This is a genomic window from Shinella lacus, assembly GCF_010994755.1.
Taxonomy (GTDB): Bacteria; Pseudomonadota; Alphaproteobacteria; order Rhizobiales; family Rhizobiaceae; genus Shinella; species Shinella lacus.
This window is the reverse complement of the sequence record NZ_WHSB02000006.1, coordinates 334,024-377,904: the sequence shown is the minus strand read 5'-3', so window position 1 is coordinate 377,904 and position 43,881 is coordinate 334,024. Positions and strand designations below refer to the sequence as shown.

Genomic DNA, 43,881 nt, shown 5'->3' with positions numbered 1-43,881 from the left:
GTTCATTTCGCGCTGCCGATGGTTCAAATAAAAAAGCCGCCCGGATCGCTCCGGGCGGCTTTTTCATTTCTGGCTGCGGTGACGATCAGACCACGGTGGTCTTGACGTCGAGGTTGTTGCGGGTGGCGTTGCTGTAGGGGCAGACGACGTGTGCCTTCTTGGCGAGGTCTTCGACCACGGCCTTGTCGACGCCGGGCACGGAGATTTCGAGCGAGGCTTCGAGGCCGAAGCCGCCGCCATCCTCACGCGGGCCGATGCCGACGGTGGCGGTGACCTTGGCGTCGTCCGGGATCTTTACCTTTTCCTTGCCGGCGACGAACTTCAGCGCGCCGAGGAAGCAGGCGGAATAACCGACCGCGAAGAGCTTTTCCGGGTTGGCGCCGGTGGCGCCGTCGCCGCCGAGTTCCTTCGGCACGGTCAGCGTGACGTCGACGGTGCCGTCCTCGGTTGCGCCATGGCCGGCGCGGCCACCGGTTGCGGATGCTTTGGTCCTGTAGAGAATGGGCATTGGAATGTCTCCTTCCGGGTTTCGTTGATGATGGAAACTAGATAGCGTAAAATTAGATTGCGCGCAATATGATTTTGCACATTGCAAAAATTTTGTTTTCTGCGATACTGTCACCATGAGCGACAAACGTGACGAAGCTGAGACGGATGGCATTCCGGCAGGTACGCTGGCCCTCGACCAGCAGCTCTGCTTTGCCGTCTATTCCGCGGCCCATGCGCTGAACCGCACCTACAAGCCGCTGCTCGACCCCTACGGCCTCACCTATCCGCAATATATCGCGCTGATGACGCTGTGGGAGAAGGACGGCCGTACGGTGAAGGCGCTCGGTGCCAAGCTGGGCCTTGATTCCGGCACGCTCTCACCGCTGCTCAAGCGGCTGGAGGCGGCCGGCTACATCCACCGGGCGCGCGACAAAAGCGACGAACGGCAGGTGCTCATCACGCTGACCGACAAGGGCCGTGCGATGAAGAAGGATGCCGTGGCGATCCGCATGGAGATCGGCAAGGCGACCGGCTGTTCGCTGGAGGCGCTCCAGGCGCTGACCATCGACCTGCAGGCGCTGGCCGGGCGGCTGGAGGCCGATCAGGCCCATGACGACGCCGCCTGAAAAAGTCGGATTTTACCGGATGCTCTCCCTGCGGGACCTGTTCGCCATGCAACCTTCGCGCTAACGTGCGCGCGGCGGAACGGAACGCCGAAGGGGACAAGCTTGAACCTCACATGGTCCTGGCAGAAGGCGAACGTTGCGGCGAGCCTTTGGTGCATCGCCGTGGGCGTGGCGATGATGGCGCTCTGGCTGGCGGAACCCGCCGGCTTGGCGGCGCGCGCGCCTTGGCTCTTCGGCATGAAGTTCAATGCAGCGCTGGCCTTCGTCGTCGTCGGCGCAGCGCTGGCGCTTTCCGCCCGCGGCGTGCGCACCCTGCCCGCGGTTCTGATGGTGCCGGTCTTCGTCTATGGCGCGCTGGCGCTGTCGCAGCACCTCTTCGGCATCGATGCGGGCATCGACACGCTGCTCGACACGCCCTTCGTCGATATCGGCACCAGCCTGCCGGGGCGGATCGCGCCCAATACGGCGCTGTGTTTCATGCTGGTCAGTGCTGCGCTGGCGCTGCGGGCGCTCAGGCAGAAGAACGACATCCTCCAGGTGGCGCTCGGCTTCGCCACCTTCATCACCGCCGCCGCCGCCCTCATCGGCTATGCGATCGCGCTGGATTTCGCGCATGACTGGATCCGCTTCACGCGCATGTCGTTCCAGAGTGCGAGCTGTTTCGTGGCGATCGGCATCGCGCTCATCTTCGTCGGCACGGAGGCGATCAGCTACCACCGGCTGACGCTTGCCGGCGTGCTCGGGCTCGTCACCTACCTCATCCTGCTGACGATGGCCTATTACGAGCTGTCGCGCTACGAGGCGGCCTTCGGCATCACCTTCTCCTCCACCGGCCCCGATGCGCGCTCCACCCTCTCCTCGCTGGTGCTGATCTCCGGCACGCTCTACGGCGCGCTGATCATCCATCTCTACTTCTCCTCCCGCCGCGCGCGCGACATGGCCGCCGATCTCGCCGAAAGCCGCGGCCGGCTCGGCGCCATCATCGACAATGCGGTGGACGGCATCATCACCATCGACGACCGCGGCTTCATCCTCTCCGCCAACCCCGCCTGCACCCGCATCTTCGGCTACGCGCCCGCGGAGATGGCCGGACGCAACGTGAAAATGCTGATGCCGGAGCCCTATCACAGCGCCCATGACGGCTATCTCGGCAACTACAACCGCAGCGGCGAGGCCAAGATCATCGGCATCGGCCGCGAGGTAGAGGGCCGGCGCAAGGATGGCTCCGTCTTTCCGCTCGACCTCGCCGTCGCCAAGGTGGAGCTCAACGGTGCGACAATCTACAGCGGCATCGTGCGCGACATTTCCGAGCGCAAGGCCAACGAGCGGGCGCTGATCGAGGCCAATGCGGAACTGGAGGAATTCGCCTACCGCACCTCGCACGACCTGCGCTCGCCGATCGCCTCCTCCATGGGGCTGCTGACCATTTCGCGCGAGATGCTTTCGGAAGGGGACCTGCCCGCGCTCGGCCAGACGCTGCAGCGCATGGAGCTGAACTTCCGCCGCCTCGACCACCTGATCCAGAACATCATCACCATCACCCGCACGCGGCTGATGGAGGAGGACGACCGGCCGATCGACCTTCGCGCGCTCGTTTCCGAAGCGATCGACGCGCTGTCGCATCTCGACGATACCAAGCGCATCCGCATCGAAAATCATGTGCCTGCGGAATTGACAATCGTCAGCAAGCCGTCGAAATTCCACGTCATTGTCGGCAACATGCTGTCCAACGCGGTCAAATATCATGATCCGAAGGAGGCCGAGCCGGCGATCGACGTCCGTGCCTTCCGCTATGCCGGCAAGATGCGGCTGTCGGTGGAGGACAACGGCCTGGGCGTTCCGCCCGCAAGCCGCCATTTGTTGTTCAAGATGTTCAAACGGCTGCACCCGAACCGGTCCTTCGGCAGCGGGCTCGGCCTCTACATATTGAGAAAGAGCGCGGAAGCCCTCGGCGGCGCCGCCCTTTATGAAGCAAGAGATAAGGGCAGCCGGTTCATCATCGAACTGCCCGATGGGGACCATCATGAAGATCAACTCGATCCTGGTCGTCGATGACGACGAGAACGACCAGTTCATCTGCGAATACACGATCCGCAAGTTCGACCCGTCGATCCTTATCCTGAAGGCGTTCGACGGCTCGGAGGCGCTCGACATCCTGCACCGCGAGACGCCCAACGCCATCATCCTCGACATCAACATGCCCGTGATGAACGGTTTCGAGTTCCTCGACCGCTATGCGCAGGAATTTGAGGTCCACGCCCCCGTCGTCGCCATGCTGACGAGCTCCCACCTCGGCAAGGACCGCGAGCGGGCGATGCAGTACAGCTTCGTGAAAAGCTATTTCGAAAAGCCCCTGCAGGCCGATCACCTGCGCGTCATGGCGGATCTTTTGCGGGGCTGAGGCCGGCCTTCGCGGTGTCGACCCCGTTTGCATACAATTCCGTCACCGTGTAGCGCTTTCGCCCCTCCCATTCCGCAAATCCTTCGCCATAGTGGCGCGCATGTCCACGATTCGTCCGCTGATTCCCCTTCTCATCACCGCAGGCATCCTGATCGGAGGGAACGGGCTGCAGGGCACGTTCATCGCGCTGCGTGCCTCGCAGGAAGGTTTTTCCACCTCCGTCATCGGCTTCGTCGGCGCGGGTTATTCCATCGGCTTTGCCATCGGCTGCATCTATGTGACGCGTGTGCTGCGCGCCATCGGCCATATCCGCACCTTTTCCGCCATGGCGGCGATCGCGTCGGCGTCCGCCATTGCCATGGTTCTCATCATCGATCCGATCTTCTGGTTCGCCATGCGGCTTGTCGCCGGCATCTGTTTTGCGAGCCTGTTCGCCACCGTCGAAAGCTGGCTGAACGCCTCCGTCACCAATGCCAACCGGGCGCGCACGCTCTCCGTCTATCGTCTCGTCGACCTCGGATCGGTCACGGCGGCGCAATATCTCATTCCCGGCATCGGCATCGGTGGTTTCGAGCTTTTCGCCATCGTCGCCATGGCGCTGTCCCTGTCGCTCGTGCCGATCTCGCTTGCCGACCGCTCCAGCCCGACCGTGCCGGAGGCGATCCGCTTCGACGTCAAGAAGCTCTGGAACATCTCGCCGCTCGCCACCATCGGCTGCATCGTCGTCGGCCTCACCAATGCCGCCTTCCGTAACCTGGGACCGATCTATGCCCACGATATCGGGCTGTCGGTGACGGCGATTGCGAGCTTCATGAGTGCGGGCATCGTCGGCGGTGTGGTGCTGCAATATCCGCTCGGCATCTATTCCGACCGGCTCGACCGCCGCCTGATCATCCTGGTCGCGACCTTTGGCTCGGCGCTTGCCGCCCTCTACCTCGCCGTCTTCGCCGGCGGCGACGAGCTCAAGAACCTCATCGGCATCTTCGTCTTCGGCGCCTTCGCCATGCCGCTCTATTCGCTGTGCTCGGCGCATGCCAACGACCATGCGGGCGAAGGCGAACACGCGCTGGTCTCCGCCGGCATGCTGTTCTTCTGGTCCTGCGGGGCGATCATCGGCCCGCTCTTCGCCTCTGTGCTGCTGCAATTCTTCGGGCCGCAGGCGCTGTTCCTCTACACCGCCGTCATCCTCGTCGCCTTCATGGTCTATACGGCCGTGCGCATCAGCGCGCGCGCCGCGGTGCCGGCGGGCGCACGGCGCAGCCGCTTCCGCAACCTGCTGCGCACCTCCTTCTTCTTCAACAAGCTCGCCGACAAGGACCGCAACGGCGAACACTGAAACTGCGGCAATCTGGTCGCGACGCGCTTATTGCTGAGCGACGGCCTCAGGTTTAGAAGCGGGTGACGCACCGGAGGGACCGCCATGCTGACACGCCGCACGCTATTGAAGGGCGCACTCGTCGCCGGCGCCTATGCCGGCGGGATCGGCCTTGCGGGACGTTTTGGCGGACTGGCGAGCGCGCAGGCGGCGACGACGCTGGTGGCCCGCCCCGGCGAGGCGATGATCACCGACACGGGGCCGACCAGGGGCATCATGACCTATGGCGACGCCGAGGTGCCGCCGATCCTGCGCACGCGGCGCGGCGAGGCCTTTGCACTCAGACTCGACAACAAGCTCGACGAGCCGACCACCGTGCACTGGCACGGCCTGCGCATCGACAACAGGATGGACGGCGTGCCCTTCCTGACGCAGCCCTATGTCTATGGCGGCGACGGTTTCGACTATGCCTTCACCCCTCCCGATGCCGGCACCTTCTGGTATCATCCCCATTGCAACACGCTGGAGCAGATGGGCCGCGGTCTCGCCGGCGTCATCGTCGTGGAGGACCCGGCGGACCCCGTTTTCGACGCCGAGATCGTGCTCAACCTGCGCGACTGGCGGCTTGGCGGCGATGGCCAGTTCATCGCCCAGTTCAAGCCGCGTGACGCCGCCCGCGCCGGCACCTTCGGCACCGTGCGCACCGCCAACTGGCGGCAGTCGCCTCAATATGACGCGCCGGCCGGCGGCCTCGTGCGGCTGCGGCTTGCGGCAACGGACGTCACCCGCATCCTGACTCTGCAGATCGAGGGCGCGGATGCTGAGGTCATCGCGCTCGACGGCAACCCGGCAGCGACGCGCTTCGCGCTCGACCACCTGATGATCGGCCCCGGCCAGCGGCTCGATATCGCGCTGCGCATGCCCGACGCTGAAGGCGCCGTCGCAATGCTGAAGGACCTGCGCGGCACCAAACCCGCAACACTCGCCACCTTCCGCGCCGTCGGCACCTCGCTGAAGCGCAGCACCGGCGACCTGCCGGCGTTGGCGGCCAATCCCCTGCCCGAGCCGGACCTTTCGGCGGCGACCGAAATCCCCTTCATCCTCAGCGCCTCGGCGGAAGAGCGCCCGAAGGACGGCATCTGCGGTTCGCTCGGCTATAATTTCTGGGCCATCAACCGGGTGCCCTGGGCCGACGACAGCGGTGATCCGACCGCGCCGCTTGCCGAGATGAAGGCGGGCAGGACCTATATCTTCAATGTCGAGAACCCGACGCCGCAGGTCCACCCCCTCCACCTGCACGGCCTCGCCTTCCGGCCGATGAATTCCAGCAAGCAGGCGATCCGCCCGCATTTTTCCGACACCTACCTCATCCTGCCCGACGAGAAGGTGCAACTGGCCCTCGTTGCCGACAATCCGGGCGACTGGGTGTTCCACTGCCACATCATCGAACACCAGAAGACCGGCATGACGAGCTATGTGCGGGTAACGTAGGGCTTTTTCAGAGAGCGGGACGTTGCCCCACCCTCCGCGTCATCCTCGGGCCTGACCCGAGGATCCATCGGTCACCCGCGGCATGGATGCTCGGGTCAAGCCCGAGCATGACGGTGGAGAGGGAGTGCCGACCTCCAAGGTCAAGTTTTCGATTGTGGCAAAACCGTGGAACGTCTAAAGCTGCCCGATCAAAAATTTCAAGAAAAGCCCGCCCGAGTCCAATATGCAGATCATCGAGACCACCGCAGCCCTTCGCGACGCCTGTGAGACGCTTGCCCGTTCCGAGTATCTGACGATCGACACGGAGTTCCTGCGGGAGACGACCTTCTGGCCGGAACTCTGCCTGGTGCAGCTGGCGGGGCCCGAACTGGAGGTGATCGTCGATCCACTCGCCAAGGGCCTCGACCTCGCCCCCTTCTTCGAGCTGATGGCGAATACGGCGGTGCTGAAGGTCTTTCACGCCGCGCGGCAGGACATCGAAATCATCTTCAACCGCGGCAATCTCATTCCGCATCCGATCTTCGACACGCAGGTCGCCGCCATGGTCTGCGGCTTCGGCGACAGCGTCTCCTACGACCAGCTCGTGCAGAAGATCAAGGGCGTGCATATCGACAAGTCCTCGCGCTTCACCGACTGGAGCCGCCGGCCGCTGACCGAAAAGCAGCTCGAATATGCGCTGGCCGACGTGACGCACCTGCGCGACGTCTACCTGGCGCTGAAGGAAAAGCTCGACGAGGCCGGCCGCTCGCTGTGGCTGACCGAGGAAATGGCGGTTCTCGAATCGCGCGAGACCTATGACCTGCATCCGGATGACGCCTGGAAGCGGCTCAAGATGCGCGTCAAGAAGCCGATCGAGCTTGCCGTGCTGCAGAAGGTCGCCGCCTGGCGCGAACGGGAAGCGCGCAATCGCAACGTCCCGCGCTCGCGCATCCTGAAGGACGACACGATCTACGAAATCGCCCAACAGCAGCCGGCCGATGCCGAAGCGCTCGCGCGGCTTCGCACCATCCCCAAGGGCTGGGAGCGTTCGCAATCGGGTGCCGCGCTGCTGGAAGCAATCGGCGAGGCGCTGGCGATCCCGAAGACCGACCTGCCGCGCCTGCCCCGCCAGAGCCATGTCCCGGAGGGGGCTGCCGCCGCCAGCGAAATGCTGAAGGTGCTCTTGAAGATCGTCTCCGAGCGCGAAGGTGTCGCCGCGAAAATCATCGCCAATACCGACGACCTCGAAAAGATCGCCGTCGACGGCGAGGCCGCCGAAGTCGCCGCCCTCCATGGCTGGCGCCGCGACCTCTTCGGCGACACCGCGCTCAACCTGATCGGCGGCAAGGTGGCGCTCCGCTTCGTCGACAAGAAGATCGAGGCGGTGGAGCTCTAAGCTTTACGCGTGCAGCTTTGCGCCCTTGGTAATGCGGTCGACGGTTTTCTTGTCGGCGTGCAGCGCGATGCCGACGACCCTGGCATTGTCCGGGCCGAACTCGGCGAAGACGGCGCGGTTGGCGGCGTCGTGGCCGGTCGAAAACATTTCCTCGATATAGACGGAGGCCGCGACCTCCCGCTCCAGCGCGCGGGCGTGGATCTTCGACAGCGTCGCGCCATCCGTGGACAACACGATGATCGGCTGGATGCTCAAGGCGTTGTAGACATTGCCGGTGGCATCGCGGTAGGATTCGCCGATCAGCTCCGGTTTCTGGCCGATGATGCCGCTCGACAGGAACGCGGTGACATTCAGCTTCTGCCAGACCTCCAGATCCTCGCGCAGGACCACGGCGAACTTGGTATCGAACATGCAGGTATACTCCCGGGAAAAGGCTGCGGACCATTCCGCGGCCAATGCGATAGCAGGCGCGGTCGAGACATCGCTTGAACGTTCGTGCGCCGGGCAGGACCGCATCGTCGTGGCGCCGGAGCTTGCCGGCATCGAGCGCATCGAGGCGCGGTTTCGCGGCAAGGGCTTCGAGCCGCACCGGCACGATACCTATGCGCTCGGCGTTACCATGGCCGGCATCCAGACCTTCCGCTATCGCGGCGAGGCGCGCTTCAGCCCGCCGGGAAACGTCATCGTGCTGCATCCAGACGAGGTGCATGACGGCGGCGCTGCCACCGATGACGGGCTGACCTACCGCATGATGTATATTCCGCCCGAGCGCTTCCTGCCGGCGACGGCGGCGCGCGGGCGCACGCTGCCCTTCGTCGCCTCGCCGGTGGTCGACGATCCGCGGCTGGCGGGTTTGCTGCTCGAAGCCATCGGCAGCCTGGACGAGACGATCGAGCCGCTGAAATTCGACGAGCTGGTGGGCGAGATCGCCAGCGCCCTGCTCGACCATGCCGGCGCGCCGCAGGCCCGGGCCGGGCGGCTGGCGCGGCCGGAAGTGCTGCGGGCTTGCGATTTCCTGCGCGAAAACCTCTGCCGGCAGGTGAGCGCGGGCGACCTTGAAGCGGTGACGGGGCTCGACCGTTTCGCCTTGGCCCGCCAGTTCCGCCAGCTGCTTGGCACCAGCCCGCACCGCTATCTCGTCATGCGCCGGCTGGAACGTGCAAAGGGACTGATTTCCGCCGGCGAAAGCATTGCGGAAGCCGCGTTTGCCAGCGGCTTTGCCGACCAGGCGCATCTCAACCGGCACTTCAAGAAGGCGCTTGGCATGACGCCCGGCCGCTTTGCCGCGCTTTCGGCCGCCTGAGCCGGAGCGTCACGAAAGCTACAAGCAACTGTCAAGCGACGGTCATCTCCGCCGCCTATCAACTGGCATCGTTTTGCCAATTGAGGGGCCGATTATGACCAAACACCTTTTCACCACCGCAGCGCTCGCGCTGCTGATGACGACCGGCGCGATGGCGCAGGAGAAGGAATTTCCGGCGACACTGAAGGCCCATGCGATCCTTCCGGCCAACACGATCATCGCCGCCCCGACGGATGCGGCCAACTACCTCAAGACCTCCGGCAAGTTCTCCACCGCCGACCGCAAGCGCGTCGAGGCGCTCGGCACCGTGATGGGCAAGGACGGCGTGCGCGAGACCGGCCTTGCACTGCCCTTCGACGGCCAGCCGATGCAGGGCTTTTCGGGCATCAAGTCGATGGAGGACGGCACGTTCTGGTCGCTCTCCGACAACGGCTTCGGCGCCAAGCTGAACTCGACCGATGCCATGCTGATGATCCACAATGTGCGCTTCGACTGGGACAAGGGCACGCTGGAGCCGGTGAAGACCGTGTTCCTCTCCGACCCGGACAAGAAGGCGCCCTTCCCTATCGTCATGGAAGGTGCCGCCACGCGCTACCTCACCGGCGGTGACTTCGACGTCGAATCCATCCAGCCGGTGGCCGATGGCTTCTGGATCGGCGAGGAATTCGGCCCCTACATCCTGAAATTCGACCTCGACGGCAAGCTGACCGACGTGATCGCGACGGAAGTTGACGGCAAGCCGGTGACCTCGCCGGACAACCCGACGCTCGCCGTCCAGGCCGATCCGTCCAAGAAGATGCCGGTCTTCAACGTCAAGCGTTCCGGCGGTTATGAGGGCCTCGCGCTCTCGAAGGACGGCTCGAAGCTCTACGGCCTGCTGGAAGGCCCGCTGTGGGTGGATAACGAATCCGTCGAGCAGGCGGACGGCCGCCCGGCGCTGCGCATCATCGAGCTCGACGTCGCTTCCAAGGCCTGGACCGGCCGTAGCTGGCTCTATCCGCTGGCCGAAGGCGGCGAGGCGATCGGCGACTTCAACATGCTGGACGGCACGACCGCGCTGGTGATCGAGCGCGACAATGGCGTCGGCACCGCCGACAAGGCCTGCGCCGACCCCAAGGACCCGAAGCCGGATTGCTTCGCCGTCGCTTCCAAGGTCAAGCGCATCTACAAGATCGCCATGACCGACGAGAATGCCGGCAAGGCCGTGCGCAAGATCGGCTATATCGACCTCTTGAAGATCGCCGACCCGGACAACAAGAAGCGCCAGGGCGGCGGCGAAGGTTTTTACGACATGCCCTTCGTGACGATCGAGAACGTCGATCGCGTCGACGAGACGCACATCATCGTCGGCAACGACAACAACCTCCCCTTCTCCGCCGGCCGCGCGCTGGACAAGGCCGATGACAACGAGTTCGTGCTCATCGAAGCGGGCGACCTGCTGAAGGCCGAGTGATCTTTTGCCAAAACGAAAAAGGGGCGGCCTCGTGCCGCCCCTTTTGTTTGTCCGGCAGTTTCAGAGGATGAAATCGCCCGCCTTGAACGTGATGCTCGCATCGACGAGGATCGAGAAATCGGCTTTGCCGTCGCCATTCAAGTCGCCGTGGATGAGCGTGTCGCCGCCCTTCTTTTCGAAGCGCAGTTCGCCGGCCTTGTTGTGGAAAGCGTCGGTGCCGATGAACTTGAAGGCCTGGTCCCCGCCGGCCTTCGTGCTGGCGTCGATGGCCGTGAGGTCGATCTTGTCCTTCTGCGACCGGCTGAAATCGAGGATCGTGTCGCGGCCGCTTGCCGCGACCGTCGAATCCTTGATCGACTTGAAGATGAACGTATCCGCGCCGCTGCCGCCGGTGAGCCGGTCGCCGCCGGCCCCGCCGTAGAGTTTGTCGTTGCCCGCGTCACCTTTGATAATGTCCTTGCCGCCGCCGCCGGACAGCACGTCGTTGCCCTTACCGCCCATCAGGACGTCGGCATATTTCGTGCCGGAAATCTTGTCGTTGCCGGCGAGAAAATAGGCCAGCGCGCCCTTGGAATCCCCGTTGATATAAAGGTCGAAGATCTTTTCGGCCGAGAGCTTCAGCCCGCTTGCGGCGAGCAGCTTGACGCCGTTGATCGCGATGTCGATCTTCGTGACGGTGCCCGCCGTGACGTCCTGCAAGGCGCCGCCCGGCGCGTCGTAGCGAATGCCGCTGCCGGAGAAGCTCGTATAGTTGCCGTCGTCGTTGTAGAGCCGGACGGAGGACCTGTCGGCGCGCCAGAATGAATAGTCGCCGAGTGCGGCAATGTCGATTGCCGAGAGGTCCACACCGCCGCCGCCAATGGGTTGCGTCTTGAAAGTCGCCATGTCGAACTGTCTCCCCTAATGCGCGGAGACACTACCTGAGATTGCGCGGCAAATACATCCCCGCAAAGGGAACGTTCAGCGTGGATCGACCAGTTGCAGGATGAGCTGGTGCACGTTGCCGCCGTCGGTGAGCTCGACCTGATCGAAATCGCGGCTGCGGGCGCGTTGCGCATTCGAGAGTTCGCCGAGCTTCGTCTGGAGCTGGCTGCGGATCTGCTTGCAGTTCGGGTCGTTTTCGACCGTCAGGCCGACGCTCACCGTCTCGATCTGCCGCACCATCTCCTTGATGAAATCACCATGGACCTTTTCATGCGCGGTCACACCCGTGATGAAGGTGTCCCAGCGGCTTTTCAGTGGCTCGGAGAGCTTCGATTTCAGCTTGGGCAGCGTGTAGGTGATGATGAGTTTCGGCTTGTTGACCGTGATGACGCAGGCATCGCCCTGGCGCTCGTATTTGCGCGTCCAGGTCAGCTTGAAGCCCGTATGGGCGATGACGCGGCCAAGCCCGAGTTTCGGGCCGCGCGCGCCGATCGACTGGTAGATTTCTAGGCCGGTCGATCCCTGCACGGTGTAGGGCTCGACGCGCTCCACCGCCTGCCAGTCCTGTGCCGCGACACTTCCAGCAAACAGCAAGCCGACGAGAAGGAATGCGCCTCTCACGGTCGGCCTCACAGGAACCGGAAGGCGAGTTTTTTGCCGGTCAGGCGGGCAAGCTGCTGGAGGCGGCCGTCGAGGCGTTCGCCGGCAAGCTCGGCATAGTCCTGCGGCACGGCCAGCTCAAGATCGGTGTCCGGCAGGGTCGACTTGCGGAAGGCGAGATGCGGTACGACGCCGGGCATGGAGGCCGAGAACGGATAGACGACGCGCAGCAGGGCGCCGACGAGTTTTGCCAGTTCCCGCAGGCGCGGGGTCGCGATGCTGGCAAGCGAGCTGCTCACCGCATCGTCGTTGAGGCCTTCGAAACGGTAGTAGTTGGTGAGCGCGATGAAGGCGCGGCCGGGATGGGTGATGCCGATGAAGGTGCCGTGGGCGATGAGGTTCAGCGCCTGGAGGCCGCGATAGTCGGGATGCGCGCGCCAGCTGATATCGGCGAGCAGGCAGGCAGCCTCGCGGTAGCGGCGCTCTTCCTCGGTCTCGGTGATGCCGAAGAGCGGCATCATGCGGCCGGTCCATTCGGCAAGCTCGCGGGCGTGCTCGGGCGAGCGGGCGCGCAGGATGGCGAGTTCGCTTGCGGCGGCCAGCAGCGGGTCGCGCGCCTTTTCGCGGTCGGCCAGCAGCGAATAGAGATAGCCTTCGCGCACGCCCTGGGCGGAGAAGAACACCCGCGACGGCTTCATGATGGCGATCGTCTCCTGCATGGCGACGGCGCCGAAGGGCAGCAGGTTGCGGCGGCCCTTGGAGATCGCGGAATAGGCCGGATCCTTCTGGTCCTTCGCCGTCACGATATCGGTCAGGAAATCCATCGCGTCGGTGAAGCTGAGCTCGTAGCCCTGGATCATGTGCAGCGGATAGTTCTGCATTTCCATGTGCAGGGCGCCGATGGAGCGCCAGGTGCCGCCGACGGCGTAGAAGGCGCGGCCGGTGCCGTTCTTCAGGAGATTGGCGGTGCGCAGGTATTTGCGGGCGACGATGCGGGCCTGGGCGGGCGAACCACCGGAGGCTTCCGACAGGCGGATGCCGCCGAGCGGCAGCGTGATGCCCTTGCCGATCGTGCCGCCGACCACGTCGACCAGTTCCAGCGAGCCGCCGCCGAGATCGCCGACGATGCCGTCGGGATCATGGAAGCCGCTGACGATGCCGAGCGCGGAGAAATAGGCTTCTTCCTCGCCGGTCAAAACGCGGACCTTCTGGCCGAGGATCATTTCCGCCTGGTGGATGAAATCGGGGCCATTTTCCGCCTCGCGCGCGGCCGCGGTCGCCAGCGCGAACATGGTGGAGGCGCGGGCCTGCGCGGACAGCGCCTTGAAACGGTGGAGGGCCGCAAGCGCCCGCTCGACGCTCGCCTGGTCCATGCGGCCGGTCTTGGCAAGGCCCTTGCCGAGGCCGCACATGACCTTCTCGTTGAACAGCATGGCCGGCGAACGGCTCATGCCCTCGTAGATGACGAGGCGAATCGAGTTGGAACCGATATCCACGACTGACACCGGGGCAATTCCAGGCAACCGCCCCTGCGCTTCAGATTCGACCATGTATATCCGTTTTATTTCTTCCGGCGGCCTTGCCAGCCCGCGATCGCCTTCGGTGCGGAGGACTTCAGGGCTTCACCCCGGCCGGAGAGGCTGGGATTGGTCATGAAGTAGTGCTGAGCGTTGAACGGCTCGGCTCCGGGCTGCACTTCCATGCGCCGGGACGTTCCATCCGGAAGGATTTCGTAGCTCTGCTGGTTATCGATGAGATTGCCCAACATGATCTGCGAGAGAACCTGCTCATGCACCGTCCGGTTGATCAGAGGCACAAGTGTCTCGACCCGCCGGTCCAGGTTTCGCGGCATCATGTCCGCGGAGCCTATATAGACCAGCGCTTTATCGGAGGGAAGCCCGTGGCCGTTGCCGAAGCAGAAGATGCGGGAGTGTTCGAGGAAACGGCCGACGATGGATTTGACGTGGATATTGTCGGAAAGGCCCGGAACCTGCGGACGCAGGCAGCAGATGCCGCGCACCACGAGGTCGACTTCCACGCCGGCCTGGCTCGCGCGATAGAGCGCGTCGATGATGTCGGGATCGACCAGCGAATTCATCTTCATCCAGATCGCCGCCGGCGCGCCGTTCCTGGCATGCGCGATCTCCTCCTCGATGTGGCGGATGATTCGCGGGCGCATCGTATAGGGCGAGAAGGCGAGCTTCATGCCGGCTTCCGGTTCGCCATAGCCGGTGATGAAGTTGAAGATGTTCGCCATGTCGCTGGCGATCGTCGGGTTGCAGGTGAAGAAGGACAGGTCCGTGTAGATCTTCGCGGTGATCGGGTGGTAGTTGCCGGTGCCGAGGTGGCAATAGGTGCGAAGCCTGCCCTCCTCGCGGCGAACCACCATCGACATCTTGGCATGGGTCTTCAATTCGATGAAGCCGAAGACGACCTGCACGCCGGCACGTTCCAGGTCGCGCGCCCAGCGGATGTTGGCCTCTTCGTCGAAGCGGGCCTTGAGTTCCACCAGCGCCGTCACGGACTTGCCGGCCTCGGCCGCGTCGATCAGCGCGCGCACGATCGGGCTGTCGTTTGAGGTGCGGTAGAGCGTCTGCTTTATCGCCAGAACGTCAGGATCGCGCGCAGCCTGGAGAAGGAACTGGACCACCACGTCGAAGCTTTCGTAGGGGTGGTGGACGACCATGTCCTTTTCGCGGATGGCGGCGAAACAGTCTCCGGCATGCTCTCGGACGCGTTCGGGAAATCGGGCGTTATAGGGCTCGAACCTCAGATCGTCGCGCGGCGCCTTGGCGATTTCCGACAGCGTGTTGAGCGCGAGCAGGCCCGGCAGGATGGCGACGCGGTTGTCCGGCACGCCGAGTTCGCCGACGACGAAACGGCGCAGCGATTCCGGCATTTCCGAATCGGTCTCGATGCGGATCACCGAGCCGCGGCGGCGGCGCTTCAGCGCGGTCTCGAAGAAGCGCACGAGGTCTTCGGCCTCTTCCTCCACTTCGATATCGCTGTCTCGAATGATGCGGAACGTGCCCGAGCCGCGCACGATGTAACCGGGGAAAAGCTTTCCGATGAAGAGGCCCACGGCATCTTCCAGCGTGATGTAGCGGATCGCGCCCTTGGAATCCGGCAGGCGGACGAAGCGGTCGAGCGCCACCGGCAGGCGCAAGAGCGCCGTCATCGGCTCCTTGCCCGTCGTGCTGTCGAGCTGGAGGCCGATCGAGAAGCCGAGGTTCGGGATGAACGGGAACGGATGCGCCGGGTCGATCGACAGCGGCGTCAGCACCGGGAAGATCGACTGGGTGAATTCCTGCTGCAGCCAGATCTTGTCGTCGCTGGAGAGCGCCGTCGGACGGACGATGAGGATGTCTTCCTTGGCGAGGTACTGCTGGAGCACGGCAAGCGAGGCCTGCTGCTCCATCTGGAGATTGTCGATCTCCTTCAGGATGTCGTCGAGCTGCTCGGCCGAGGTTTTTCCATCGGGGCTGCGCACGCCAACGCCCTGGCGCACCTGGCCTTCGAGGCCGGCGACGCGCACCATGAAGAATTCATCGAGGTTGCCGGCGGAAATCGACAGGAAGCGCACGCGCTCCAAGAGCGGATGGGCGGTGTTCAGCGTCTCTTCGAGGACGCGGCGATTGAACTGGAGCCAGGAGAATTCGCGGTTGATGAAGCGCTCGGGGCTCGCCATCAGGGCCGTAACGTCGATGGTCGCGCCTTCCGGCAGCGCCGCGTGCTCGACAGGCTTTTCCTGGGAGAGGCCCGTCTTTTCTGGGGAGAGGTCCGTGTTCGCAGTATCCATTGGAATGTCCCGCCCCCTTTGCCGTCAGACCGGCCGCATGTTCGGCGCGGTCTCGAACGGAAGAACAATTTTCACTTTAACGCGAAGCGCTTAGCGCAGTTTGACGACAGAACTGTGACAGTCAATCCTTGCCGCGGAAACTAGCCGGAAGTTTCCTCCCCGCCCACCATTTCGCCCAGGACCTCCTGCGCAAGCGCGCGCGTGATGCGGCTGCCGCGGGCGAGCGCCAGGCGATCGAGGCGTTCCACGAGCGTCTGTGCCGCCTCCAGCGAACGCTCCATGCGCGCCACCATGTAGGCCACCAGTTTCTCGTCGACGAAAAGCTGGCGATCGGCGAACAGCTTAACGATGACCTGTGACAGCAGTTCGTCATCCGGCTCGCCGATCTCCACCACCGTCGCGGCCTTGAGGCGCGAGCGCAGGTCCGGCAGGTCGACCGCCCAGGACATAGGCCAGAGCCTGCTGGTGATGAGCAGCGTGTGGCCGTGCTGGCGCACATTGTTGATGATGTGGAAGAGCGTGCGCTCGTCGAAGCCGTTGCGGTCGGCATCCTCGATGAGCACGGGGCCATGCTCGGCCGCTTCCTCGGCGCCCGTGCCGGCCCTCGCCTCGACGGCAATGGCGCCCGCCTTCTCGCGCCAGATGGCGGCGAGGTGGGATTTTCCCGAGCCGACCGGCCCGGCGATGATGACCACGGGTGCGGGCCACTGCGGCCAGGCGTCGATCATCGCGACGGCGGCGTTGACGGGCTCGGCAACCAGCAGGTCGTCGCGGCCCGTCGCGGGGTCGTGCCTGAAGGCCAGCGGCAACTGTTCGGCGGTCTTGCGCGATGTCATTGGTCTACTCGGGTACTAACTCTTTGTTCGGACGCGCTTTCGGGTGGGAGGCGCGCCATCGTCCGGCATGCTTTCTTCCAGGAGAACCGGCTTGCTGGTGCCATGATAGAGGTCGCTGTCAAGGTAACGCTCCAGGCCGAAGCGGACAAGCACGCCGACGGCAGCGGCGGCCGGCACGGCGATCATCAGCCCGACGAAGCCGAACAGCGCGCCGAAGGCGACCAACGCGAACATCAGCCAGACCGGATGAAGGCCGACGCGCGAGCCGACGAGCTTCGGCTGCAGGATGTTGCCCTCGATGAACTGGCCGACGAAGAAGATGCCGGCGACGAGGATGACCATCCAGTAATCCGGCCAGAACTGCACCAGCGCCACGCCCACCGACAGGGTGAGGCCGACCAGCGAGCCGACATAGGGCACGAAGCTGATGAGGCCGGCGAAGAGGCCGATCAGCAGGCCGAAATTGAGGCCCGCAAAGGACAGGCCGATGCCGTAGAACAGGCCGAGGATGATGCAGATGGAGCCCTGCCCGCGCACGAAGCCGGCGACGGAGGCGTTCATTTCCGAGGCGAGACGGCGGACATTGGCGACATGGTCGCGCGGCACCCAGCTGTCCACCTTGGCGATCATGCGGTCCCAGTCGAGCAGCAGGTAGAAGGCGACGACGGGCGTGATGACGAAGAGCGAGGCGATGTTGACGAGCGCCATGCCCGAATTCCACACCTGCTTCATGACCGTGCCGAGCAGGCCCGCGCCCTCGGCGAGGATGGCGGAGAAGTTCGCCTTGATCGTGTCCATCTGGCTGCTGATCCAGGAGGGCAGCAGGTCCGGGTTGAAGCCGGCGATCTGGGCTTGCAGGCTGGTGATGTAGCCCGGCAGCTTTTCGAAGAAATCCGCGGCCTGGGTGGCGAGAAGCGGAATGATGATCATCAGCGAGAGCGCAAGCAGGATGACGAAGACGATGAGGATGACGACCGTCGCCATCATGCGGCTCAGGCCCCAGCGTTCCAGCCGGTCGGCCACCGGATCGAGGAAATAGGCGAGCGCCATGCCGGCGATGAAGGGCAGCAGGATATCGCTGAACACCATGAGGAAGAGCACGAAGAAGCCGAGCGCGATGAGCCAGAAGACCACCTGCCGCTTCAATCCCGCGCCGCTGATATGGGCTGCCATAACGCTCATTCCCTTTATTCCTTCGGTGCAGAGGAGATAGGATGCCCGTGGGAGACAGGTCAAGGCTCGGCGGCCGCAAGCGCCGGCATCACGGGTAAATCGGTGAAAAAATCCCGGTTTTCCCGGCATTGCGCTTGCACTTGCCGCCCCGCCATGCCAATCGGGCGCGAACAGCGAGAAGCCGGAGACGAGACGATGAGCCAGTCGGAAAAGAACGGTCTGACCTACAGCGACGCAGGCGTCGACATCGACGCGGGCAACCTGATGGTGGAAAAGATCAAGCCGGCCGTGCGCTCGACGCGCCGCCCGGGTGCGGATGGCGAGATCGGCGGCTTCGGCGGCCTGTTCGACTTGAAGGCCGCAGGCTTCACCGATCCGGTGCTGGTCGCCGCAAACGACGGCGTCGGCACCAAGCTGAAGATCGCCATCGATGCCGACCGCCACGACACCGTCGGCATCGACCTCGTCGCCATGTGCGTCAACGACCTCGTGGTGCAGGGCGCAGAGCCGCTCTTCTTCCTCGACTACTTCGCCACCGGCAAGCTCGATCCCGACCAGGGTGCCGCCATCGTCGAAGGCATTGCCGAAGGCTGCCGCCAGGCCGGCTGCGCGCTGATCGGTGGCGAGACCGCCGAAATGCCCGGCATGTATTCGCATGGCGACTATGACCTTGCCGGCTTTGCGGTGGGTGCCGCCGAGCGCGGCAAGCTGCTGCCGGCCGGCGACATTGCGGAAGGTGACGTCATTCTCGGCCTCGCCTCCTCCGGCGTGCATTCCAACGGCTATTCGCTGGTGCGCAAGATCGTCTCGCTCTCCGGCCTCGCCTGGGATGCGGAAGCACCCTTCGACGCGTCCAGGAGCCTCGGCGAGGCGCTGCTGACGCCGACCAAGATCTATGTGAAGCCGCTCCTCAAGGCGATCCGCGAGACGGGTTCGATCAAGGCGCTGGCGCATATTACCGGCGGCGGTTTTCCGGAAAACATTCCGCGCGTGCTGCCGAAGCATCTGGCCGCCGAAATCGACCTCGACGCCGTCAAGGCGCCGACCGTGTTCTCCTGGCTTGCCCGCACCGGCGGCGTGGAAGCCAAGGAAATGCTGCGCACCTTCAACTGCGGCGTCGGCATGATCGCCGTCGTGCCGGCCGACAAGGCCGACGAGGTTGCCGCCGTGTTGTCGCGTGAAGGCGAGACCGTCTTCTCCCTCGGCCGCATGGTCGCGCGCGAAGAGGGTGCCGCCGGCACGATCTACAAGGGCACGCTCGCCCTATGAGTGGAGCGGCCCGCAAGCGCGTCGTCGCCTTCATCTCCGGCGGCGGCTCCAACATGCTGGCGCTGGCGAAGGCCGCCGAGGCGGCGGATTTCCCGGCGGAGATCGTCGCGGTTTTTTCCGACAAGGCGGAGGCCGGCGGGCTTGCGAAAGCAGAGGCGCTCGGCATTCCCGCCCGTGCCTTCCTGCGCAAGGATTTTTCCAGCAAGGAAGCCCACGAGGCCGCCATTCTGGAGGCGCTCGACGCGCTGTCGCCCGACCTTATCTGCCTCGCCGGCTACATGCGCCTGCTCTCCGGCACCTTCATCAACCGCTATGAAGGCCGCATCCTCAACATCCACCCCTCCCTGCTGCCGCTGTTCCCCGGCCTGCACACGCACCAGCGCGCCATCGACGCCGGCATGCGGATTGCGGGCTGCACGGTGCATTTCGTAACCGAGGGCATGGATGAAGGCCCCGTGGTGGTGCAGGCCGCCGTGCCGGTGCTGCCGGGCGATACGTCGGATACGCTGGCCGGACGGGTGCTGACCGTCGAGCACCGCAGCTATCCACTGGCGCTGCGGCTCGTCGCCGAGGGCAAGGTGCGCATGGAGGGCGGCAAGAGCGTCTCAAGCGGAGACCTGCCACAGATCGACGGCGCGCATCTGATCTCGCCGGCGGCGGTTTAACGCCCTATTTCGGCCCAGACCTTTACCCACCCACCAACGTCATCCTCGGGTTTAACCCGAGGAACCATCCGCGCCCGGAACATGGATGGTCGGGTCAAGCCCGACCATGACGGAGGAGAGGTTGGCGGGAGACGGTGTCAGTGATCAAATGACCAGAATCGGCGCCTTGCCCTTCACGCGATCGTAGAGGTCCATGACATCCTGGTTGAGCATGCGCACGCAACCCGATGAGACGGCTTTGCCGATCGATTTCCATTCCGGCGAGCCGTGCAGGCGGTAGAGCGTGTCCTCGCCGTTCTGGAAAATATAGAGCGCGCGGGCGCCGAGCGGATTGTTGAGGCCGCCGGGCATGCCGCCGTTGGCGCCGGAATATTTCACCAGTTCCGGCTGGCGCGCGACCATCTCGTCCGGCGGCGTCCATTTCGGCCAGGCCTGTTTCCACTGGATGACGCCGCGGCCCGACCAGGCAAAACCCTGCCGGCCGATGCCCACGCCATAGCGCATGGCGCTGCCGTTCGACTGGATGAGATAGAGGAAGCGGTTGCCCGTATCGACGATGATCGTGCCCGGCTTTTCGGCAAACGGGCTCTCGACCTCCTGGCGGTAAAAGCGCGGGTCGATCTGCTGATAGGGCACGGCCGGCACCTGGTAGCCGCCATCCGAAACCGACGCGTAGATCGAGGCGTAACGCGAGGATTCGGGCAGCAGGCCCGAGGGCGGCGTCTGGCCGTAAATGCTGATGGGGCCTCTGCCGTCGATATATTCCGGACGGCCTTCCAGCGCGGGATTGCGGAAATAGGGCCGCGTCTCCTCGCGGAAACGATCCGTATTCATGGACGAGGTGCAGCCGGCGAGACCCGTCGCCATGGCAAGGCCGGAGAACTGCAGGAAGCGGCGGCGGGAAAGCGCGGTGTCGGTCATGGGGGGCGTCGATATCCGTTTTGCGGAAGCCTAGAATGGAGCGAGAGGCTGAATCACTAACTAACGAAATGCCAATTAGGTCCACAACCCTGCCCCAATTGTGGCAATTGCGGCTGACCTCAGGCTTACGCGCGTTGTTTTCTTGCCGACTGTGGCTTGCCGCCACTCTACCAAAGTGGCGCTTTACGCTGTATCCCCGATGGATAGGAATGCCGGGACAGGGGAGTGCGCGACGGGATGGACGCGAGCATCTTGAAGGAAGCGGGGTTTGCGCCCGTCGACGAGGCGGCCTGGCGCAAGCTTGCGGAAAAGGCGCTGAAGGGCGCGGATTTCGAGGCGACGCTCGTCTCCCGCACCGACGAGGGCCTCGAAATCCGGCCGATCCATGCCCGCCGGCAAGGCGCACTGCCCCTCGCCCACAACCACGCCGCCACCCCGCATGCCGGCGATGCCTGGACCGTCAACCAGCGCCGCGACGATGCCGACCTGACCCGCGCCCGCGCGCAGATGGCCGACGATCTCGAAAACGGCGCGACCGGCATTTCGCTGGTCTTCGCCGGCAGTGCCGCCGCGCACGGCACAGGCATCCGCGCCAACAGCGACACCGCCTTCCGCAAGACTGCCGCCTCTCGTGCCGCGGCACCCTTCTCGCTGCGCCTCGAAGCCGGCTTCGCCGATCGTGCGCTTGCCGCAACCCTCGCTCGCGCGCTCGACGAGGCGGGTGCGCATGGCGCGCCGGTGCATTTCGGGCTCGATCCCTTCAGCTGTTCCTCACCTGAAACAGGAGATTCCGCCGCTGCCGCCAAGGCCTTGATGGAGTTCGGCTTTTCCGGAACGATCTTGAATGCCGACGGCCGGCCGGCGCACAATGCGGGGGCGGGCGAAGCACTGGAGCTTGCCATCGTCGCGGCGGCGCTCGCGGAAAATCTCCGCCTGCTCGACGCGGCGGGCGTAGCGCCCGAAACGACCTTCGCCGCGACCTCGCTGTCGCTCGCCGCCGATCAGGACCAGTTCCTCACCACCGCAAAATTCCGCGCCGCACGGCTGATCCACGCGAAGATGCAGGCTGCCTGCGGCATCTCCGAGCCGAAGCCCGCCCATCTCCACGCCGAGACGAGCTGGCGCATGCTGACACGGCGCGATCCGGAGACCAACATCCTGCGCAACACCATCGCCGTCTTCGCCGCCGGCACCGCGGGTGCGGACGAAATCACCGTGCTGCCGCACACGCTGGCGCTCGGCGTGCCGGACCCCTTCGCGCGCCGCATTGCGCGCAACACGCAGGTGGTGCTGATCACCGAAAGCAACCTCGCCCATGTCGTCGACCCCGCCGCGGGTGCCGGTGGTATCGAGGCGTTGACGGATGGGCTGGCTGAGAAGGCGTGGGAGATGTTTGCGGGCATCGAGAAGCAGGGCGGGCTTTCGGCGGCTATTGCTTCGGGGGTGGTGAAGGGGCTGGTAGAGGCGGCGCGGGGTGCGCGGCGGGCGAGGCCGATTGTCGGGACGACACTATTTCCGGTGAACCAGGAGCGGGTGTTCACAGTGCTGGGAGCGCTGAGCGCGCCGGCATCATCGGGCGGGCTTTCGCCGGTGCTGCTTGCCGATCTGGCGGAGGTGTCGGCGTGATGCGAGTGGATTTCAAACGCACTGCGCGTGGGTGGATCCTCGGGTCAAGCCCGAGGATGACGGAGTTTGGGGTTACGGTCGTCGATAACGGCAAGCGCCTAGGCTCGTTGCGCGGTTCCTTGAGGCACCCTGGCACTCCCTCTCCTACGTCATCCTCGGGCTTGACCCGAGGATCCACCCGCGAGCACAGCGTGCGCCTCCCTGCACCACGCACCGCAGGAGCCGCCGCATGAGCCGGATCCCCGATTTCTCCACCATCGCCTGGTCGAAGCCAACCACCCCCACAGCCCCCACCGGCGAGGCCGCCTGGCTCACCCCGGAGGGCATCACCGTCGCGGGCGCCTATGGCGAGGCGGACCTTGCCGGCCTTTCCTATCTCGACACTTGGCCCGGTGCCGCGCCCTATCTGCGCGGTCCCTACCCCACCATGTATGTCCAGCAGCCCTGGACGATCAGGCAATATGCCGGCTTCTCCACCGCGGAGGAATCGAACGCCTTCTACCGGCGCAACCTCGCGTCCGGCCAGAAGGGCCTCTCCGTCGCCTTCGACCTCGCCACCCATCGCGGCTATGACAGCGACCATCCGCGCGTGGCCGGCGATGTCGGCATGGCGGGCGTGGCGATCGATTCCATCCTCGACATGCGCCAGCTCTTCGACGGCATTCCACTCGACGAGATGAGCGTGTCCATGACCATGAACGGCGCGGTGCTGCCGATCATGGCGCTGTTCATCGTCGCGGCGGAGGAACAGGGCGTCTCCGAGGACAAGCTGTCCGGGACCATCCAGAACGACATTCTGAAGGAGTTCATGGTCCGCAACACCTATATCTACCCGCCGCAGCCCTCGATGCGGATCATCTCCGACATCTTCAGCTATACCAGCCGGCGCATGCCGAAATTCAACTCCATCTCGATCTCCGGCTACCACATGCAGGAGGCCGGCGCGACGGCAGACCTGGAGCTCGCCTACACCATCGCCGACGGCATCGAATATGCCCGCGCCGGGGTCGCCGCCGGGCTCGACATCGACACCTTCGCGCCCCGCCTCTCCTTCTTCTGGGCGATCGGCATGAATTTCTTCATGGAAGTCGCCAAGATGCGCGCGGCGCGCCTGATCTGGGCCGCACTCATGAAGAAGAATTTCGCGCCGAAGGATGCCCGGTCGCTGGCGTTGCGCACCCACTGCCAGACCTCCGGCTGGTCGCTAACGGCACAGGACCCGATGAACAATGTCATGCGCACCATGGTGGAGGCGATGGCGGCGACGCAGGGGCATACGCAATCGCTACACACCAATTCCTTCGACGAGGCGCTGGCGCTGCCCACCGACCATTCCGCCCGCATCGCCCGCAACACGCAGATCCTGCTGCAGAAGGAAAGCGGCACGACGCGCATCATCGATCCCTGGGGCGGCTCGGCCTATATGGAGCGGCTGACGCACGATCTTGCGGCGCGTGCGCTCTCCCATATCGAGGAGGTGGAGGCGCTCGGCGGCATGGCGAAGGCGATCGAGAAGGGCATTCCGAAGCTCAGGATCGAGGAGGCCGCGGCCCGCACACAGGCGCGCATCGACTCGGGCCAGCAGACCGTCGTCGGCGTCAACTTCTCGCGGCCTGAACGCGATATCGAGGTAGACGTGCTGAAGGTCGACAATTCCGAGGTGCGCGCCCGCCAGCTCTCCAAACTCCAGCAATTGAAGGGCACGCGCGACACGGCGGCGGCCGAAAGCGCGCTCGATGCCCTGACCGACGTGGCGAAGAGCGGCGACGGCAACCTGCTGGAATTCGCCGTGAAGGCGGCCCGTGCCCGGGCGACCGTCGGCGAGATCGCCTATGCGCTGGAAAAGGCGTTCGGGCGCCACGTCGCGGAGGTGCGCACGATTTCCGGCGTCTACCGCAAGGAGATGGGCGCCAACGACCGGGCCTTCAACGCCGCCGTCGACAAGGTCGCGGCCTTCGAGACGCTGCGGCGAGAAAAGCCGTCCATCCTCGTCGCCAAGATGGGGCAGGATGGGCACGACCGCGGGCAGAAGGTCATCGCCACCGCCTTTGCCGATCTCGGCTTCAATGTCATCGTCGGCGCCATGTTCCAGACGCCGGACGAGGTGGCGGAACTCGCCATTCGCGAGGGCGCGCATATCGTCGGCGCCTCGTCGCTCGCCGCCGGGCACCTGACACTGGTGCCGGAACTGAAGGCGGCCCTTGTGAAACGCGGCGCGCGCGACATGCTGATCGCGGTCGGCGGCGTCATCCCGCCGCAGGATTTCCCGGCACTGGAACAGGCCGGCGCCGATGCGATCTTCCCGCCCGGCACGGTGATCGCCGATGCCGCTTCGGCATTGATCGACCGGCTGCTCGCGTGACTTTGTGAACGCTGTGTCAATCGGCGGCGGAATTGCCGTTTTCGTGCGCTGGCGATAGGTCGGGTCAACTGGAACCGGAACGAGGTGACGCGATGCTGGTCAACGGCAAATGGACGGAAGACTGGCAGCCCGTGCAGGCGACGGACGCCAAGGGCGGCTTCGTGCGCCAGGTTTCGAGCTTTCGCAACTGGGTGACGCCGGACGGCAGCGCCGGGCCGACGGGCGACGGCGGTTTCGAGGCCGCGAGCGGGCGCTACCATCTCTATGTCGCCCTGATCTGCCCCTGGGCCTCGCGCACGCTGATCACCCGAAAACTCAAGAAGCTGGAAGACGTCATCTCCGTCTCCGTCGTGGAGCCGGCGCTTTCCGAGCAGGGCTGGCGCTTCGGCGATTATCCCGGCGCCAACCGCGACGACCTGAACGGCGCGACCTATGTGCACGAGATCTACACCAGCGCCGACGCCACCTTCACCGGCCGCGCGACCGTGCCGGTGCTGTGGGACAAGCAGCGCAAGACCATCGTCAACAACGAATCCGCCGACATCGTGCGCATGCTGAACAGCGGTTTCGGCGCCCTCGCGGATGAAAGCGTCGATCTCTATCCGGAGGCCCTGCGCAGCGAGATCGACGCGCTGAACGAGCGCATCTATCCCACGCTCAACAACGGCGTCTACCGCGCCGGCTTCGCCACCACGCAGGTCGCCTATGAAGAAGCCTTCCACGGCGTCTTCACGATGTTGGACGAATTGGAGGCGCGGCTTGTCGCCGGAGGACCGTTCCTGACGGGCGCGACCTTTACCGAGGCCGACATCCGCCTCTTCGTCACCCTCATCCGCTTTGACGCCGCCTATTACGGCCTGTTCAAATGCAACCGCCAGCGCATCGCCGACTACCCGGCGCTGTCTGCCTATACGAAGCGGGTGCTGGACCTGCCGGGCGTGCGCGAGACGGTCAGCATCGACCATATCAAGAATGGCTATTATTCGATCAAGTCGCTGAACCCGAACCGCATCGTGCCGGTCGGGCCGGACCTTTCGACGCTGGGGCTTTAGTCGCTCAACCGATCGTCTTCGACAGCAAGGGATTGCGCTTGCTGGCGTCAATCGTGGTCCAGCCAAGCCTCTCGTAGAAGACGGTTGCGTCCTGCGCGGAATGGACGTTGAGCTGCCTGATGCCCCTGCCCTCGGCAAACCGCTCGACCGCTCGCAACATCGCAGTTCCGATTCCGCGCCTCTGATGGGCGGGCAGGACGGCCACCATCCTCAGCGTACCGACCTCGCGTGCCTGGTCCAGGCGAGCAGTTCCCACGGGCTCGCCATTCCGCAAAAACAACAACGGAATGTGCCCTTCGGCATGGTCGTCCGGATGGTGCTCGTCATAGTCGACGCGACCACGCAGCTCATAGAGCACGTGGCGGCGGATGAAATGGTAGGCGTGCCAGTCAGCATCGTGCTCGACCTGCCGGAGTTCTGCGTCCATCGCTCACGGCCCTTCGACGACGCCTTCGCGGGCGTCGATCATCGCCATCAGCGTCTCCAGCCGGTCCGCATCCGCCGGCAGCTTGTCCTGCCGCAGTCGCGCGATGCGGGGGAAGCGCATGGCGACGCCGGATTTGTGGCGGGTGGAGCGGTTGATGCCTTCGAAGGCGACTTCCAGCACGAAGCCGTAGGCGGGTTCTGCCCGCACGGCGCGGACGGGGCCGAAACGGTCGGTCGTGTTGTTGCGCACGAAGCGGTCGAGCACTTCGAGCTCGGCATCGGTGAAGCCGAAATAGGCTTTCCCGACGGGCACCAGCACGTCGCCCTCCGGGCCTGCCGTCCAGACGCCGAAGGTGAAATCGGAATAGTAGCTCGACCGTTTGCCGTGACCGCGCTGGGCATACATCATCACCGCGTCGACATTGTAGGGATCGCGCTTCCACTTGAACCACGGCCCCTTCATGCGGCCGGCCTGGTAGGGGCTGTCGAGGCGCTTGATCATGACGCCTTCGATGACCGGATCGGGCGGCTCGCGGCGGATGGTCTCCAGTTCTTCCCAAGTTGCGAAGGGTACCAGCGGCGAGAGGTCGAAGCGGTCGTGCGGCGCCTTTTCGATGAGGTGGCCGAGGCGGGCGCGGCGGGCGGTGAAGGTCTCCGGGCGCACATCCGCCTCGCCGTCGAACAGCACGTCATAGGCGCGCACGAAGGCGGGGAAGTCGTCCAGCATCTTGGTGTTGACGGTCTTGCGGTTCAGGCGCTGCTGGAGATCGGAGAAGGTGCGCGTCGGGTTATTCATGCGCGCCGTGCCGCCGACGAGCAGCTCGCCATCGACCACGCCTTCGAAATTGATCGCGTCCAGCACATCCGGGAAGGCGGCGGAAATGTCGTCGCCGGAGCGGGAATAGAGGCGACGCGTCGTGCCCGCGGAGGACATCTGCACGCGAATGCCGTCCCATTTCCATTCGGCGGCGAAATCGGCGGGGTCGAGATTGTCGAGATCGCCCTCGCCCACCGGATTGGCGAGCATGACGGAGTGGAAGATCGCCGGTGTGGCCAGCACCGGGCGGTCGGCGCGACCCTCCAGCCAGGCAAAGAGCGGCTCGTAGGGCGGCGAGATGCCATGCCACAGCGTCTCGATCTCGGTAATGTCCTTGCCGGAGAAATCGGCGAGCGCCTGCTTGGCGAGCCGCGCCGAGACGCCGATGCGCAGGCCGCCGGTCGCAAGCTTGAGGAAGGCGAAGCGGGCGGAGGGATCGAGCTGTTCCAGCAGATCGCGCACGGCACCACGCACCTCCGTGCGGCCAAGCGCGTTCATGCGGGTGACGACGGCGCTCAGCCGCGGCTGCGCCTCGTCCGGCACGCGCTCCTTGCGCTCCTGGTCCCAGACGAGGGCGATGGTCTCCGCGAGATCGCCGACATAGTCGTAGGAATAGCGGAACAGCACCTCATCCATGCGCTCCAGCACGAGTTCACGCAGCAGCGCCGGCTTGACGCTCTTCAGGTCCAGCGTGCCGGCGATTGCCGCAAGGCCGTAGCCCCTGTCGGGGTCCGGCGTGTCGCGAAAATAGTCGGCGAGGAGTTTGAGCTTGCCGTTGCGCGAGGGGGTGAGGACCAGGCGGTCGAGGAGGGTTGCGAAGGCTCTCACGAAACCCCTCCCCCTTGTTGCGCGAGCCCCGGCTTCCCACGTCTTTCGTCATGGGCAAGGCGCACAACATCATCACCACCATCCTCAGCACGATCGGTCTCGTCCTGGGCATCTGGGGTGGCTACGAACTGTCGGGTATATTGGGCGCGATCCTGTTCGCACCGGTCGGCGCGTTCGCCGGCCTCGCGGTGGGCGCGCTGCATATCCGGCTTTTGATGTTCCATTGACATCGGGGCGTGCAAATCCTCGCGCATCAATCCCCCTCATCCTCATAGCCCACCAGATGCAACGGCCGCGCAGGCACGCCGGCGAGTTCGCACCAGCGGACCAGCGCTTCCTCGCGGCCGTGGGTCACCCAGACCTGGCTTGGCGCCAGTTCGCGGACCGTCTCGGTCAGTTCCGGCCAGTCGCAATGATCGGAGATGACGAGCGGCAGTTCCACGCCGCCCTGCTTGGCGCGCTGGCGCACCATCATCCAGCCGGAGGCGAAGGCGATGAGGGGCTCGTTGAAGCGGCGTGCCCAGCGGTCGGCGAAGGCCGACGGCGGGCCGACGATGACGGCGCCGCGGAAATCGGTCGGGTCGCCCTTTTCCAGCGTGGCCGGCCGCAGGTCGCCGAGATCGATGCCGCGGCTGACATAATAGTCGCAGAGCCGCGCCAGCGAGCCGTGGATGTAGATTGGCGCGTCATAGCCGCAATCGCGCAGCAGGCGGATGACGCGCTGCGACTTGCCCAGCGAATAGGCGCCGACAAGGTGGCTGCGCTCGGGGAACTGTTTGAGCGAGGTCAGCAGCTTGCCCATCTCGGCCTTGGGTTCCGGGTGGTGGAAGACCGGCAGGCCGAAGGTCGCTTCTGTGATAAAGACGTCGCAGGGCACGGGCTCGTAGGCCGCGCAGGTCGGGTCGGCGCCGCGCTTGTAATCACCCGAGGCGACGATGCGCAGGCCGCCCTTCTCCACCGCGATCTGCGCCGAGCCGAGCACATGGCCGGCGGGGTGGAAGGAGACGGTGACGCCGTTGAGATCGATGCGCTCGCCAAAGGCGGCGGCCTGCGAGGAGCCGCAGAAATCCTCGCCGTAGCGGATTTCCATGATGTCGAGCGTCTCGCGCGTCGCCAGCACGGCGCCGTGGCCGGCGCGGGCATGGTCGGAATGGCCATGGGTGATGAGCGCCCTCGCCACGGGGCGGACGGGATCGATGTAGAAATCGCCGGCGGGGCAATAGAGGCCGGCGGGCGCCGGTTTGAGCAGTTGGTCGGGCTTCATGCCAGGGAAGATAGTGGCTTTCGCGCGCTCTGCCAGTGGGGGCGAGGCAATGCCGCTTGGGCGTGCCGTGCCGGTGGATCCTCGGGTCCAGCCCGAGGATGACGGTGGGGAGGAGAAGCCGCAGGACCATCGACCGGCGCGGCATGCGGCGCGGGGGCTCTCGCCAGCCGATCAGTTCTTCTTTCGTCATCCTCGGGCTCGACCCGAGGACCCATCGCTCAGGCGAGCGCCAGCATGCCGGCGCGTAGTGCAGTCATGTCGACGGCGGAGAGTTGCTGGTCGACCTTGGCATGGGTTTCCTTCCAGGTCGGGAAGGCCTGGGTCAGCAGGCGGCGGCCCTCGACGGTCAGACGCAGCAGGCGGCCGCGGCGGTCGCGCGGATCGGACTCGATCTTCACGAGGCCGCGCCGTTCGAGCGGCTTGAGCGCGGCGGTAAGCGTGGTGCGGTCCATGGCGAGCAACGTCGCGACCGGCCCCATCGGTGGCGGCTCGGGGCGATTCAGCGCCATCAGCAGCGAAAACTGACCGTTGGTGAGGCCATGCGGGCGCAGCGCATCGTCGAAACGCCGCGCAAGGGCGCGCGCCGCGCGCTGCACATGCAGGCACAGGCAGTTGTCACGTACGAAAAGCGTCGTCTCGTAGGGAATCAGCACGTCATCAAGCATGATTCTTACTGTTGATATCAACGTAACAATGTCAAGACCCGGCGGGGAATATCAGAGATTCGGGATGCAGAGGATCGCCTGGAGCGCGCGGGCATCGATGGGGCGGCTGAGATAATAGCCCTGAATCTCGTCGCACCCGGCCTCGCGCAAAAATTCCATCTGCTCGCGGGTTTCCACGCCTTCGGCGATGACGCGCAGTTGCAGCGAATGGGCAAGCGAGATGACGGCACGGGCGATTGCCGCGTCGTCGCCGTCGTCCGGCAGGTCCTGCACGAAGGAACGGTCGATCTTCAGACGGCCGACCGGGAACCGCTTCAGCGAGGCGAGGCTCGAATAGCCGGTGCCGAAATCGTCGATGGCCAGCGTCACGCCAAGCTGTTCCAGCCGAAGCATGGTGGCGACCGCCTGCTGCACATCCTCCATGATCAGGCTTTCCGTCAGTTCCAGTTCGAGGTAGCGCGCTTCCAGCCCGCTTTCCTCAAGGGCCGCGGCCACGCGCTCGACCCAGTCCTTTTCCTGGAACTGGCGGGCCGAGACGTTGACGCTGACGACGATGGGCGGCAGGCCGGAGACCTGCCAGGCCTTGTTTTGCCGGCAGGCGGCGCGCAGCGTCCAGTCGCCGATCGGGCCGATCAGGCCGGTTTCCTCCGCCAGCGGAATGAAATCGCCCGGCCCCACGAGGCCGCGGTCCGGATGTCGCCAGCGGATCAGCGCCTCGACGGCGAAGATGCGGCCGGTCGAAAGATCCATCTGCGGCTGATATTGCAGGAAAAGCTCCTGCTGGGCGAGCGCGCGGCGCAGCTCCTCCTGCCGTACCAGCTTTTCGTGCGCCCTGTTGGCGAGTTCCGCGGTGAAGACCTGCATGGCATCGCGGCCGATTTCCTTGGCGCGGTACATGGCGGCATCGGCCCGGGCGAGCAGTTCGGTGGCATTGCGGCCGTGCTCCGGATAGGCGGCGACGCCCATGCTGCAGGTGACCTGGAACGAGCGGCCCTCGATCTCGACCGGCTCGGCAACCGCCTCGCGCACGGCGCGCAGCCGGTCTTCGACCGTTTCGCCCTTGCGCGGCGCGCCGTTGATCAGCACAACGAATTCGTCGCCGCCGAGGCGCACGATGCTGTCGCTGGCGCGCACGCAGGCCAGCATGCGCGCGGCGACGATCTTCAGCAGCGCATCGCCGGCATGGTGGCCGAGACTGTCATTGACCAGCTTGAAATTGTCGAGGTCGAGGAAAGCGAGCGTCATGGTGCCGCCGCGCTCATCCGCCGCCTCGATGGCCGAGGCAACGCGCTCGTCGAGCATGCTGCGGTTCGGCAGGCCGGTCAGCGTGTCGTGATGCGCCATGAACTGGATGCTGTCTTCGGCCTCCTTGCGCTCGATGGCGATGCCGGCAATGTGGGTCGCCATGCCGACGAGCTTCATGCACTCGGCGGAAGGCTCGCCCGGCGTGCGGGAATAGAGCGCGAAGGATCCGAGCACCTTGCCTTGATAAGAGCGGATCGGCGCGGACCAACAGGCGCGAAAACCATAGGGTGCGACAAGCGCGCGATAATCGTCCCACAGCGGATCGGTCGCGATATCGGAGACGATGACGGGTTCGCCGCGCCACATGGCGGTGCCGCAGGAGCCCATCGCCGGGCCGATCTCGGCGCCCTCGATCAGCCGGCAATAGGCGGGGTCGAGATTGGGCGCGGCGCCGTTGACGATGTGCTTGCCGTCGGGCGCCAGCATCAGGATCGAGCCGGTGACGTCGGAAACATGCGCCTCGATCAGCAGGATCAGCGAGGAAAACACCTCGACCAGCGGCGCGCCGAGCGCGATCATCTTGAGGAGATGCGCCTGGCCGACATGCAGGCTCTCGGAGCGCTTGCGCTCGGTGATGTCGCGCGCGATGCCGACGATGCCGATCACCTCGCCGGCGCCGTTGCGCACCGGCAGCTTGGAGGTCAAAAGCCATTTGAGATTGCCGCGGGAATCGCGGATCAACTCTTCCATGTCGAGCATCGGACGGCCGGAGCGGATGATCTCCTGCTCCGTCTCGAAAAAGCCGCGGGCGACATGTTCGGGGTGGATGTCGAAATCGGACATGCCTTCCAGGCTTTCCAGCCCTTCGCGGTAATTGTCCTTGACGATCGCCCGGTTGGCGACGACGAAGCGGCAGTTGCTGTCCTTGAAATAGAGGTAGTCCGGCACCTCGTCGATCATGGCCTCCAGCCAGATCGTGCGGTCGTTCTGCGCGGCGGCAAGCGGGAACAGCCGTGCTGCCTCGCTCATCAGGCGCTCGCTGGCGGACATCAATCGCGCCGTCGCGTCGGCGTCGTCGTTGCCAAGGTGGGACAGTTTCGTCGACATGAACCCCTGCAATTTTCAAACGCAAGGAAGGACACTGCCGGCCGCCGCCTCTTCCCGGTAACACCCAAAGGTACATGCCAAGTCGTTATCCAACCCTAAAGGAAACCAGCGAAATGCTGCCAATGCGGGCTTTCCGTCACATCTTTCGGCAACTTGGGCGGGCATCACCCCGATTGTTCCGTTTCGGCACAAAACCACTTGGCACGGTTCCTGCTCCTTGACCGGCAAGGAGCTATCATGGTTACCAGACGGTTATTCCTTTCAGGCCTGGGTGCGGCCGGTCTCGCCACCGCGGCGGCGGCCCAAAGCGAGCCGGTGCCGATCCTCGACGTGGACCTGCGCGGCAGCATAGATGCCTCCGCGCATGGCATCCGCCCAGGTGCCGGCGACCGCAAGAGCAAGGCCTTCGCCAAGCTCCTGAAGGAGGCGGCGGGCAAGAACATGCCGGTCTTCCTCCCGCCCGGCGACTATACGATCTCCAACGTCACGCTTCCCGACAACACGCGCATCACCGGCGTTCCGGGCGCCACCCGCATCCTCTATGGCGGCGACGGCCACCTCTTCGCCGCCGACGGGCTTGCCCGCGTAGAGCTTGCCAATCTCGTCATCGATGGCGCCAACCGCTGGCTGGACGACACGGTCGAGGGCCTGGTGCACCTCAGCAACGTCGCCCAGGTGACGATCGAGAATTGCGAGATCCAGGGCTCGTCGAAAACCGCGGTCAGCCTGCAACGCTGCGGCGGGCGCATCGAGCGCAACCGGCTTTCGGGGGCCGCCGACTACGCGCTCTATGCCGTCGAGAGCCACGACCTCTCCGTCACCGGCAACCATGTCTTCGACTGCGGCAATGGCGGCATCCTGATCCACCGCTGGCAGAAGGGCCGCGACGGCACGATCGTCTCCGGCAACCGCATCGCCCGCATGGCGGCGACACGCGGCGGCACCGGCGAATATGGCAACGGCATCAACATCTTCCGCGGCGACGACGTGATGGTGACGAACAACCATCTCTCCGGCTGCGCCTTTTCCGCCATCCGCGCCAATGCCGGCTCGAACGTGCAGATATCGGGCAATACCTGCCTCGACAGCGGCGAGACGGCGATCTACTCGGAATTCGGCTTCGAAGGCGCGATCGTCAACGGCAACCTGATCGACGGCGCCGCCAACGGCATCCTCATCGTCAATTTCAACGAGGGCGGCAGGCTCGCCACCGTCACCGGCAATGTCGTGCGCAACCTCAAGCTCGAAGGCCCCTACGTCCATGACGGCGCGGGCTTCGGCTTCGGCATCGCGGTGGAAGCCGACACGGTCGTCTCCGGCAACACGATAGAGAACGCGCCGAAATGGGGCCTGATGCTCGGCTGGGGACCGTTCATGCGCGGCCTCGTCGTCAGCGGCAACCTGGTGCGCAAAAGCCCGGTCGGCTGCGCGGTGACGGTGGTGGAGGAGGCAGGCTCGGCGCTGATCTCCGGAAATATCTTCGAAGACACCCCGAACGGCGCGATCGCCGGCTACCGCTGGAACGAACGCACCACCGGCGACCTTGCGACGGAAGGCACGACTTACGCGCACCTGACGATCGAACGGAACCGGACGGGCTGAGCCCGTCCCGAAACGCGTCTCTCCTTCCTGCCCGAACGGAGAGGCGCCATGGTGGATGGGGGGGCGGGCTGTCCAGGTACCGCCTCCTCATCCGCTGTTATCAGCCGCCATGGCCCTCATGGTTGCCGGATGCGGCGTCGCCCTGTTTTGCGCCGGGCTTGGCGGCTTCGATCTTGAAGTCGACGTCGATCGTGCCCGCCTTTTCGAAGGTCAGCGTCGCCTTGAAGCTTTCGCCTTCCTTGAAGGGCTGCTTGATGCTCATGAACATGACGTGCTGGGCGCCGGATTTCAGTTCCACGGTGGCGCCGGCGGGGATTTCGATGCCGTCTGGAAGCTGGCGCATCTTCATGATGTCGTTCTCAATGGCCATTTCGTGGAGCTGCACGTCGTCGGAAACCGTCGGCGCGGTGATGGAAACGAGGCGGTCGGCCTCACTGCCCTTGTTGGTGATGGTGAGGAAGCCGCCGCCGACCGGCTGGCCGGGCAAAGTCGCCTTGGAGGCCGGGTGGTGGATTTCGAGATTGCCGAGGGTGAACTCGTGGGCGAAGACGGCCGAGGCCGAAAGCGCCAGAGCGAGAACCGTTGCAAGCATGCGTTTCATGGGAATTCCTTTCTGATCAGGAGAAGATGCGCCGGAGCGGCGGCACGAAGCGGATAACGAGCTGGTCGAGAAGGATCATGGCGAGGATGGTGATGCCTGTCAGCGGAAAGAGCACGCCGAAAACGGCCGCGATGGCCCAGAGGCCGAGATAGATGCGCTTTTCGCGCGGGGCCGGCGGCACGCCGATGCGGCCCTTCGGCCGGCGCTTCCACCACATGACGACGGCCGACACACTCATCGCGATGACGATGAAGGAGGTCGACAGCATGAGGAGCTGGTTGAACAGCCCCCATTCCTGGCCCTTGTGCACGTTGATGCACCATTCGATCGCCTTGCCGGTCGCGGGATAATCGGCAAAGGCGGTGTCGACGAGGCGTTCGCCGGAATATTGGTCGATATGGATCGTGCGCTCGTATTCCAGATCGGCCGGGTAGATCGCCGCGGTGTAGACGCCCGTCTGGTCTGATGGCGGCGACAGCTCGTAGCCGGGCAGCATGCCGGCGGCGTTGGCGATCTTCACCGCATTGTCGAGACCGATCGGCGGCAGGGCCTTCTGGCCGTCGGCCGGAACCGTCGATTGCGGCACGGGGGCGTTTTCCATGAGCCAGGAGGCTTTCGGCAGCACGTCGGTGGTGATGAGCATGGAATGGGGCACGCGGTCCCAGAGTTCTACCGGATAGCCCATGCCGTTGGCCGTCAGCGTCGCATTGACCTTGGCGCCCCAGAAGCCGGACCAGAGCAGGCCGGAAAACGCCATGAACAGGATGAGGACGCTCGCAAAAACGCCGGTGACGGCGTGGACGTCGCGCCAGAAGACGCGCCGGGCCGGTGTGCCGCGCACGCTGACGACACCGCCGGTGGCATTGCGCGGCCACCAGAGATAGAGGCCCGTCAGCACCAGCACGATGGCAAAACCCGCGACGACCTCGATGATGCGCTCCCAGGAGGTGCCGAAATAATCGAGGCTGTGCAGGTCCTCGACGACCTGGTTGAATTCCTGGTTCGCCGGAAGGGTATCGAGAACGGCGCCGTCATAGGGATCGACGAAGACGAGCATTCTGCCGGCATCGCTGGCGAGCGTCACGCGGGCGGAACGGTCCTTGCCGGCGGGCGTGCGGTAGGAGGCGAGAGTGCCGCCCGGCACGGCCGCGAGCGCCTTTTCGACGATTGCGGAGGGCAACAGTTCGGCGGTGCCGACCGCGACATAGTTGCGGTAGCGGAACAGGCTGGCATCGATCTCGTCGTTGAAGAGATAGAGCCCGCCGGTGATGGCGAGGCTGATCATGAAGGGCACGGCGAGAAGGCCGGCGAAGAAATGCCAGCGCCAGATGGCGCGGTAGAGGCGCTGGGCGAGCGCGGAGGGTTCGGCGGCGGCAAGGGCCGGCGCATCGGAGATAACGGACATGCAAAGGGTCCTGTCAGGCTGGATTTCGGGCGCGCGGCGGCAGGCTGCGCGGATCACGGAAAATCAGGCGGACAGGAAGGGTGGTGCGCGCGGCGGGGCGCCGGGGCGGTCGCGCTTGGAATGCAGCGCCTCTTCGACGAGCGGCAGGGCGGCGACCAGGCGGAAAGCCAGGTTGGCACCGGCAAGATCGGCCGGCTCCGGCACCAGCATGGCACCGCCGATGCGGCAGGCCTCGCACTTGATGGGGGTGGCATGCCGGGTCTTGCCATCGACGCTGCCATTGAGACAGAGGTCCGGCACGGTGCCGTCCGGCAGGGTATATTGCACGAGTTCGAGCGCCGTCGGCTCCAGGGCCGAGGCCGGCTGGTGGGCGAAACCGACGAACAGCAGGGCGACTGCGCAAAGCATGCGCAGGCAGGCAGCCCAGCTTGTCGTGCCTCGTGTCATCGGTCGTCCCTTCCGCAATCGCGCGGATATATCGGCCTTAATCCGATGGCGGCGCGACGTCAATGCGACAAAGCGGGCTCCCCTGCCCGGCCATCACGACAATTCATCGATCGATCAGGCAAGCGCTCTACCGTTCCGCAAGAACGCCCCCTAAGGTGCCGCCGCAATCAGGAGGATTCCATGCTCACCATCTACGGCGTCTATCGTTCCCGCGCCTCGCGCAACTATTGGCTGGCCGGCGAACTCGGCCTGCCCTTCACCTCCGTGCCGATCGTACAGGCCTACCGGCTCGACGACGTGCAGGCGGCGGATGCGCCGATGAACACCCAATCGCCGGAGTTTCTCGCCGTCAACCCGACGGGCCTCATCCCCTGCATCGACGACGGCGGCTTCGTGATGACGGAATCGCTGGCGATCAACCTCTACCTCGCGCGCAAGCATGGCGGCCCACTCTCCGGCCAGACGGTGACTGAAGAGGCTGAGATGCTGCAATGGACCATGTGGGCGGCGACCGAGGTGGAGCCGCATGCGGTGAAGATCATCATGCTGCGCGATGTCCAGGCCGCCGAAAGCGAACAGGGGCGGCTGACGATCCGCGCTGCGAACAAGGCGCTGAAAAAGTGTTTCGCGCGGCTCGACCAGCACCTGGTGGCCACCGGCCATGTCGTCGGCGACCGCTTTACCGTCGCCGACCTCAACCTCGCGGAGGTGTTTCGCTACGCGATGAGCCAGACGGCGCTTTTTGACGCCGCGCCGAATGTGAAGGCCTGGCTGGAACAGTGCCAGTCGCGCGCCGCCTTCAAGACCATGATGGAGACGCGGTCTAACGAGCCGGAATGATCGCGCCGGCAAAGCCGTCCTCGCCGTCTTCGGCGATGGCCTCGCGCAGCCAGCGCTTGAACAGCGAAACCTTGCGCGGCTCCGGCAGCCCCGGGGCCGTTACGAAATAATAGCCCATGCCGGTATCCACCCGGATGGGGAACGGCGCGACGAGCCTCCCCTCACGCAGCGCCCAGGAGGCGAGCACCGGCCAGGCGAGCAGCACCCCTTGCCCGGCCAGCGCCGCGTCGAGGCAGAGCGAGGCATCGGAAAAGACGTGGCGGGCCTTCGGGGCCGGCACGTCGAAACCGGCGGCCTTCAGCCAGCGCTGCCAGGTGAAGGCATCGTTGCCATCGACCACCGCCGGCTGCGCCGACAGGTCCTGCGGCGTCCGGATGCCATCCGCCAGCGCCGGCGCGCAGACCGGGAACATCACCTGCGGCATCAGGAACTCCGCCGTCACATCCGGCCAGGTGCCGGGGCCAACGCGGATGCCGAGATCGACATCGGAGCGCGCGAGGTCGACCAGCGTCGTCGTCGCCTCGATGCGCAGGCTGATATCCGGATGGGCGGCGGCGAAGCGATCGATGCGGTGGATGAGCCAGCGCGACGCGAAGATCGGTGCCACGGAAATCGTCAGGATCGCATCGTCGCGCCGCTGGGTCGTCGCCACCGCCTCGGAAAGCTGGCGGAAGGCGGCGGAAAGGCGCGCCAGGAAGGGCGTGCTAGAGGCCGTCTCGCGCAGGCCCCGCGCGGTGCGCTCGAAGATCGCCCGGCCGAGCTGCTCCTCCGCCTTGATGACCTGCTGGCTGACGGCGCCGACCGTCACGCCGAGCTCGTCGGCCGCCGCCTGCAGCGAGCCGAGCCGCCCCACCGCTTCCAGCGCCCGAAGGCCGTTCAGATGCACGCGATTGAGGTTCTTCATATAGGTTTTCTATAGCCTCTTCCTGATCTGCTCGATTGCCCGGAGGGCGTTTCGGCGCGATTATCAGCCATCGACAATGGTAACGAACCGCAAGGAGAAGGCAATGTTCAAGATTTTCTCCAGAGTGGCCGCGGCGCTGAAAGCCGAGGTGGACCCCGCGGACACGCCCGTCTGGATGCGCGATCCGCTCTCCCATCCCGATATCGAGACGATGGATTCGCGCGCGCTCGGCGACCTGCCCTTCGGCCTGTTCCGCCCGCGGGTCTGCGTCGAGGAAAGCTGCAAACACCCGGCCTGATCCTCCCTCGAAGTCCTCCCCGCGCCGGTGTATCCTGCCCGGGGAGGATTTTTCGCATGCCAGATGACGAAAACGACGCGCTGCTGGCGCGGCTTCAGCGCCTCTCGCAACACCTTCCGGGCGTCGAGACGGGCACGTCCTACGGCACGCCGGCGCTCAAGGTGGCGGGAAAGCTGTTTCTGCGCATCAAGGATGCCGACACGCTGGTGCTGATGGCGCCGCTCGACGAGAAGGAGCGCCTGATCGAGATGGCGCCCGATATCTACTACGAGACCGATCATTACCGCGGCTGGCCGGCGCTGCTCATCCGCGCGGCAGCGATCGACGATGCCGAATTGCAGCACCGGATCACCGAAGCCTGGCGCTACAAGGCGCCGGCAAAGCTGCGCAAGACGTTCGGCTGAACGCCCTCTTTCCTTTTTCGAGACGCTTGACACCCTTCCCGCCGCAAGGTTAAACCGGATTTGTAACGTAATAACATTACCAATTCGGAGACCAAAATGCTGAAACGGATCATCGCTGTTTCGGGCGCGCTGTCGTTCGCCCTGCTTCTTCCCGCAACGGCCGGCGCGCATGGCGCCTGGGTGGCGGAGCGCTGGGGCGAACTCGGCGTCATCTATGGCCACGGCGCCGGCGACGATGCCTATGACCCGGCCCGCATCACGCAGGCGATCGCCATTGCCGAGGACGGGGCGGCCGCGCCTGTCACCATCGACAAGCGCGACAAACACGCGATCCTGAAGCCGGAGGGCGAGCCGGCCGCCATCGCGCTGACCTTCGACAACGGGTACTGGAGCGAAAAGGCGGACGGAACCTGGGTGAACGAGCCGAAGGACAAGGTGGCGGATGCCAAGGCGACCGGCCACTACATCAAGAACAGCCTTTCGCTGCTGCATGTGCATGACGCCCTGCCCGATTTCCCGAAGCAGGACCTGCAGATCGTTCCGCTCGACAATCCCATAGGCCGCAAGGCCGGCGACCCGATCCGGCTGCGCGTGCTCCACGACGGCAAGCCGCTTGCCGGCGCGGTCGTGACGCTCGACTACATCAATCAGGCCGCGCTCAAGAGCGAGCCGACGGATGCGGATGGCGAGGTCGTCGTGGCGATCCGCAATGACGGGCTGAACGTGCTGTCGGTCGACCATGGCGTGCCGCTGGAAAACGACCCGAAGGCCGACACGATCGGTTACACCGCGACGCTCAGCTTCGTGGCCGAAGCGCACAAACACGACGATTGATGCGAAAAGGCCCGCGCTGTGGGCGCGGGCCTCACCTCGTCAGCCGATCGACTGGCCGCCGGACTGGTCCATGAACATGAACTCCCAGACATTGCCGTTAATGTCCTGAAAGGAGCAGCCGTACATGGGGCCGAATTCGATGTTCGGCTGCCATTCGCGCGCACCGGCGGCAAGCGCCTTGGCCTTGATGTCGTCGATCTCCTGTCGGCTTGCGGCCGAAAGGCAGGTCAGCACCTGCGTCTGCTTTTCCGGATCCCCCACCTCGCCCTTCACGAACTGGGCGAATTTTTCCTCCGTCAGGTGCATGACGAAGATGTTTTCGTCCACCACCATGCAGGCGGCGGTGTCGTCGCTGAAGGCCTCGTTGAAGCCATAGCCGAGCGCGCCGAAGAAGCGGCGGGTGGCCGCCAGGTCCTTGACGGGCAGGTTGACGAAGATCATGCGCATGGAAATCCTCCTTTTTGCTTGCTGTGCGGGGGTCCGCCACCGGCGGATCACCCCGTCATGCCACAAGGACGTAAAGCGACGTCCGGTGCCGACAAGCCCGTGCAGATTTTTATGCCGGCGCGCAGCCCGGCACGTCCTCCAGCCGATGCCAGACCGGAATGCCGCGCTCGCGGGCGATGCGCACATCATTGTCCGCCCCCTTGGAGGCACCGGGCAGGCGCAGCACGCCCTCGCAGAGTTCAAGCAGGCGGTGCGCGACGGGATAGAAGATCTCCTCGTGCAGCGCATCGCCGATCGTCTCGCCGCCCGCCGCATGCCAGACGGGCAGCGCCACCCATTCGCCGATCATCGGCACATGGCCGGCCTTGAACAGCGCATAGGACGGCGCCTCCAGCCGCTGCAAATTCTCCGCCATCTTTTGCGGGTCGTCTCCCGTGCCCGAGCGATAGGGGCCGGCGATCAGGATAAGCATGATTTACTCCTTACTATTTTCCTTGCACGAAATATCCTGAATTTTCTGGATATTTCACGAATATTCGTGTAATTTCGTGCAGAGTCAAGATGGAGTGCGAAGACATGCTGACCAGCCAGCGAAAGGCCCTGATCGCCGAACGGCTGAACCGCGACGGCGAGATCGTCGCGAAGACGCTGGCGGCGGAACTGGATCTGTCGGAGGACACGATCCGGCGGGATCTCAGGGAAATGGCGTCGGAGGGCCTCTTGAAACGGGTGCACGGCGGCGCGCTGCCGCTCTCCCCGCCGCTGCCGGATTTTGCCGCGCGCCAGTCGCTCGCGACGGACGAGAAGGCCGCGCTCGGCGCCCGCGCAGCGGCGATGGTCGCACCCGGACAGGTGATCTTCCTCGATGGCGGCACGACCACGGCGGCGCTCGCCCGCGCCCTACCCCGCAGCTTCCCCTTCACGGTCGTCACGCACAGCCCGACCATCGCCTGCGAACTCGAACGCCACCCGACCGCCGAGGTCGTGCTGATCGGCGGCAGGCTCTACAAACATTCGATGGTGACGACGGGCGCCATGGCGCTCGATGCGATCCGCGGCCTGAAGGCGGACATCTATTTCATGGGCGTCACCGCCGCCCACCCGACCCACGGCCTCACCACCGGCGACATGGAGGAAGCCGCAACCAAGCGCACCATCGCCGAAAACGCCGCTGTGACCTGGATCCTGCTGACCCACGAAAAACTCGGCCTCGCCTCCCCCTGGAGGATCATGCCCCTTCCCGCCGCCACCGGCCTCATCGTGCCGGCCGGGCTCACGCCGGAGGCGCTGGCGCCCTACCGGGAGACGGGTGTCGAGATCGCCGAGGCCTGATCAGGCGGCGTCGCGGGGGACGATGCGATCGAGATCCCGCCCGATCTCACGGCGCTTCTGCATCAGGTCGAATTCGGCCTGAAGACGCAGAAAATAGCCTTCCGACAGGCCAAAATAGCGCGTGAGCCTGAGATCCGTGTCGGCTGTGACCTGGCGCTTGCCGAGCACGATCTCATTGATCCGGCGCGGCGGCACATGCACGGCGCGCGCCAGCGCATTCTGGCTGATCTCCATCGGCTGCAAAAATTCCTCCAGCAGGATATCGCCGGGATGCGGGTTGGCGAGCAGGTCGTCAGTCATGGTAGTCGATGATGCGGACATTCGCGGCATCCCCTTCCGACCAGCTAAAACAGATGCGCCACTGGTCATTGATCCGGATCGAATAGAGCCCCGCCAGATTTCCCTTCAGGAGTTCCAGCCGGTTGCCGGGCGGCACGCGCAGGTCCGTCACCGCCTGCGCGGCGTGCAACATGCGCAGCTTGCGCAGCGCTATGGTCTGCATGTCGGCCGGCAGCCGCCGGCTTCGACGGCCGGACCAGATCAGCTCGGTCTCGCGGTCGGCGAAGCTCTTGATCATGCATCATCATAACGCATAACGTCATAGGGTGTCAATTTTACGCGGCAAACGCGTCCGTCACGCGGACGTCGCCGACGTGGATGCCGTTCCAGTTGGACATGGAGCGGTTGGCCTGGGCCATCAGGGCGGCGTGGAGGTCGGGTTCTTCGGTGAAGAAACGGGCGAGCGTGGCGGCGACCATGCTTTCGGCGGCGCGGGTGGTGCCGTCCTCGCATTTCAGCGCGATGGCGATGCCTTTTTCGGGGATGGCGGCGCAGAAGACGCCTTCGGCACCGGTTTTCGCGAAGATGCGGCCGGGGGCGGTTTCCATGAGGCGGGTGCAGGCGCGCTTCGTGCCGGCGACGTAGAAGGGTTCGGCCATGCAGGCGGCGATCAGCCGGCGCGAGGCCTTGGCGCGCTCGGGAGCAAGGCCCGCGCCGGTCGCCATCTTGGCGAAGCCGTGGGCGAGGTTTTTCAGCGGCACGGCGTAGGTCGGGATCGAGCAGCCGTCGGTGCCGCAATTTTCGGTGGCAAGCGCCGATCCCGTCAGGTTTTCCATGATGCCGCGGATTTCAGCCTGGACGGGGTGTTCGTAGCGCACATAGCCCTCAAGGTCCTTGCCGGTGTGGCAGGCGGCGCAGATGAAGCCGGCATGTTTGCCCGAGCAATTGTTGTGAAGGGCGGTTGGGTGGTCGAGCTGGCGGGCCTGGCCGATCAGCACCGGCTGTTCGAAGGACCAATGGGCGCCGCATTCCAGCACGCTCTCATCGACGCCGGCGGCGGCGAGCATGGTGGCGGCAAGGCGCGCATGCGCGGGCTCGCCATTGTGCGAGGAACAGGCGAGCGCCAGTTCGCGGTTGCCGAAGCCGTGCGCATCGGCGGCACCGCTTTCGACGAGCGGCAGGCCCTGCATGGCCTTGCAGGCCGAGCGCGGAAAGACGACGGCGTCGATTTCGCCTTGCGAAAACATCACCTTGCCATCACCATCGACCGCCACGACCATGCCGCGATGGCGGCTTTCGACGAGATCGCCGCGGGTGACTTCGACTAGGACGGGGTTTGCCATATTCGTGCCCTCAAATTTCCGGTTTCGAATGCGGTATTATCCGAAATCCATGGATGTGGACACTCGGTTTGGAGAGACCCCGCATGAAATTCCTGAGGAACGTGTTCGTCCTCTTTCTCGTGATCTATCTCATGCCGGCGCTGGCCTCCGCGGGCTACTGGTACATCAAGGACCGGCCGCAGAACTGGCGGGAGGCGAACTGGAAATCCGCCGGTATCCTGCCGAGTGCCGAAGACACGCCGCGGGCGACGATCCACATCTTTTCGGCCGCGACCGGCGGCCTGAAGGGCGCGGTGGCAAGCCACGCCTGGATCGTCACCAAGGAAGCCAATGCCAAAAGCTACAACCGCTATGACAAGGTCGGCTGGGGCACGCCGGTGCGCAAGAACGGTTATGCGCCGGATGCCTTCTGGTATTCCAACACGCCGCGCGTGGTCGTCAGCGTCAGCGGCGACGAGGCGGCGCGGCTGATCCCGAAGATCGAGCAGGCGATCGCCAGTTACCCCTATTCCAAGCCCGGCGGCTATCGCATCTGGCCGGGGCCGAACTCCAACACCTTCGTCGCCCATGTGCTGCGCAACGTGCCGGAACTCGGCGTCGTGCTGCCGCCGGATGCGGTGGGGCGCGATTACCTGCCGGAGGGCAAGCTCTTCGCCATCGATGCGGACGGCAAGGACATGCATGCAACGCTTTATGGCCTGCTCGGCATCTCGGCCGGGCTGCGCTCCGGGCTCGAACTGCACATCATGGGCCTTGTCGCCGGCGTGGATTTTTACCGGCCGGCGATCAAGATACCCGCGATCGGACGCATCGGGGTCTAGCGGTTTGCTGACAAGGCATGCCCCACCCCGCTGTCACCCTCGGGCTTGACCCGAGGGTCCATGCAGCACGCGCGGCGTGGATGCTCGGGTCAAGCCCGAGCATGACGGAGGAGTGGGTAGCCTCCTAAAGATACTCGACCTCGAAGGCGGCGATGCGGGCGGGGTCGGCGATCGAGTCGATGGCGGTGATCTGGTCGCCCGCAACCTCCATGCGCACGACGATCCTGAGTTCGCCGCCGAGGATGACGGCGAGGCCGAAATGGCCGTCGATGAGGGCGAGCCTTGCGGCGGT

General features: G+C 65.1%; 45 protein-coding genes (1 of these 45 only partly in view). 21 read left to right on the top strand and 24 right to left on the bottom strand.

Translation table 11 applies throughout. The features are described 5' to 3' along the window. Positions 1-85: 85 nt before the first annotated feature. On the bottom strand, positions 86-508 hold the full coding sequence (locus tag GB927_RS18845) for an organic hydroperoxide resistance protein (protein WP_256118732.1): 423 nt from the start codon (positions 506-508) through the stop codon (positions 86-88). Positions 509-623: 115 nt separating this feature from the next. Between GB927_RS18845 and GB927_RS18840 the strand changes: the two genes are divergently transcribed. The 6 genes from GB927_RS18840 to rnd all read left to right on the top strand — a co-directional run bounded on the left by GB927_RS18840 (position 624) and on the right by rnd (position 7,697). Beyond that, on the top strand, positions 624-1,115 hold the full coding sequence (locus GB927_RS18840; RefSeq protein WP_256118731.1) for a MarR family winged helix-turn-helix transcriptional regulator: 492 nt from the start codon (positions 624-626) through the stop codon (positions 1,113-1,115). A gap of 102 nt (positions 1,116-1,217) precedes the next feature. After that, positions 1,218-3,170 carry a sensor histidine kinase gene (locus GB927_RS18835; RefSeq protein WP_256118730.1) on the top strand — a complete coding sequence of 651 codons (1,953 nt, stop codon included), beginning with the start codon at positions 1,218-1,220 and terminating at the stop codon, positions 3,168-3,170. Beyond that, positions 3,139-3,516 carry a response regulator gene (locus GB927_RS18830; protein WP_256118729.1) on the top strand — a complete coding sequence of 126 codons (378 nt, stop codon included), beginning with the start codon at positions 3,139-3,141 and terminating at the stop codon, positions 3,514-3,516. The genes GB927_RS18835 and GB927_RS18830 overlap by 32 nt, the downstream gene beginning before the upstream one ends. A gap of 100 nt (positions 3,517-3,616) precedes the next feature. After that, the gene (locus tag GB927_RS18825; RefSeq protein WP_256118728.1) at positions 3,617-4,852 is read left to right on the top strand and encodes an MFS transporter; all 1,236 of its coding nucleotides are present in this window, start codon (positions 3,617-3,619) and stop codon (positions 4,850-4,852) included. Positions 4,853-4,936: 84 nt separating this feature from the next. Continuing rightward, positions 4,937-6,322 (top strand): multicopper oxidase family protein, encoded by a 1,386-nt coding sequence (locus GB927_RS18820; RefSeq protein WP_256118727.1) that lies wholly within the window; start codon positions 4,937-4,939, stop codon positions 6,320-6,322. Between the two features lie 229 nt (positions 6,323-6,551). Then, positions 6,552-7,697: a ribonuclease D gene (rnd, locus tag GB927_RS18815; protein WP_256118751.1), complete on the top strand. Its 1,146-nt coding sequence runs from the start codon at positions 6,552-6,554 to the stop codon at positions 7,695-7,697. A gap of 3 nt (positions 7,698-7,700) precedes the next feature. Here the strand turns inward: rnd and GB927_RS18810 are convergent, their stop codons facing one another. Then, positions 7,701-8,108: a DUF2000 family protein gene (locus GB927_RS18810; protein WP_256118726.1), complete on the bottom strand. Its 408-nt coding sequence runs from the start codon at positions 8,106-8,108 to the stop codon at positions 7,701-7,703. Here GB927_RS18810 and GB927_RS18805 point away from each other — a divergent pair. Then, positions 8,107-9,000 (top strand): AraC family transcriptional regulator, encoded by an 894-nt coding sequence (locus GB927_RS18805; protein ID WP_256118725.1) that lies wholly within the window; start codon positions 8,107-8,109, stop codon positions 8,998-9,000. The two genes, GB927_RS18810 and GB927_RS18805, sit on opposite strands and share 2 nt — an antisense overlap. A gap of 94 nt (positions 9,001-9,094) precedes the next feature. Then, on the top strand, positions 9,095-10,453 hold the full coding sequence (locus GB927_RS18800) for an esterase-like activity of phytase family protein (protein WP_256118724.1): 1,359 nt from the start codon (positions 9,095-9,097) through the stop codon (positions 10,451-10,453). A gap of 60 nt (positions 10,454-10,513) precedes the next feature. Here the strand turns inward: GB927_RS18800 and GB927_RS18795 are convergent, their stop codons facing one another. The 6 genes from GB927_RS18795 to GB927_RS18770 all read right to left on the bottom strand — a co-directional run bounded on the left by GB927_RS18795 (position 10,514) and on the right by GB927_RS18770 (position 17,785). After that, entirely contained in the window at positions 10,514-11,338 is an 825-nt protein-coding gene (locus GB927_RS18795) for a calcium-binding protein (protein ID WP_256118723.1), read from the bottom strand. A 75-nt stretch (positions 11,339-11,413) separates the two neighbouring features. Further along, entirely contained in the window at positions 11,414-11,998 is a 585-nt protein-coding gene (locus GB927_RS18790; protein ID WP_256118722.1) for a DUF922 domain-containing Zn-dependent protease, read from the bottom strand. Positions 11,999-12,006: 8 nt separating this feature from the next. After that, positions 12,007-13,527 carry an exopolyphosphatase gene (gene ppx, locus GB927_RS18785; protein WP_256118721.1) on the bottom strand — a complete coding sequence of 507 codons (1,521 nt, stop codon included), beginning with the start codon at positions 13,525-13,527 and terminating at the stop codon, positions 12,007-12,009. Between the two features lie 11 nt (positions 13,528-13,538). After that, positions 13,539-15,701: an RNA degradosome polyphosphate kinase gene (locus GB927_RS18780; RefSeq protein ID WP_439655514.1), complete on the bottom strand. Its 2,163-nt coding sequence runs from the start codon at positions 15,699-15,701 to the stop codon at positions 13,539-13,541. Positions 15,702-15,916: 215 nt separating this feature from the next. Continuing rightward, positions 15,917-16,612 (bottom strand): DnaA regulatory inactivator HdaA, encoded by a 696-nt coding sequence (gene hdaA / locus GB927_RS18775; RefSeq protein ID WP_256118720.1) that lies wholly within the window; start codon positions 16,610-16,612, stop codon positions 15,917-15,919. Positions 16,613-16,627: 15 nt separating this feature from the next. Then, positions 16,628-17,785: an AI-2E family transporter gene (locus GB927_RS18770; protein ID WP_256118749.1), complete on the bottom strand. Its 1,158-nt coding sequence runs from the start codon at positions 17,783-17,785 to the stop codon at positions 16,628-16,630. A 195-nt stretch (positions 17,786-17,980) separates the two neighbouring features. Between GB927_RS18770 and purM the strand changes: the two genes are divergently transcribed. After that, positions 17,981-19,054, top strand: coding sequence for a phosphoribosylformylglycinamidine cyclo-ligase (gene purM, locus GB927_RS18765; RefSeq protein ID WP_256118719.1), 1,074 nt, complete (start codon positions 17,981-17,983; stop codon positions 19,052-19,054). Beyond that, on the top strand, positions 19,051-19,719 hold the full coding sequence (gene purN, locus GB927_RS18760; RefSeq protein WP_256118718.1) for a phosphoribosylglycinamide formyltransferase: 669 nt from the start codon (positions 19,051-19,053) through the stop codon (positions 19,717-19,719). Before purM ends, purN begins: the two co-directional genes overlap by 4 nt. Before the next feature lie 144 nt (positions 19,720-19,863). Here purN and GB927_RS18755 read toward each other — a convergent pair whose 3' ends face one another. Next, positions 19,864-20,640, bottom strand: coding sequence for a L,D-transpeptidase (locus GB927_RS18755; protein ID WP_256118717.1), 777 nt, complete (start codon positions 20,638-20,640; stop codon positions 19,864-19,866). Positions 20,641-20,877: 237 nt separating this feature from the next. Here GB927_RS18755 and GB927_RS18750 point away from each other — a divergent pair, with 237 nt between their 5' ends. The 3 genes from GB927_RS18750 to GB927_RS18740 all read left to right on the top strand — a co-directional run bounded on the left by GB927_RS18750 (position 20,878) and on the right by GB927_RS18740 (position 25,680). Then, the gene (locus GB927_RS18750) at positions 20,878-22,266 is read left to right on the top strand and encodes a methylmalonyl-CoA mutase family protein (protein WP_256118716.1); all 1,389 of its coding nucleotides are present in this window, start codon (positions 20,878-20,880) and stop codon (positions 22,264-22,266) included. Between the two features lie 229 nt (positions 22,267-22,495). Next, complete coding sequence (scpA, locus tag GB927_RS18745; protein ID WP_256118715.1) at positions 22,496-24,628, top strand: methylmalonyl-CoA mutase; 2,133 nt, start codon at positions 22,496-22,498, stop codon at positions 24,626-24,628. Positions 24,629-24,720: 92 nt separating this feature from the next. After that, positions 24,721-25,680 carry a glutathione S-transferase family protein gene (locus GB927_RS18740; protein ID WP_256118714.1) on the top strand — a complete coding sequence of 320 codons (960 nt, stop codon included), beginning with the start codon at positions 24,721-24,723 and terminating at the stop codon, positions 25,678-25,680. Between the two features lie 4 nt (positions 25,681-25,684). Here the strand turns inward: GB927_RS18740 and GB927_RS18735 are convergent, their stop codons facing one another. After that, positions 25,685-26,107, bottom strand: coding sequence for a GNAT family N-acetyltransferase (locus GB927_RS18735; protein WP_256118713.1), 423 nt, complete (start codon positions 26,105-26,107; stop codon positions 25,685-25,687). A 3-nt stretch (positions 26,108-26,110) separates the two neighbouring features. Continuing rightward, complete coding sequence (locus GB927_RS18730) at positions 26,111-27,751, bottom strand: cisplatin damage response ATP-dependent DNA ligase (protein WP_256118712.1); 1,641 nt, start codon at positions 27,749-27,751, stop codon at positions 26,111-26,113. 14 nt (positions 27,752-27,765) lie between these two features. Between GB927_RS18730 and GB927_RS18725 the strand changes: the two genes are divergently transcribed. Next, on the top strand, positions 27,766-27,978 hold the full coding sequence (locus GB927_RS18725) for a hypothetical protein (protein ID WP_256118711.1): 213 nt from the start codon (positions 27,766-27,768) through the stop codon (positions 27,976-27,978). A gap of 26 nt (positions 27,979-28,004) precedes the next feature. On the opposite strand, the gene GB927_RS18720 is transcribed toward GB927_RS18725, so the two are convergent. The 3 genes from GB927_RS18720 to GB927_RS18710 all read right to left on the bottom strand — a co-directional run bounded on the left by GB927_RS18720 (position 28,005) and on the right by GB927_RS18710 (position 32,032). Next, the gene (locus GB927_RS18720) at positions 28,005-29,015 is read right to left on the bottom strand and encodes a ligase-associated DNA damage response exonuclease (protein ID WP_256118710.1); all 1,011 of its coding nucleotides are present in this window, start codon (positions 29,013-29,015) and stop codon (positions 28,005-28,007) included. Between the two features lie 218 nt (positions 29,016-29,233). Then, positions 29,234-29,680, bottom strand: coding sequence for a MarR family winged helix-turn-helix transcriptional regulator (locus GB927_RS18715; protein ID WP_256118709.1), 447 nt, complete (start codon positions 29,678-29,680; stop codon positions 29,234-29,236). 51 nt (positions 29,681-29,731) lie between these two features. Then, positions 29,732-32,032 (bottom strand): putative bifunctional diguanylate cyclase/phosphodiesterase, encoded by a 2,301-nt coding sequence (locus GB927_RS18710; protein ID WP_256118708.1) that lies wholly within the window; start codon positions 32,030-32,032, stop codon positions 29,732-29,734. 237 nt (positions 32,033-32,269) lie between these two features. Between GB927_RS18710 and GB927_RS18705 the strand changes: the two genes are divergently transcribed. Then, positions 32,270-33,634, top strand: coding sequence for a TIGR03808 family TAT-translocated repetitive protein (locus GB927_RS18705; RefSeq protein ID WP_256118707.1), 1,365 nt, complete (start codon positions 32,270-32,272; stop codon positions 33,632-33,634). Between the two features lie 100 nt (positions 33,635-33,734). Here GB927_RS18705 and GB927_RS18700 read toward each other — a convergent pair whose 3' ends face one another. From GB927_RS18700 to GB927_RS18690, 3 genes are all read right to left on the bottom strand, one after another. Further along, the gene (locus GB927_RS18700; protein ID WP_256118706.1) at positions 33,735-34,235 is read right to left on the bottom strand and encodes a copper chaperone PCu(A)C; all 501 of its coding nucleotides are present in this window, start codon (positions 34,233-34,235) and stop codon (positions 33,735-33,737) included. Between the two features lie 16 nt (positions 34,236-34,251). Next, positions 34,252-35,631: a PepSY-associated TM helix domain-containing protein gene (locus tag GB927_RS18695; protein WP_439655513.1), complete on the bottom strand. Its 1,380-nt coding sequence runs from the start codon at positions 35,629-35,631 to the stop codon at positions 34,252-34,254. Between the two features lie 72 nt (positions 35,632-35,703). Beyond that, positions 35,704-36,087: a hypothetical protein gene (locus GB927_RS18690; protein ID WP_256118703.1), complete on the bottom strand. Its 384-nt coding sequence runs from the start codon at positions 36,085-36,087 to the stop codon at positions 35,704-35,706. 180 nt (positions 36,088-36,267) lie between these two features. Here GB927_RS18690 and GB927_RS18685 point away from each other — a divergent pair, with 180 nt between their 5' ends. Beyond that, positions 36,268-36,927, top strand: a complete 660-nt coding sequence (locus GB927_RS18685; RefSeq protein ID WP_256118702.1) for a glutathione S-transferase family protein — start codon at positions 36,268-36,270, stop codon at positions 36,925-36,927. Here GB927_RS18685 and GB927_RS18680 read toward each other — a convergent pair. Further along, positions 36,911-37,831, bottom strand: coding sequence for a LysR substrate-binding domain-containing protein (locus GB927_RS18680; RefSeq protein WP_256118701.1), 921 nt, complete (start codon positions 37,829-37,831; stop codon positions 36,911-36,913). The two genes, GB927_RS18685 and GB927_RS18680, sit on opposite strands and share 17 nt — an antisense overlap. A 103-nt stretch (positions 37,832-37,934) precedes the next feature. On the opposite strand from GB927_RS18680, the gene GB927_RS18675 reads away from it, so the two are divergent. From GB927_RS18675 to GB927_RS18665, 3 genes are all read left to right on the top strand, one after another. Further along, positions 37,935-38,129 carry a hypothetical protein gene (locus GB927_RS18675; RefSeq protein ID WP_256118700.1) on the top strand — a complete coding sequence of 65 codons (195 nt, stop codon included), beginning with the start codon at positions 37,935-37,937 and terminating at the stop codon, positions 38,127-38,129. A 56-nt stretch (positions 38,130-38,185) separates the two neighbouring features. Further along, positions 38,186-38,533, top strand: a complete 348-nt coding sequence (locus tag GB927_RS18670; RefSeq protein ID WP_256118699.1) for an MmcQ/YjbR family DNA-binding protein — start codon at positions 38,186-38,188, stop codon at positions 38,531-38,533. Positions 38,534-38,629: 96 nt separating this feature from the next. Then, positions 38,630-39,367 (top strand): DUF4198 domain-containing protein, encoded by a 738-nt coding sequence (locus GB927_RS18665; RefSeq protein ID WP_256118698.1) that lies wholly within the window; start codon positions 38,630-38,632, stop codon positions 39,365-39,367. 39 nt (positions 39,368-39,406) lie between these two features. Here GB927_RS18665 and GB927_RS18660 read toward each other — a convergent pair whose 3' ends face one another. Together GB927_RS18660 and GB927_RS18655 are read right to left on the bottom strand one after the other, a co-directional pair. Further along, positions 39,407-39,814, bottom strand: coding sequence for a VOC family protein (locus tag GB927_RS18660; RefSeq protein ID WP_256118697.1), 408 nt, complete (start codon positions 39,812-39,814; stop codon positions 39,407-39,409). Positions 39,815-39,923: 109 nt separating this feature from the next. Next, a complete protein-coding gene (locus tag GB927_RS18655) occupies positions 39,924-40,286 on the bottom strand; it encodes a DUF4406 domain-containing protein (RefSeq protein ID WP_256118696.1) in 363 nt (120 codons plus the stop codon). 104 nt (positions 40,287-40,390) lie between these two features. Between GB927_RS18655 and GB927_RS18650 the strand changes: the two genes are divergently transcribed. Next, positions 40,391-41,146 (top strand): DeoR/GlpR family DNA-binding transcription regulator, encoded by a 756-nt coding sequence (locus tag GB927_RS18650; protein WP_256118695.1) that lies wholly within the window; start codon positions 40,391-40,393, stop codon positions 41,144-41,146. On the opposite strand, the gene GB927_RS18645 is transcribed toward GB927_RS18650, so the two are convergent. The 3 genes from GB927_RS18645 to GB927_RS18635 are packed head-to-tail and all read right to left on the bottom strand — an operon-like array spanning position 41,147 to position 42,768. After that, positions 41,147-41,467, bottom strand: a complete 321-nt coding sequence (locus GB927_RS18645) for a HigA family addiction module antitoxin (RefSeq protein ID WP_256118694.1) — start codon at positions 41,465-41,467, stop codon at positions 41,147-41,149. It abuts the gene before it with no gap. Next, positions 41,439-41,723 (bottom strand): type II toxin-antitoxin system RelE/ParE family toxin, encoded by a 285-nt coding sequence (locus GB927_RS18640; protein ID WP_256118693.1) that lies wholly within the window; start codon positions 41,721-41,723, stop codon positions 41,439-41,441. Before GB927_RS18640 ends, GB927_RS18645 begins: the two co-directional genes overlap by 29 nt. A 37-nt stretch (positions 41,724-41,760) precedes the next feature. Further along, positions 41,761-42,768 (bottom strand): asparaginase, encoded by a 1,008-nt coding sequence (locus GB927_RS18635; RefSeq protein ID WP_256118692.1) that lies wholly within the window; start codon positions 42,766-42,768, stop codon positions 41,761-41,763. An 83-nt stretch (positions 42,769-42,851) separates the two neighbouring features. Between GB927_RS18635 and GB927_RS18630 the strand changes: the two genes are divergently transcribed. Next, entirely contained in the window at positions 42,852-43,589 is a 738-nt protein-coding gene (locus GB927_RS18630) for a DUF3750 domain-containing protein (RefSeq protein ID WP_256118691.1), read from the top strand. A 124-nt stretch (positions 43,590-43,713) separates the two neighbouring features. On the opposite strand, the gene GB927_RS18625 is transcribed toward GB927_RS18630, so the two are convergent. Then, positions 43,714-43,881 carry the 3' portion of a sigma-70 family RNA polymerase sigma factor gene (locus GB927_RS18625; RefSeq protein ID WP_256118690.1) on the bottom strand. The gene runs 699 nt beyond the window's last position, so only the last 168 of its 867 coding nucleotides appear in the window; its start codon lies beyond the right edge, outside the window; the stop codon is at positions 43,714-43,716.

Excerpts from the sequence above, each read along its gene's own strand:
- GB927_RS18845 (WP_256118732.1), bottom strand. The coding sequence starts at position 508 with ATGCCCATTCTCTACAGGACCAAAGCATCCGCAACCGGTGGCCGCGCC.
- GB927_RS18840 (WP_256118731.1), top strand. The coding sequence starts at position 624 with ATGAGCGACAAACGTGACGAAGCTGAGACGGATGGCATTCCGGCAGGT.
- GB927_RS18830 (WP_256118729.1), top strand. The coding sequence starts at position 3,139 with ATGAAGATCAACTCGATCCTGGTCGTCGATGACGACGAGAACGACCAG.
- GB927_RS18825 (WP_256118728.1), top strand. The coding sequence starts at position 3,617 with ATGTCCACGATTCGTCCGCTGATTCCCCTTCTCATCACCGCAGGCATC.
- GB927_RS18820 (WP_256118727.1), top strand. The coding sequence starts at position 4,937 with ATGCTGACACGCCGCACGCTATTGAAGGGCGCACTCGTCGCCGGCGCC.
- GB927_RS18805 (WP_256118725.1), top strand. The coding sequence starts at position 8,107 with ATGCAGGTATACTCCCGGGAAAAGGCTGCGGACCATTCCGCGGCCAAT.
- GB927_RS18810 (WP_256118726.1), bottom strand. The coding sequence starts at position 8,108 with ATGTTCGATACCAAGTTCGCCGTGGTCCTGCGCGAGGATCTGGAGGTC.
- GB927_RS18800 (WP_256118724.1), top strand. The coding sequence starts at position 9,095 with ATGACCAAACACCTTTTCACCACCGCAGCGCTCGCGCTGCTGATGACG.
- GB927_RS18795 (WP_256118723.1), bottom strand. The coding sequence starts at position 11,338 with ATGGCGACTTTCAAGACGCAACCCATTGGCGGCGGCGGTGTGGACCTC.
- ppx (WP_256118721.1), bottom strand. The coding sequence starts at position 13,527 with ATGGTCGAATCTGAAGCGCAGGGGCGGTTGCCTGGAATTGCCCCGGTG.
- hdaA (WP_256118720.1), bottom strand. The coding sequence starts at position 16,612 with ATGACATCGCGCAAGACCGCCGAACAGTTGCCGCTGGCCTTCAGGCAC.
- GB927_RS18770 (WP_256118749.1), bottom strand. The coding sequence starts at position 17,785 with ATGGCAGCCCATATCAGCGGCGCGGGATTGAAGCGGCAGGTGGTCTTC.
- purM (WP_256118719.1), top strand. The coding sequence starts at position 17,981 with ATGAGCCAGTCGGAAAAGAACGGTCTGACCTACAGCGACGCAGGCGTC.
- purN (WP_256118718.1), top strand. The coding sequence starts at position 19,051 with ATGAGTGGAGCGGCCCGCAAGCGCGTCGTCGCCTTCATCTCCGGCGGC.
- GB927_RS18755 (WP_256118717.1), bottom strand. The coding sequence starts at position 20,640 with ATGACCGACACCGCGCTTTCCCGCCGCCGCTTCCTGCAGTTCTCCGGC.
- GB927_RS18750 (WP_256118716.1), top strand. The coding sequence starts at position 20,878 with ATGGACGCGAGCATCTTGAAGGAAGCGGGGTTTGCGCCCGTCGACGAG.
- scpA (WP_256118715.1), top strand. The coding sequence starts at position 22,496 with ATGAGCCGGATCCCCGATTTCTCCACCATCGCCTGGTCGAAGCCAACC.
- GB927_RS18740 (WP_256118714.1), top strand. The coding sequence starts at position 24,721 with ATGCTGGTCAACGGCAAATGGACGGAAGACTGGCAGCCCGTGCAGGCG.
- GB927_RS18735 (WP_256118713.1), bottom strand. The coding sequence starts at position 26,107 with ATGGACGCAGAACTCCGGCAGGTCGAGCACGATGCTGACTGGCACGCC.
- GB927_RS18720 (WP_256118710.1), bottom strand. The coding sequence starts at position 29,015 with ATGAAGCCCGACCAACTGCTCAAACCGGCGCCCGCCGGCCTCTATTGC.
- GB927_RS18715 (WP_256118709.1), bottom strand. The coding sequence starts at position 29,680 with ATGCTTGATGACGTGCTGATTCCCTACGAGACGACGCTTTTCGTACGT.
- GB927_RS18710 (WP_256118708.1), bottom strand. The coding sequence starts at position 32,032 with ATGTCGACGAAACTGTCCCACCTTGGCAACGACGACGCCGACGCGACG.
- GB927_RS18705 (WP_256118707.1), top strand. The coding sequence starts at position 32,270 with ATGGTTACCAGACGGTTATTCCTTTCAGGCCTGGGTGCGGCCGGTCTC.
- GB927_RS18700 (WP_256118706.1), bottom strand. The coding sequence starts at position 34,235 with ATGAAACGCATGCTTGCAACGGTTCTCGCTCTGGCGCTTTCGGCCTCG.
- GB927_RS18690 (WP_256118703.1), bottom strand. The coding sequence starts at position 36,087 with ATGACACGAGGCACGACAAGCTGGGCTGCCTGCCTGCGCATGCTTTGC.
- GB927_RS18685 (WP_256118702.1), top strand. The coding sequence starts at position 36,268 with ATGCTCACCATCTACGGCGTCTATCGTTCCCGCGCCTCGCGCAACTAT.
- GB927_RS18680 (WP_256118701.1), bottom strand. The coding sequence starts at position 37,831 with ATGAAGAACCTCAATCGCGTGCATCTGAACGGCCTTCGGGCGCTGGAA.
- GB927_RS18675 (WP_256118700.1), top strand. The coding sequence starts at position 37,935 with ATGTTCAAGATTTTCTCCAGAGTGGCCGCGGCGCTGAAAGCCGAGGTG.
- GB927_RS18670 (WP_256118699.1), top strand. The coding sequence starts at position 38,186 with ATGCCAGATGACGAAAACGACGCGCTGCTGGCGCGGCTTCAGCGCCTC.
- GB927_RS18665 (WP_256118698.1), top strand. The coding sequence starts at position 38,630 with ATGCTGAAACGGATCATCGCTGTTTCGGGCGCGCTGTCGTTCGCCCTG.
- GB927_RS18660 (WP_256118697.1), bottom strand. The coding sequence starts at position 39,814 with ATGCGCATGATCTTCGTCAACCTGCCCGTCAAGGACCTGGCGGCCACC.
- GB927_RS18655 (WP_256118696.1), bottom strand. The coding sequence starts at position 40,286 with ATGCTTATCCTGATCGCCGGCCCCTATCGCTCGGGCACGGGAGACGAC.
- GB927_RS18650 (WP_256118695.1), top strand. The coding sequence starts at position 40,391 with ATGCTGACCAGCCAGCGAAAGGCCCTGATCGCCGAACGGCTGAACCGC.
- GB927_RS18645 (WP_256118694.1), bottom strand. The coding sequence starts at position 41,467 with ATGTCCGCATCATCGACTACCATGACTGACGACCTGCTCGCCAACCCG.
- GB927_RS18640 (WP_256118693.1), bottom strand. The coding sequence starts at position 41,723 with ATGATCAAGAGCTTCGCCGACCGCGAGACCGAGCTGATCTGGTCCGGC.
- GB927_RS18635 (WP_256118692.1), bottom strand. The coding sequence starts at position 42,768 with ATGGCAAACCCCGTCCTAGTCGAAGTCACCCGCGGCGATCTCGTCGAA.
- GB927_RS18630 (WP_256118691.1), top strand. The coding sequence starts at position 42,852 with ATGAAATTCCTGAGGAACGTGTTCGTCCTCTTTCTCGTGATCTATCTC.